We start from the raw sequence: 57,311 nt of genomic DNA on the forward strand, positions 1-57,311 counted from the left end.
CTAATGCAAGCAAATGAAGGGCGTTGCGTTCTGGGCCAGATAGCGCCCAGCCCGTTCGAGGTCACAAGCCAAGTCCCTGCGATAACTGAGGAGTTTAACATCAAAATTCGGCTTGTGTTTGTTGCCCAAGGCTATGCGTCTTTCGCTTTGCTTGCTATTCAGCATCATCTGTGAATCAGCTTGATATATTTACCTTGATGTATGGCAATCAGTCACTTATGTTTATGTTATTTTGATTATGAAAGGATTAATGGGCGATGTTTGAATGGTTATGAAGAGTTTGTTTGAAAAAACGCTTTAGAATGGGCTTTTTTCACACGGGTTTAAAAAAAGCCCGGCACCCCGAATATATAAAATTGACGGGGAGCAAGTGAAAGGCTAATCTTAAAGGCGTAGAAGTAATAGGGAGGTAACGGATTTGAGCAAAAAGAGTCTGGTTTTCCTGCTTATTCCGTTTCTTCTTTTTTCCGCTGCCTTTTCAGCAAGTGCCGACAAAAAAGAAGAACGATTGTGGGAAGATGAAATTGTGTATTCACTTATGGTAGACCGATTTTATAATGGTGACAATAGCAATGATGAAGGGGTCGACTTTTCCGATCCAGTCAATAAGTTCCAAGGCGGTGATTTCCAAGGGATCATTCAGAAGCTGGATTATTTGAAGGACCTAGGATTTACCACGATCATGCTATCACCTGTTTTTAAAAATGAGGAAAATGGATTTCATGGGGAATGGGTAAACGACTTCTATGAGACGGACCCTCATTTCGGAACAATTAATGAGCTAAAAGAGCTTGTTGATGAAGCTCACAAGAAAGATATGAAAGTTATGTTTGAATTTGTGACAACTCATGTGGGACAGGACCATCCGTGGACAAAAGATCCTGCAAAGAAGGACTGGTTCCAAACAGATGCGATGGTATCGGATAATAGCTGGCTGAATGGTTTGCCACAGCTTGATCTAAATTCCCAAGAAGTTCAAAACTACCTTATCGAAGCTGCCAAATGGTGGATTGAAGAAACGGATATTGACGGTTATAGTCTATCGGGAATTGACCAGGCGCCCATCGGATTTTGGGAAGATTTTTCCGCTGCTGTAAAAGAGCAAAACAATCGCTTTTATTTGGCGGGGAAAATTAGCGGAGAAGCGAATGAAGACCTGAAAAAATACCAGGAAGCCGGTATTGAGGGGGTCATTGATTCGGGCTTGAACAAACCTTTAAGAGATTCATATTCCACTATAGATACATCATCAAAATCATTGATGGACGTGTGGGAAAAGAACAATGAGGTTTATCCTGAACCTCGCTCTTTGGGAGCCTTTTTCGATGATCGAAGCTCGGCTAGGTTTACAAAAGATATGATTGAAAATAAACAATATCCCGGCGCCCGTTGGAAGCTTGCGCTTTTCTATCTATATACACAGCCGGAAGTGCCGATTGTGTTCTATGGCTCTGAAATTGCAGTTAATGGAGACGGCCCACCGGACAATGTTCCGTTGATGAACTTTCGGGCAGATGAAGAATTGATGGAGTTTGTAGGAAGAATCGGGACGATCAGACAAGAACATAAAGCACTTAGCCGCGGGAATATGGAGCTATTATATGAAAAAGACGGTATGATCGTTTTTAAAAGGGATTATGAGGATGAAACGATTGTAGCCGCGATTAATAATACGACAAAGGACCAGACCGCGTTAATCCCTGCTGAGAAAATTGGTAATAATAAAGAGCTGCGAGGATTATTTGCCTCTGATCTGGTAAAAAGTGAGAACGGCGAATATAGAATTGTTGTTGACAGGGAAATGATGGAGGTGTACAAGCTTGCTGATAAGGCAGGTTTCAACATTCCTTTCATCGTTTCGATTTTTTCCGTGTTTATCGTCTTCGGCCTTTTTATGTTTTTGGCATGGAAGAGAGGAAAAAAGCGAAATCCATATGAATAAGCTAGAAAAAGCTGCCAAACTTTTGGCAGCTTTTTTAGATTATGGGAACTAATTGGTACAATGTGCTCTAGCCAGTCTCACTGCCTGTTCTTACCCGTTCAGCACGTCACCGCCGTTTATATGGATCATTTGGCCTGAAACATAGCTGGAGTCATTTGAGGCAAGATAAACATAAGCAGGGGCTAGTTCAAAAGGTTGTCCGGGTCTTTTCATTGGTTGGGTCGAACCAAACGTACTGACATGCTCGGCTGAGAAAGTTGATGGAATCAGGGGTGTCCAAATCGGCCCTGGAGCTACTCCGTTTACGCGGATTCCTTTTGTCGCCAAAGATGCCGAAAGGGAGCGTGTGAATGACACAATGGCGCCTTTAGACGCCGAATAGTCGATCAACTCCGGACTGCCTTTATAGGCTGTAATTGAAGCAGTATTAATGATGCTACTTCCTTGTTTCAGATGGGGAAGGACGGCTTTTGTCAAATAGAACATCGAAAAAACATTCGTTCTAAAGGTTTTTTGCAATTGCTCATCTGTTATTTCGAGAAGGCTCTTTTTCGGATGTTGTTCGCCTGCGTTGTTAACAAGTACATCTATTTTTCCAAATTCGTCAATCACCTGTTTGACAATTTGGTGGCAATGCAGCTCGTCACCTACATCACCGCGAATGAGCCTGCATTTTCTTCCTTCATCCCGAATTTGTTCTTCTACTTTTTTAGCATCTTCCTCTTCTTCGAAATAGCAGATGACTACATCTGCACCTTCTTTAGCAAAATAGATGGCAACAGCTTTTCCTATCCCGCTATCACCCCCAGTAACAATCGCTGTTCTTCCTTCCAACTTTCTACTTCCTTTGTACCCCGGATCAACAGATTTTGGAACAGGATCCATTTCTGACTCTAAGCCCGGTTGATGATTCTGCACTTGCTTTGGCATTGTTTGCTTTTTATTTTCACCCATGTGCTGCCTCCTTCATCTATTACATAAAAAAGCGAATGGATACATGTATCATTTACCCATTCGCTCCTGAAATATTCACTTTGATTTATCTGTAGTTGATGAATTGTACATCAATAGGAAGATCTGCAGAACGGATCGCGCTGATAATTTGTTGCAGCTCGTCACGGTTCTTTCCAGTGACCCTAATTTGGTCATCCTGAATTTGGCTTTTTACTTTTAACCGACTATCTTTAATGATTGTATTAATCTTCTTAGCATTGTCCTTATCAATTCCTTGAACAAGCTTTCCACGTTGGCGGACCGTGCCCCCCAAGGCACTTTCGATTTTTCCATATTGGATATTCTTTACAGGGACTTCACGCTTAATCAATTTCCCAAACAAAACATCCTTTACCTGCGACAATTTAAATTCATCGTCTGAAATAAGAACAAGCTCATCATTTTCTAAAGTGATATCGCTTTTGCTCCCTTTAAAGTCAAAGCGGTTTTTGATTTCTTTCATAGCGATATTAATCGCGTTTGACACTTCGGAAAGGTCAACCTTGGATACGATGTCAAATGAATTTTCTTTTGCCATAATCTACCTCCGGACAGCTTTTCCTTCATTATAGGTGAAAGGGGAGGGAAGGACAATAAGAAAAGCGGAAGCGGCTGTTCATCGACGTACAGACTGGAGCGATTCTGACGAGATAAAGGAAACACGCGAAGTGCAGCGGAGCGATGTTGACTTATCGTAGGAAGAAGCGTGAAGTCTGCTAGGGCCTGTGTTTTTTAGACGTTCCCCCGGCCGCCTATCAAGTAGGGGAGAACACCACCTTTAGTATAGAACTAAAGAATTGAAGGGGCTATGCACTTTCGCGAAATTTTAATGGGGATTGCCTTATTCAAAAACGCAGCTTTATGCCAGTTTTTACAGGCAGTAAGCTGCGTGACTTCTTAAAGGTGATCTGTTTTTTTAGAGTGTTGATGTTTCCCAGCTTTGCGTTCTTCTTCGTGCCGAATGTTTTTGGCTTCCCTGCGGGCTTGATGATCTCGTGCTTTTTTGTCATTATCTGATGTATTGTATCGCATAAAGAGTCTCCCTTTCCTAGTTTGGGATTAGTATGTCCTGGCAGGAATTTAAGCATTCTTCTTGTTAAGAAAGAAGATCGCAAGTGTTCCAGGACCTGCATGTGACGCAACGATAGCACCGATAAGACGTATGTAAAAGTTTTTGGTACCGAAACGTTCTTCTATCATATTTTTCATTACCAAGGCTGTTTCTTCATCATCACCATGGCATATTCCAATCAGTTGGTTTTCAAGATCAATACCACGTTCTTCCATAAGGTCAAGTATTCTTTTTAATAGCTTCTTTTTCCCGCGGATTTTTTCAAGCGGTACTAATTTTCCTTCTTCAACATGCAGAAGAGGTTTAATGTTTAAAAGTCCCCCAAAAAATGCTGATGATCTGGATAAGCGCCCGCCAGCGGCGAGAAATTCTAAATCTCCGATTGTAAATAGATGCTCCATGCGGTCGCAATTTGATTGTGCAAATTTGATGATGTCCTCTTTTGGTTCGTTATTTTTGATTTTTTCTGCCACAGCCATTACAGTCATACCATAGCCCAAAGAAACGGCTTTTGAATCGATAATGGTCAAATCCAGATCAGGAAATTGTTCTTTTATCTGGTTTTTCACCATGACAGCTGTTTGATATGTACCGGAAAGACCCGATGACATGGCAATATATAATCCGGTTTCTCCGGATTTCCCCAGGTCTGTAAACAGCTCTTGAAGACGTTGAGGGGAGGCCTGAGATGTCTTGGGCATTTTACCGGCTCGGATTTCTTGATATACTTGTTCAGGCTGAATGCTGTATAAATCTTGATATTCTTGATCATCAATATGTACCTGAAGACTGATTAGCTCAACATTGTTTTCCTCATAGAAAGACAGTGGCAGGTCACTTGCACTGTCGGCAAAAAGTTTCAATGTCATAAAATTACACCTTCCGTGAAAAAATAATTTGACAGTTTTTTGTCCTTTTTATAAGTTTATCTACTTTCATTATAAACCTCAATGTTAAAAATGCTGAATAAGGGTGAAAAAATGAGACATCAATCAATATGGGAAGTTATAAAAAAACTGCTGGTCATCATAGTGGGGGCAATTCTAGTTGCCGTTGCAATGAATTATTTTCTCATTCCTGCCAATGTTTATGCAAGCGGATTTGCTGGTGCCTCGCAGCTTTTATCAAAAGTGATTAGCCAATTTACGCCTCTGAATGTATCAACTGGTTTTTTATTATTCCTCTTTAATATTCCTGTAGCTATACTTGGCTGGTTCAAAGTGGGAAAAACGTTTACGGTCTATAGTTTTATATCGGTTGCTGTTACTTCCTTATTTCTGGAAATCATTCCAGTCAAGGCCCAAACGGCAGATATCATGCTTTATGCGGTATTTGGAGGAGTGATCACGGCTATTGGAATCGGAATCACACTGAAAGTGGGGGCTTCAACGGGAGGGTTGGACATTATATCGATGATTCTGTCCAGAATGAGTGATAAATCGGTCGGGACGTATTTCTTTATTCTAAATGCCATTATCATTCTTACTGCGGGGGCCTTATATGGATGGGATAAAGCATTATATACATTGTTATCAGTATATGCCTCTACACGGGTGATTGATGCTATCCATACGCGACATCAGAAGCTGACAGTCATGATTGTCACGAAGAAAGCCCCAGAATTAAAAGAAGCGATTTATAAGAGACTGGTCAGGGGAATCACGATGCTCCCGGCAAAAGGAGCTTTTTCCAACCAGGAAAAAAATATGATGATGATCGTCATCACTCGGTATGAATTGTATGAACTTGAACATATCATCAAAGAGGTCGATCCAGAAGCATTTACAAACATCGTGGAAACGGCGGCAGTCTTCGGATTCTTCCGGAAAGATTAACACCTGGGGGTCTGACCCCCAGTGCGTTAAAGTGCTAAAGGGGTCTGACCCCTAAAAACCTCCGATTGATGATTCTTTCATAAAGTCGATTTTTTCCTTTTCCGCTTCGTCCAGCGTGGAACGATATGGAAAACGTTGCGCATGTTGTTCAACAGAGTTTTTTCCTTGATGCGTAAAGCGTCTGGATTTACTGTTTTTAGCCATGACACACACCGCCTTTTTTGAAAGGATAGGAAGGAACGCTTAGTGCGTTCAAATGTTATTGTGGCCATAGACCAGTCAAAAAACATCGGGGAATTAATGACATTCAATGCTCTTCTTTGGTAAGTAGAAAAAAGGAGTGTTAAAATATAACATTAATTGGCATTCCATTACATTTAGCCGAAGGAGAGAGTCGATTGATTGAAATCCATCATGAATCCATAAGGCATATACCGGTTTTACATGTTGTAAAAGAAGGGCAAAAACATGAAAAATTACCACTCGTTTTTTTTCTGCATGGCTTTACCTCAGCGAAGGAACATAACCTTCATTTCGGCTATTTACTTGCTGAAAAAGGTTTTAGGGTTATCCTTCCAGATGCAAATTTACATGGGGAAAGAAGTGACACCCAACATCCGGAAAAACTGGTTTTCGATTTTTGGAACATTGTTCTCCAATCGATCCGCGAGTTGAATGATATAAAAGAAGAATTGTCCCAAAAAGGGTTGATTAGCAGCCAAGTTGGAGTTGTGGGAACGTCCATGGGAGGTATCACAATGTTCGGCGCACTGACCCAATATGATTGGATCAAAGTGGGTGTTTCTTTGATGGGAAGCCCGTGTTACGAAAAATTCGCTCGTGATCAGATTGAGTCATTGGAAAAAGCTGAAATGACCATACCTTTTTCCGAGGATGAACTTGAAGACATATATACCGATCTGCGGAAGTATGACATGACTGTCCAGCCTGAAAAACTTGCGGGCAGACCCCTCCTTATTTGGCATGGTAAAAAGGATAAGGTGGTACCGTTCCAACAAACCTTCGACTTTTATGAAAAAATCCAAGCTGATTATATAAAAGCTCCAGAACGTCTACATTTTCTTGCAGAAGACAATGTAGAGCATAAGGTGACCCGGAAGGCTTTTTTAAAAACAGTAGACTGGTTCGGCGAATTTTTACAGTAAGAAAATCATTTCTGTTTGAATTTACAATGGATTTGGTATGATAAGAATAGAAAACAATTGAAAGGAGCGGGGAATATGGAAGAAGCACTGAAAGAGAATATATATGGTGCCTTGGAACAGGTGATTGACCCTGAGCTTGGCATCGATATTGTGAATCTTGGGCTCGTTTACGGCGTAGATCTGGATGAGAACGGAACAGCGAAAGTAACGATGACCCTTACTTCAATGGGGTGCCCGCTTGCGCCCGTCATTGTAGATCAGGTAACAGCGGCATTGGCTGATATCCCGGAGGTCAAACAAACAGAAGTGGATATTGTCTGGAGCCCTCCTTGGACAAAAGATAAAATGTCGCGCTATGCAAAAATTGCGCTCGGCATTACTTAATGTAGAAATAAGGGCGTAACGCTGGCAGCGTACGTACAGTGTCGAAGGCTGTTGCGCTCCATGTCAGGATAACAATAACTATCAGTTTTACGATTCTGCTGAAATGGAATTGTACAGGCGAAGCTCCTTTTGGCAGCTTCGCTTTTCATTATTAGGGAAGTGAAAATTTTTCTAATTTATGCCTAGCTTCGGGGAAGTCCGAGTGCAAAGGCGCAGAGTTTCCGGCCCTGCTGATATACAGGAAGCTCTTGATGGGAAACGGCAGATGTCTCGATCCGAGTTAATCGACTCCCGCTTAGGACTTTTAAGTCGTTCAAGTTGGATCAACTCACATGAATGTTTATCCTGCCCTGCTCTCGCTAAGGCTGCACGCCTTGCATCTGGATAATAGATGATCAATCCTTTAAAAAGGAGGAAGAATATGGATCTTAGCGGTATGACGATGACTGTACAGGAGGCTTTTGCAGAAGCACAGCAAATTGCCAAAAGACTGGAACATCCGGAGCTGGATATTCCACATCTTTGGAAGGCTCTTATAGACAGGAACGACAGTCTACTTTCGACAATTTATGAACGCCTCGGATTAATGAAAGGGCAAATACAGCTTGAACTCGATAAAATATTGGACCGGAAACCACAGGTGACAGGACAAGGGGTGCAGGGCGGACAATATTTGAGCAATCTTTTATCAACACTTATTAGCAAGGCTGAAGAAGAAATGAAGGGGTTTGAAGACCAATACTTATCTGTTGAGCATTTCGTCATTGCGTTGATGGATATGCCCCATAATGAAATTGTGCAGTTTCTTTCCCAGTTTGGCATCACGAAAGAGAATATTTTGGGAGAAGTAAAAGAAATCAGAGGGGGACAACGAGTGGAATCACAAAATCCAGAAGCAACATATGAAGTTTTAAAAAAATACGGCCGGGATCTAGTGGAGGAAGTGAAGTCCGGAAAACTTGATCCAGTCATCGGGCGAGATCAGGAAATAAGAAATGTCATTAGGATTCTGTCACGCAAAACTAAAAATAACCCCGTCCTGATCGGGGAGCCGGGCGTTGGGAAGACGGCCATTGTTGAGGGGCTTGCTCAACGAATCGTAAGAAAAGATGTCCCGGAGGGGCTGAGGGACAAAACAATATACGCACTGGATATGGGATCGCTAATCGCTGGAGCTAAATTCAGGGGGGAATTCGAAGAACGTCTGAAAGCAGTATTGCAGGAAGTAAAAAAGAGTGAAGGCAAGATTTTACTGTTTATTGATGAAATTCATACAATTGTAGGTGCTGGAAAAGCGGAAGGTTCGATGGATGCAGGAAATATGCTGAAGCCCATGCTTGCAAGAGGAGAGCTCCACTGCATTGGAGCGACAACTTTGGATGAATATCGATTGTATATAGAAAAAGATGCTGCATTAGAGAGACGTTTTCAAAAGGTGCTTGTTCCGGAACCCACCCTGGAAGATACGATCTCCATTTTACGTGGATTGAAGGAAAGATTTGAAATTCACCATGGGGTCAATATTCATGACAGAGCACTTGTAGCAGCAGCAACTTTATCGGACCGTTACATAACGGATCGTTTTTTACCGGATAAAGCGATTGATGTTATTGATGAAGCCTGCGCCAATATACGTGTGGAGATTGACTCCATGCCAAGTGATCTGGATGAAATTACAAGAAGGGTCATGCAGCTTGAAATCGAAGAGGCGGCCTTGAGGAAAGAGGAAGACGAAGCAAGCAAAGAACGGCTTGAACTGCTGCAAAAGGATCTCGCTGACCTAAAGGAAAAGGCAAATGAAATGAAAGCGAAATGGGAAAAAGAAAAAAGTGAAATTTCCAGCATTCAAGAAAAGCGGGAGCAGTTGGAGAAACTTCGCAGGGAACTGGAAAAAGCGGAGAACGAATATGATTTGAATCGTGCTGCCGAGCTTCGTCATGGGCGTATCCCGGCTTTAGAAAAAGAGCTGAAGCAAGTAGAAGGACAAGAGCGAAATGAGTCACGCCTTGTAAAAGAAGAAGTGACAGAAGATGAAGTAGCAGCTATTATTTCCAGATGGACAGGTATTCCCATTACAAAGCTTGTTGAAGGTGAGCGGGAAAAACTGCTCAGGCTTGAAAGTATATTGCATGAACGCGTTATAGGACAGGACGAGGCAGTGGAGCTTGTGAGTAATGCCGTGTTGCGGGCAAGGGCAGGAATCAAAGATCCAAACCGCCCAATTGGATCTTTCATATTTCTTGGCCCCACCGGTGTTGGAAAAACTGAATTGGCAAAAGCATTGGCGGAAACACTGTTTGATAGTGAAGAGCAGATGATTCGCATCGACATGTCCGAATATATGGAGAAACATGCAGTATCCCGCCTGATTGGAGCGCCGCCAGGCTATGTAGGGTATGAGGAAGGCGGACAACTGACAGAAGCTGTCAGAAGGAAGCCATATTCAGTTGTTCTGCTCGATGAAATTGAAAAAGCGCATCCGGAAGTGTTCAATATTTTACTGCAAGTGCTTGATGATGGCCGAATTACTGATTCTCAAGGGAGAAGGATTGACTTTAGAAATACGGTTATTATCATGACTTCCAATATTGGGTCGGCATTCCTGTTGGAACGGGAGCATAATGGAGACCAAATAGATGAGAAAACGAAGGATCTTGTTCTTGGACAGCTGAGGGCTTCTTTTCGTCCAGAATTCCTTAACCGAGTGGATGATATTATTTTGTTCAAACCACTAAGTATGGAGAACATCAAAGGAATTGTTACCAAGCTCGTGATAGAACTCCAGGAGCGATTGCGCGATCAGCATATCCAACTCGAGATGACGGAGGAGGCAAAAGCATTTATCGCTCGCGAAGCCTATGACCCGGTATACGGAGCCCGGCCTTTAAAACGGTATTTGCAAAGCAAAATTGAAACAGGCCTGGCTAAGGAGATTATTTCCGGCCAAGTCCATCCCTTCGACACGGTCATTGTCGATCTTCAGGGGGATGAACTGAAAATAAGCGTTGAAAAATAAAAATAACTCGCCGGCACGGCGAGTTATTTATTGTTCTTCTGTTGGTTGGGCAGGTATCAATGCAGAGATGATAAAAATCAAAATAACTGCGAAGACGCCCAAAGTTGTTGCAGTTCCAAAATCATAGCTTGATCCAATCATGGAGCCCGCGACATACATTAGCATGTTTACAAGTAGAAGTGTCCAGAAAATCATCATTATAAATCTCAACTATGTTCCCTCCATTCCAGAGCTTCTCTATGTATTTCACTTAATCAATATTATTTTCCACCACGTAAGTATATCATAAATGAGCCCGGCGTTACAATCATCCATAGTTAAATAAAGAGAAAAGAGGTCAGTCCCCTATAAATGTGCATACGATAATTTAAGAATGTGCAAAAAGGGGTTGCTGCAATGAAAACCGCTGTATTATTCGGAGCCCGCCAGTCCTTCGGTTTTGAATTATGTTCTGTGCTCCTTGAAAAAGGCTATGAAGTATTCGCAATTGACCACCAAGATTGGATAACGGATCAGCAGGAAGAAAACTGGCTGCTTATTGGAAGAAATGCAAATGTAAGATACAGGGAATTGAGCAATGAAAAGGAGTTCATACATCAAACTTTAATGGAAGAAGAATGCCTTTATATTATACCAACTATAGATTATTTCAACCGTTGCAACACAAATGTTAGAGAGCAGCTGCTTGCACAGTTGCAAGGGTTTTTAGAACATAAAAACATCAAAGAATGCCTGTTGCTGATTCATCCGCATGCTACTGAGAGGAAGCAATCTTCATTCGCTGGGAAGCTAGTTACGCTTATTGAATTATTAAAACAAATGCATCATGTCCAGGAGTTCTGTCTTTCCGATATTCTCTGTGAAGAAAAAACATCGGCACCGGAAAATGAAACATGGGACAACACAGGAGAAAACATGGTAGCTCTTGATAAGGGCTATATTTCCAACGCTACAAAGAAGGTACTTCGTTATATGGAACAGAAAAAATTGCTAGAGAACGACAGTTGAAATAGTGGTGACAGGTTTATGAACAAATGGTATAATTAGTACCAAGTCTTAATAGAAGATAATAAATTTGGGTTTTCATAAGGAACGGAAAGAAGGGACATTTTCTATGAATGCAGGAATAATTGGAGTCGGAAAGTACATACCCGAACGGGTGTTAACCAATCAAGAACTGGAAACAATGGTGGATACTTCCGATGAATGGATTAGGACACGAACCGGCATTGAAGAAAGAAGAATTGCATCGGATGATGTGAATACATCTGATATGGCTTATGAAGCTGCAAAAAAAGCCCTGAAAAATGCGGAAGTTGGTCCGGAAGATATCGATATGATCTTAGTTGCGACAGTAACACCTGACCATCCATTCCCTTCTGTTGCGTGTATGCTTCAGGCGAGACTTGGCTGTGTCAATGCTTCAGCAATGGATGTCAGTGCTGCGTGTGCTGGATTCATGTATGCGGTGGCGACAGCAAAACAATTCATTGAGGCTGGCTCAAGTAAAAATATTTTAGTTGTCGGCGTGGAGAAGCTTTCCAAAGTCACCGACTGGAATGATAGAAATACAGCTGTCCTTTTTGGTGACGGAGCGGGTGCGGTTGTCATGGGACCTGTTTCTGACGGACGCGGAGTCTTGGCGTTTGACCTCGGGGCTGATGGGACAGGCGGAAAGTATCTTTATCAGGAAAAATATATTATGATGAATGGTAGGGAAGTTTTCAAGTTTGCGGTAAGGCAAATGGGAGAGTCATCTGTTAAAGTATTGGAGAAAGCAGGTCTTACAAAAAATGATGTAGATCTGTTAATTCCCCATCAGGCAAATATCAGGATTATGGAAGCGGCTAGACAAAGACTGGAATTGCCAGAGGAGAAAATGTCCAAAAAAATTCATAAATATGGAAACACATCTTCCGCATCTATTCCAATGGTTATTGCCGACGAAGTGGAAGCTGGAAAAATAAAAGATGACGATTTAATCGTGCTGGTCGGATTTGGCGGTGGGCTCACATGGGGAGCTATTGCTATAAGATGGGGCCGTTAAGGAAAGCGGAAGAGTCCACGAGCGGTGCATAGACTGGAGTCCTTTATATTAAGGGAATAAGGTGGCAGCACCCACGAGGGTTCATGACCGATACTTGTCATTTAAAACTTGCAATTGTACTTCCTGTCCATCAAAATTGGACAAAATAAAAAAGCTTAACTTAATCTGAAAATGGATGCTTTACTTTTTTAAGCAAGTAATATCTTCTTAAGAGGGGCAGAAAAGGAGATGAACAAATTGAACAGAAGAGTTGTCGTTACAGGTTTGGGAACTGTCTCTCCTGTAGGAAACGATGTAGAAACTTCATGGAATAATATTTTGGCTGGAAAATCGGGAATTGGTCCTCTTACAAGGCTAAATCCTGAAAATTATTCAGCTAAAGTGGCAGCAGAAGTAAAGGATTTTGAAATTGAAAGCATTATTGAAAGAAAAGAAGCGCGTAAAATGGACCGCTTTACTCATTATGCACTTGCTTCTGCCTTGATGGCAGTAAAAGACGCGCAATTGGACATCAATGAGAGCAATGCAGATCGAATCGGTGTCTGGATTGGATCTGGGATTGGCGGGATGGAAACTCTCGAAAATCAGTTTGAGATTTTTCAAAAGAGAGGCTATCGTCGGGTCAGTCCATTCTTCGTTCCAATGATGATTCCTGACATGGCTACTGGGCAGGTCTCTATCTATCTTGGAGCCAAAGGAGTCAACTCTTGTACAGTAACAGCATGTGCTACAGGTACAAACTCCATTGGGGATGCTTTTAAAGTCATTCAACGCGGAGATGCGGATGCTATGATTGCTGGGGGAGCAGAAGCGCCTATAACACAAATGGCGGTTGCGGGTTTTTGCGCGAATACAGCTCTTTCCACAAATCCTGACCCTAGTACTGCAAGCAGGCCGTTTGATTTAAACAGGGACGGCTTTGTAATTGGAGAAGGTGCGGGAGTCCTCGTTCTTGAGGAGCTTGAACACGCATTGAACCGCGGGGCAAACATATATGCAGAGATTGTTGGATATGGTTCTACCGGCGATGCCTATCATATCACTGCTCCGGCTCCAGGCGGCGAAGGCGGTGTACGGGCTATGAAAATTGCGTTAAAAGATGCAGGACTCGCTCCTGAAGACATCGATTATATTAACGCTCATGGTACAAGCACACCATATAATGACAAATATGAAACTGCCGCTGTTAAAGAAGTATTCGGTGATTATGCAAAACAGGTTGCGATTAGTTCAACCAAGTCAATGACGGGCCATCTTCTTGGCGCCGCAGGAGGGGTTGAAGCAATTTTCTCTGCCCTTGCTATAAGAGACGGAATTCTTCCTCCTACAATCAATTATGAAACACCTGATCCTGATTGTGATCTTGATTATGTACCAAATGAAGCAAGGAAAAAAGAGATTAATGCAGTAATTAGCAACTCACTCGGATTTGGCGGACATAATGCCACTATTGCGTTAAAAAAATATAATGCGTAAAAAAAACAGCTCCTGCTTTGGAGCTGTTTTTTTACGCACTTTTTCTTGTTTCACCCGTAGGATATGAAGGGAGGGATGCAAAATGGGGATAATCCGGACTGACACTTGGTTAGAGGAACACTTCTCCAATCCGATGGAGCTATGTAAGCTGGCTTCACCGGATGTCGATAACCATGCCCAATATTATCAATATTTAAGACGATTCGGGATGTATCAGCCTTCAAGAACAACACATGATATGTTCAGCAAGCTCAAAGAATTGAAGGCATGGGAGCACATGAAGAAGTTCTATACAAAATATAAAAAAATCTGGAGGGCACCGGAAGTAGATGTTTATATTTTTCCGATTGAACCGACTCGGCAATTCATGCGGGACCTTAAAGGGCGATCAGGATTGACATTTCCACGGAAAATTTTCTTGTTCCTTTCACCTGTAGATGATGTGAAAATATGGGAATCATTGCTTGTACACGAATTTCATCATGCTGTGAGGATGAAGCGTTATAAAAAGGACCCGGAAGAATACACTTTGCTTGATTCACTCATGTTTGAAGGGCTTGCAGAACATGCCGTGCAAAAATATTGCGGAAAAGAATACACAGCTGAATGGCTAGGTTTTTATGAACAAGATCATCTCCAGCATTTCTGGAATAGAGTGTATAAGGATCATCTCCAGTTGAAAAAGAAACATCAGTTGCACGATGATCTTCTTTTTGGAAGAAGGGGCATTCCAAATATGATGGGATATGCTTTAGGAGGAGATATTGTAAAAGAATATGTTCGAAAACAGCCGTTGACTGTACAGGAATCGTTCAATATTTCATCAGACCGTATTCTAGAGAATAGTCATTATAATAGCGATATAGAGGAGGCTTCTGAATAAACGGAGGCCGCTTTCTTTTGCAATCCTCTCAAGACTTTAAAATATTTGATTCTGATACCTGAAACACGCACTTATAGACATGATTAGAGACCTTTTGAATATATATGGTGTAAGACAAGCTTTCGTTAATAAGTATGATTTTCCGGGGGACCGCCATGCTCTATAGAACAGCCGTTTATTTAATAGGATTTGGTCTATCCGTTGTCGGAGGAATCAATATTGTTGCCTACTTGAACCTCTTGTCGATGGGATACAGCTACTCATATTACTTTTTGTATATTGGCAGGCGTCCTGAGTGCTATTTAGCTATTGCCGGTCTTTTCTTGATCTGGCTTTCTGTATACGGGTTCAATCCCGAGGAATAACTGATTACCCGATGATGGATTCACAGGAATAAATTAACTGCAGCCTGCCCATACTGAAAAACAAATAGTTATGAAGTGAGGGGTTAAGGATGCTTTATCTTCATGATGTATGGGTCAATTGGTTTGAAGGGGAAGAAAATGGTTATAATGTTTGCCATTTTCATGAATGGAGAAGAGGGGAAGATGTCATAGAACTTCTCGATCAAGTTCCGTTATTGTACATTGAGCATCTCTTATTTGACATGATTGAAAACGATATGGCCGACATACCTCAAGAATTATTAAATGACATTTACCAAAAAGCTTATTTAAGAAAAAATCATGAGCGTATTGCGCTCGACTCATGCTTCGTTGTTACGGATGGACAAGGTATATTGGCGGTAGACACGATGGGATATTCGATTCCGCTCAGGAAAAGCAGGCTGATTCCCCGTCAGGAACAACTTGTATTTGAAATGATCGACGAGAACGAACCAACAAAATATAAGTTTAAAGAGGTAAGTAAAAAGAAGGAATATCATATTCTTTCACCTGATCCCATCCTGATGCGGGGGTTAACACGCAGGGAGCGCCATTTGAAACAGCTTCTGTTTATGGCTCTTGACCAGTTGTATAATTCTAAGAATACTGCGGAAGTCAGATACTGGTATACTGAATGGTGTCCACACCTTTATTCAGAGATTCAAACTATGGATTTTGAAATTGTGTGGAATAACCTCTACGAGGAGATGAAAGAAGGCTGGACGGAAAAACACCAATCGCTTTGTGAAAATATGGTGAAGGGGCAGCCTTTCTTTGAAAAGCTATGGGAAATGGAATATGATTCAAAGGTCAATTGATTGCATCTTTACAAAGGATCAGAGGAAGGAAATCAACGAGGTTTTCTTCATCTGGTCTTTTTGGATATAGGAAATATAAAATTCTATGCTTGTTATCAGATTATACTGTGCCAAGATCCTATTGACTAGCAGATCGCCTATCCTCCATCGGCTCCAAAGTCCAGAACGTACGGGTGCAGGAAGAGCGACAGAGCATCGCGTTTTTGCCTGTCGAAGTACACAGAAAGTCCTAGTGCTTGCGAAGCGACAGATGCCGACGAGTGCATTGGCTCGGGGGCATAAATCGAAACTACGCCTTTTTCACCGCACTCTCGTACTTCATGTTTCCTTTATCTTGTCGGAGTCACTATTGTCTAGTTACAGACAGAAGGAGATCGAGGTTGCTTCGGGCAATCTAATAAAGTCAACGAACGACTTCAATGGATTGCTCTCCGACGGGACAGGATCTCCTAGTGCCGCCAGCGGTCAAACGCCGTTTTCCACATTTTAGCTCAGTCTGTAAGTCAATGAACAGGCACTTGTGTTTTTGTTCCCATACTGAGAGCTGAAGCGAACTAAATTGTAGTCCGCAAAAATAGCTGTCATAGAAAAACTCTTCTCCATGACAGCTTTCTTCTGCTTATGGGTTATTTTTTACGGCCAAGCCCCATAGCATTTTCCATTTTTCTCACCATTTTACTTGCCTGCACATTTGCCTTTTCGGCACCTTCATCAAGGATATCATCGAGTTCCTTTGATTCAACCAGCTCGTAATACCTTTCCTGAATCGGAGATAAAGCATCGACCACAACCTTCGCCAAATCCCCTTTGAATTCTCCGTATCCTTTGCCTTCATATTGTGCTTCAAGCTCCTCAATCGTTTTCCCGCCCAAAATGGAATAAATGGAAAGAAGATTAGAAACTCCAGGTTTGTTCTCTATGTCAAATTTGATAATACCTTCAGAGTCTGTAACAGAGCTTTTTATTTTCTTCTCAATTTGTTTTGGCGTGTCAAGCAGCGTGATGAAAGCTTTCTGATTGGAGTCAGATTTGCTCATTTTCTTTGTCGGTTCCTGCAAGGACATGATTCTTGCTCCAACCTTAGGGATTCGTATATCCGGAATTGTAAAAATCTCTTTATATCTGCGGTTGAACCTTTCAGCTAGATCGCGTGTTAGCTCCAAATGCTGCTTTTGGTCCTCGCCAACGGGAACGAGATCAGCTTCATACAGCAGGATGTCGCCTGCCATCAAAGGCGGATAGGTTAACAATCCAGCTGAAACAGCTTCTTTCCCGATTGATTTGTCCTTGAACTGGGTCATTCTTTCCAGTTCACCAATATAAGAGATACATTGTAGCATCCAGCTTGCCTGTGCGTGAGCGGGTACTTCGGATTGAATAAATAAAGTAGCCTTCTGACGATCAAGCCCCGCCGCAACATAAAGGGCAGCCAAACCTCTAATGTTTTTTCTCAGTTGCGCAGGGTCCTGAGGGACTGTAATCGCATGCTGGTCTACTACGCAAAAATAGCATTCATAGTCATGCTGAAGTTCGATAAATTGTTTAATTGCTCCAACATAGTTGCCTAGTGTGATAACGCCGCTAGGCTGAATTCCAGAAAAAATCGTTTTCATATATAATCCTCCTCATCATACCAAAGCACAAACGCCCAATGATTATCCCGATTTTCAGGGAAACACTGAAGGGCGCAAAAGCGGTATACCTATAAATATGTATGTTTTTATTAAGAGCTCTCGTTTGGGGTATACGTGATAAAATCGTAGTACCCAGAGCTTTAAAAACAAAAAATAAATGTGTATGTACTTGCGAATATAAAAAATCCAGCCTGTTTTTCAAAAAGGAAAATGGTGATAGAGCAGTCAACTTAGTCTCTTTTTTGTTAACGTGATTCACGGAAAGCAGGCAAGCAAATCTCCGCAAACTCTAAACAGAATTTTAATCTATCTTAATAATTATAGCGGCTGGATACTTGACAATCAAGCCGGCGTGCTGTTTCATCTGACTTTAGAGCTAATCAAGCAGGAAAAAACAATCATTTCAATATCATGAAATTATTGCTAAAATAGTATTGTAATGAATGAATAATAGATTTGTGCTAGATAAAAGGAGCGTAGAATAACTTGAGATTTAGAAGGCTGATGGCCACAGCGGGAGTGGTCGGTGCGTTGGCGCTTACAGCTCACCCGGCAATGGCGCAGGGGGATAAGCAGATACACTCTAATTCGACAAGAACAAATGCAATCGCGATGAAAGCTCTTCCTCTTGATTCACCTCGTTTCGTGTACGATTCCGGTCTGACATTTGAATATCCGGATGCAGTCCGCGGGATTTACGTAACAGGAAATTCAGCAGGAGGGAACCGCTTTGATGAACTGTTGAAGTTAACGGAGTCAACGGACTTAAACGCAATGGTTATAGATATTAAAGATGACTGGGGCAATGTAACATTTGAAGGCGACAAAGATTCACCATACGCCAAGATTGGAAAGAGTTATATAAAGAACCCAAGAGCAATGCTTGAAAGAATGGAAGAGAAACAGGTTTATCCAATTGCGAGAATTGTTGTTTTTAAAGACTCCATTTTACCTAAGGAAAATCCAGAGCTTTCTTTCCAGGATGGAGGAAAAATATGGGTAAATGGACGGGGAGAAGCCTTTGTCAATCCATTTTTAAAAGAAGTGTGGGATTATAACATTGGAATTGCCATCGAGGCTGCAAAACTCGGATTTAAGGAAATCCAGTTTGACTATGTCAGATTCCCGGAAGGTTTTGAGAATCGGGATAGTCAGCTTAAATATGGAATGGGCGAGTATAAGGATATGAAAGAGGACAACGTGCAAAAACGTGTGCATGCTGTTACTGACTTTGTTACTTATGCGCGTGAAAAATTGAAGCCTTATGGCGTAAAGATTTCAGTGGATATATTCGGTTACACTGCTACTTTGCCGGAAGCTCCAGGAATTGGACAGAACTTCGGCAAAATTTCTGAGAATGTCGATGTGATTTCATCCATGATTTACCCAAGTCATTGGACATCCTATTTCGGTATAGACAAACCAGATTTGGAACCTTATAAACTTGTTCATGAATATGCAAAAGTGGAAAATGAAAAGCTATCAAAGTTGAAAAATCCACCGATTTCAAGGCCTTGGCTGCAAGACTTTACAGCTTCATATTTAGGAAGCGGAAATTATCGTGTATATGGCAAAACAGAAGTGGAGGAACAGATCAAAGCCCTTTACGATTCCGGAATTGAAGAATATTTGTTGTGGAATGCAGGCAACACCTATTCTCCTGGGGTGGACTATACTCCGGAAACCGAATAAAAGCAATGAAAGCATGAATGAAAAAATAATAACAGGTTATATTATATGAAGAAATCGTTCAAAAGAGGATGTTTCAAGTCGCCTTTTTAGGGGTAAAAATATGTTAAGGGTTAGTATAACAGAATGAAATCCATTAGGAATACAGTATATAAAAATTCCAAATAAGTCTATTCATTAAAGAGAAAATAGTGTATAATACATAGTATAAAGTGTTTCATAATACTAATTTTAATTTGGATGATTTTATTAAAACTGAGCAAAATCAACCCTTAATATATTTCAAAATAAAATGGGAGTGTGCTTAAAATATGGTCACATTATACACTTCACCGAGTTGTACTTCGTGTAGAAAAGCTAGAACGTGGTTAGAAGAGCAGAACATTCCATATACTGAACGCAATATCTTCTCTGAGCCATTGAGCCTTGAAGAAATCAAAGAGATATTACGGATGACTGAGGACGGTACAGATGAAATTATTTCAACACGTTCTAAAGTATTCCAAAAGCTCAATATCGATTTGGACTCTTTGCCGCTTCAACAATTGTTTGACATCATCCAAAAGAACCCAGGGTTGTTGCGCAGACCGATTATATTGGATGAAAAACGTCTTCAGGTTGGTTACAACGAAGATGAAATCAGACGTTTCTTACCGCGTAAAGTGAGAACTTATCAGCTGCGCGAAGCACAGAAAATGGTCAACTAAATGTAACGCATAATCATAACCTTCATGCTCTAATAAGCAGTGTGAAGGTTTTTTTTATAAGGATTGAATAAGTTTTCAAAAAAAGAGGTCGTTCTCTTTTTTGAAACGCTATTTCAGAATGGCAGTCGAATTTTCGGAAAAATCGCTTGATTTCTTATTGTTTATTGGTTAAGATAGGCGCAACATCGATTATTTCTATAGGCATTTGATGGTTTGTAAATTGGGAACAAAATTGTTTCCCTTTTATAACCGTTTATCATAAAATAAAGAGTACAAGGGGAAGACTAATTATTAATTTATTCCTTTGTCGGGATACATGTCCCTTCAACACCGCCACCCTACAAAAGAAGGGAGAGTAGTTTTATGGAGATTGAACGTATAAACGAAAATACAGTGAAATTTTACATTTCATATGTCGATATAGAAGAAAGAGGCTTTGATCGCGAGGAAATATGGTACAGCCGTGAAAAAAGCGAAGAGTTGTTCTGGGAAATGATGGATGAGATCCATCACGAAGAGGAATTTGTTCCTGAAGGACCATTATGGATCCAAGTCCAGGCATTGGACAAAGGGTTGGAAGTATTGGTTACAAAGGCACAATTGTCTAAAGATGGACAAAGGTTCGAACTGCCGATCCCAGATGAAAAATTGAAGGACTTGCCGATTGATGAAAGGATTGAAGAGTTTCTCGACCACCATCTGCAATTAAATCATTATGTGCGCTCTGATGATGATTTACTGGAATTCATCCTTATGTTTAATGACTTTGAAGATGTCTTGTCTCTCTCAAAGAGAGAGGGATTAGAAGAGGTCGAAACGAAACTGTTTGCGTATGAGAACAAATACTACTTATACGTAAAGTTTCATGATGAGGACTCTGATGAGGATCAAATTGAAGATGTTTTGAGCATCCTGCTTGAATATGGATATGAATCAGCATTCACCATTCATCGCCTTGAAGAATATGGCAAAAAAGTGATTGACGAGGATGTTTTCAATACATTAAATAAATATTTTGTTTAAAAAACCGATTCCGTGAAAATCGGTTTTTTATTTTGACTACTTTTAAAGGAGAAACAAACCATCCTGAAGAATACTTAATGAAGAAAGGAGTGCGTTATTTGTTAACTGCATTGACCAAGCAAGGAGAACTCTTCACTCTGTATGGTGAAACGAGGAAGGGAATTCTTCAACTGAGAAAGCAGCAATTCTATTGTCCGATCTGTACAGAACCCCTCATTTTAAAAGCCGGCCACGTACGAATCCCGCATTTTTCTCACCGTGATCATTCCGAATGCATCAACACAGCTTCAGAACCAGAAAGTCCGAGACATTTAAAGGGTAAACTGGATTTGTTCAAGTGGTGTAGATCCAATCAATTGTCCGCCCATCTCGAACGGTATCTCCCTGAAATTAGACAGCGTCCCGATTTGCTGATAGAAAAGTCCGGCAGACGTTTTGCTGTAGAATTTCAATGTACTCCAATTTCCGTTCAAAATGTTGAAAGAAGATCGCTTCAATACCTTTTATCAGACATCACCCCCATTTGGATTGTCGGTGGACAGCCCTTTCATAAAAGAAGAACAAGTGGGATGTTTGAACTGACTGAATATCTTTGGTCACTAACAAGGAGAAACAGCGGATATACCATACTTGTCGGTTATGAGCCGGAAACCGAGAAGGTATCTCTGCTGACGAATATTGTACCTTATACTTCTAGAAAAATTTCTGCTAAGCATTTTCAACAGCCAATTTCCGACGTGAAATGGCCCCTTCCTCTATCTGCAAAGCATCCCTATTTTCCATTTCAAAGCTGGTTAGGTGAAAAAAGGAATTGGATTCAACAAAAGGTTCGTTACGGGAACCTTGTGAAAGACCGCTTTTTAAGCGTGATTTATCAGGAGAAGTCTAATCCATTTGTACTGTCACCGCTTATCGGACTCCCTGTGAAGTACATGGAGAGCTTCGTTTCTCATCCGACCGAATGGCAGTTTTTTATTTGGGTGGACTGTTTAAAAAAATTAAGCCTTAATAAAAGAATCTCGCTTCACTATGTTTACTATAAGCTGCAAAAAAGAATATCCGAAGGTGACATTGTTTGCAGGGTGCTTCCGCTTCATGAGACCGCCTTGTGGGAGAAGGCTGTTCGAGATTATTTTCGAGTGCTTGAAGAACTGTTTTATTTTCAAAGGGCAGGGAAAGACTTATATAGAGTGATTCGGTCATTTCCTTGGCCATCGCATGTGGAGGAGGCGAAGAATGGAGAAAAGGCCGCATTAAAAGCCCTGATAAAAAATTATCGCTAAACAAAAGGTCTTTCCGTGTACTCGGCAGGACTTTTCCAATAAAATAGAGAATATGTTAATATGCAAAATTTGGAATAAGAAAGTGAACGGAGGATATGCTATGGCACAGGATACGAACGTAAAAACTCTTCCAAGCCGCTCAGAAGTAAAAGAAGAATTGACATGGCGTTTGGAGGATATTTTTCAAACAGATGAAGAATGGGAGAAAGAGTACTCCGCTATTCAGGAAGAGATTCCAGAAGGCGAACAATTTAAAGGGAAACTGGATGAAAGCGCAGAAACGCTTTACAGCGCATTGAAGTTTCAATCCAAACTGTCCCAGCGGATGGGAAAGCTGTATACATATGCACATATGCGTTATGACCAGGATACAGCCGATTCGCATTATCAAGCTTTTAATGCGCGGGCTGAATCACTCTATTCCAAACTTGCGAGTGTTTTTTCCTACATTGTTCCTGAAATATTGGCAATGGATGAGAACAGACTGAAACAGTTTTTAGAGGAGAATAAGGACCTGCAACTTTATCAAAAGGCCTTGGACGAGATCAATCTGAAGCGGGGACATGTATTGAGCTCTGAGCAGGAGGCGTTGCTTGCAGAAGCATCAGAGGTTTTGGGGGCATCGAGTACTACCTTTGGCATGCTGAACAACGCTGACCTTGTATTTCCAGTCATGAAGGATGAAGAAGGCAATGATGTCCAATTGTCACACGGAAACTATATTCAGTTTTTGGAAAGCCAGGACCGGGATGTTCGTGAACAAGCGTTTAAAAATGTCTATGACACGTATGGAAAATTCACCAATACTTTCGCCAGCACTTTAAGTGGCACAATTAAAAAGGATAATTTTTACGCGAAGGCTAGAAATTATGACTCTGCAAGGCAGGCTGCATTGTCGGCTAATAATATTCCTGAGAGCGTCTATGACAATCTCGTTTCCACGATTAATAAAAACCTGCACCTGCTTCACCGTTACATTGGTTTGAGAAAAAAGGTTATACAGGTTGATAAACTCCATATGTACGATCTTTATGTTCCGCTTGTAAAAGAGGTGGATATGAAGATTAAATATGAAGAAGCGAAAGATATTTTGCTGGAAGGGCTAAAGCCGTTAGGCGAAGATTATATCAATATTTTGAAAGAGGGATTTGAAAACCGTTGGGTGGATGTTGTAGAGAATAAAGGAAAAAGAAGCGGTGCTTATTCTTCCGGGACATACGGAACAAATCCATATATTTTAATGAATTGGCAGGATAATGTGAACAATTTATTCACCCTTGCCCATGAATTCGGTCATAGCGTTCATAGCTATTACACGCGAAAATCCCAACCGTATCCTTATGGAAACTATTCAATTTTTGTAGCGGAAGTGGCTTCAACCTGCAACGAAGCATTGCTGGGAGATTATTTGCAAAAAACAACCACTGATAAACAAAAACGCCTTTATTTAATCAATCATTATTTGGAAGGGTTCCGAGGTACGGTATTCCGTCAAACAATGTTTGCGGAATTTGAGCATTTGATCCACCAGAAAGCGCAAAATGGAGAAGCATTGACGTCAGATCTGCTGACAAATGAGTATTATGAATTGAATAAGAAGTATTTCGGTGAAGAAAATCTTCATATAGATAAAGAAATTGGCCTTGAATGGTCAAGGATTCCACATTTTTACTATAATTATTACGTTTACCAATATGCCACAGGCTTTAGTGCTGCAACTGCTCTAAGCCAACAAATCCTAGATGAAGGGGAAGAAGCAGTCAAACGTTACATTGGGTTCCTCCAAGCAGGAAGCTCTGACTATCCAATCGAGGTATTGAAAAAAGCTGGCGTTGACATGACTTCATCAGAACCAATTGAAGCAGCCTGCAAAGTCTTTGAAGAAAAGCTGAATGAAATGGAACAGCTGTTAAATGAATAATAAAAAGAGAGCCGGAAATCGTTTTCGGCTCTCTTTTACTGTAGAAAGAATGATTAATTTAATGAAAACCTTTAAATTTGTTCCAGCTGTTTACAAAGGAGAAAAAAATGAAAATGGAAAGAAAGAGCAGTGGAGCAGTAATATAAATGGGAATTAGCTGCATGAGACCCAGCATATTGAGATAAAAACTGATAATAAAAAACAGAACCATTAACCCGATCAGAGTTTTTCTCAATTTTGCAATCCCTCCATTTTGAATGCCTTGCTTCAATCTTTATGACAAAGAAAGGATAATATGAATCAGAAATGCGAAGGGGCCTTGTTTAGTGTAGAAAATTTTCGAGGGAGGCAGTATCCTAGCACCTCCAATTCAAAGGTCAACGCAGAAGGCTGACTCAGAACGTGACAAGCTGTCACTTCGTCTGCACTGGCAGACCCTATGTTTCGGCAGGCTCAATTCAGCGACGTCCTGCCGTAGCACATCCTGTGCGTCGCTCCATGAGATAATTAGTTTTGCTCACACAAAAAAAAGAAAGGCGTTTTTCGCCTTTCAACAGGACTGCAGACACTTCCAATAAGAGCCATATGCAGAATTGATTTTTTCAACTTTGCGTTGGAGCTGAAGCTTTTTCAACTTTCTTTCCATTTGCTGGTATGGTATATCATAGATGACTGAAAGATCGTGTGTTGAAATGATTGATTGCCCGGATAAATATTTTTCCAATGGTGGAATCTTTGTTGGATGGGCATATCCATCCATCATTTCTTTTAAAATTTGGACATAAATGGAATAAGAGTAACGTCCGGTAATTTTCAATCCTTCATCTTCTATATGTTCATTAAAAAACACCATTGCCGGCATCTCTGTTACATTCATTTCAGATGAAATCCTTATATCGCATTGAAATGCTCTTGCAGCGCTTGATGAATAGATGTCACGGATAAATTCCTTGCAATCCAAGCCAACACTTCTTGCACATTTTTCTAGTGTATTGATATCTGTAATATTGGCTTGTTCAGCAAAAAGCAATTCTTGTAGCCTTCTCAAAAAGCGGATGCCATTTCTTTTCCCCTGTAATTCTGCAGCTTTAATACTAATAGCTGCCAAATGTGGAACAACTGTGCCCTGCTCCATCATATTTGTTTTCTGCCTTCTGTTTCCGTTGTTCAGCACGGTCAAATCTCCACATAGCACATGTTTAAGTGTGAAATAATCACCATATTGAAGTTGCAGCTTTTTAATGATTGGATTCAGGAGCCAGCATTCTTCGCAAAAAGGATCTATAAATACATATATCTCGATTGGTTTATTTCGTATGTCTTTGAGCTTAAGAAAGCTTTGGGTTTTCCAATCCATCACGGCGCTTCACCCAGTGCTTCATCAGGTGTATTTACCATGTGATTGGCTGTAATGGCAAGTCTTGAATAAAAGAACTCCTGAAAAGAGGGTTCAAGCTCGACTTCATCCATTGCTTCACTCATGCACTTTAGCCATGCTTTCGCTCTGAGAGGAGTGATTTCATGGGGCAAGTGCCGTGCCCGCATCATGGGATGGCCATGCTCTTGTGTATACAGCGGCGGTCCCCCAAGAAATTGCGTCAAAAATTGTTTTTGTTTCCTTGCAACTTCTGTTAGATCTTCTGGGAATATGGGGATCAGGTCGGGATGTTTTCCTACCCTGCGATAAAAGGCATCTACAAGAGAGGAGAGCTTTTCTTCTCCAATTGCGTCATACGGCATCATACGCTTTTCAACCATATGAATCGCTCCTTTTTTAGAAAATAGTTAGAATACAAAAATATAAATGCAGGCAAAGTGAAATGAATTGCATCTGAGTCTGCCGATGCCCAAATGTGGCACTTATCTGGCCAGATACTTTGCGCTATTCTTAAATAGTATGTACATTGTATCAACGGCTTAAAAATAACACAAATAAATAGCATTTTGGGGGAAAAGAGGTATTGACACGTTGAAAAATCCCTGTTATACAAACAGGGATTCAAGAAAGATTGATATTCGTACATTTAGCTGAGATAAGTATCTGTTACTTTACGAACATAGTTTTGAGTTTCCTTGAATGGAGGGATGCCTCCGTATTTGTCTACATTACCGGGGCCTGCATTGTAAGCTGCAAGTGCTAGCTTTATGTTGCCTTGGTATTTATCTAACATACTCCGTAAATACTTTGTGCCAGCCATAACATTTTGCTCCGGATCCATAATATCGGTGACCCCGAGACCGCGAGCAGTAGCAGGCATCAACTGCATTAATCCGGAAGCCCCAGCTCCGCTTACGGCACGGCTATTAAAATTAGATTCATGTCGAATGATTGATTTGATTAATTTGGATGGCAGTTGATAGGTCTCAGCTGCCCGTTCTATAATTTTTTCAATCGAAGCTCCCGTTTTCATTACAGTCGGAGATGAAGTCTCTTGAATGTTAGGAGTACTTACTTTGTCTGTCAGATAGTGCTGTATGTAAGCTTGGTTGTTTTGAAAAACCTGTCCAAGGGCATTCAATGCGTTTTCGGTTTGTCCATTAAAAGAAATAGTGTTCTGTGATTGAACAAACTCCTGAAGAAGACTGGCAAATGATGAAGATGCAGGCGTACTTGAATTTGAAGGCTGCTCCGAGAAGTTTTGGAGCGAGTGCAATTCAAGCAATGCCTTGATTTGACCTAATGAATTCAATGATTCCCCTCCTTTTTTGCATGAAAAAATCTCTTGATTTTATTATCGGCATGAACCTTGGGAATGTTGAGTTCATTTAACAATTGAAGTAAATCATTTTCACCATCCGTTGACTGTTCATCCAACTCATATTCTATTTCAAAATCCTCTAAGCCAAAATAAATGCTGTGATCAAGCATCAACTGTCCCTTTTTAAAAGGAACCTGAGCCCGGCTAGTCTGAAGGACACCTTTGTATTCGAGAGATTCAGGATGGATATGTAAAAGCATGAGTTCATCCTTGACTTCACCAGCAGGGAACGCAGTTTCACTAATCAAGTCTTTTGCCTGTTCAGCGGAAATGGGTTGATTGATTTCAAGGACGCCAGCCTCTACTATTAATTTTAACGTTAGCTCAAATCGTCCGTTTTTCTCCCTGATTCTGAGGGCTGCTTTTTTTCTCCCGAGAGAGCCTTCTGATGTGTCAAAGTAATGGTTATCTTGTGTGAAAAAATCATGATCTTTAAGTTGGAAATGTTGATAAATTTTAATAAAGCTTTCTTTGTTTAGCATGTTTTTAAATTCAATTTCAATATTTCTGCCCAAAACTGTTCGTCCTTTCTGAAACGATATCTTCATTATCGCTTTTTTAAACAGATAGTTCAATGTATGAATGATCACTTTATGCTAAAATGAGGTCGTATATAAATTATGAAAAAAAGTATTGGTTAAACTTTGCGCCAGACGTCACAGGGGTGAGTAGTATCTTGAATCATTGGGATCAATTTTTAGCGCCATATAAGCAAGCAGTAGACGAATTGAAAGTAAAATTAAAAGGAATGAGGGGACAATTTGCAGAAGAACATGTCCACTCACCAATTGAATTTGTGACCGGACGGGTAAAACCGGTTGCAAGCATTTTGGTTAAAGCGAACCTAAAAAACATTCCACTGGATAAACTGGAGACTGAAATCCAGGATATTGCAGGGCTTAGAATGATGTGTCAGTTTGTCGACGATATCAAGACAGTCGTCGAGCTTCTTAGGAAAAGAAATGATTTTCGAATTGTTGAGGAGAGGAACTACATTTCTCATAAGAAGCCGAGCGGCTATCGTTCCTATCACGTGGTAATCGAGTATCCGGTTCAGACAATTCATGGGGAAAAGAAAATTCTTGTTGAGATCCAAATTCGGACACTAGCTATGAATTTCTGGGCTACAATCGAGCATTCACTCAACTATAAATATCAGGGGCAGATACCCGACGAAATTAAAGACAGGCTCCAAGCGGCTGCTGAAGCAGCTTTCAGGCTCGATGAGCAAATGTCACAAATCAAGGATGAAATACAAGAAGCACAGGTTTATTTTACAAAGAATAGGGAAGCGTATGAGCTTCCCGATGGGAATAATGACCGTTGAGGAGGAAGTGTGGACGTGATGAGGTTTTCGGTACTTTCAAAAGGCGATTCGACATCTAATTCGTTAATGCAAAGAATTATCACTTATTTACAGGATTTTGAACTAATTTATGACGAGGAAGAACCCGATATTGTGATCTCTGTAGGTGGAGATGGAACACTCCTCTATGCATTTCACCGCTACAGCTCGAGATTGGATAAAGTGGCTTTTGTCGGGGTTCACACCGGGCATCTAGGGTTTTATGCAGACTGGCTTCCAGATGAAATCGAAAAGCTTGTGATTGCCATTGCAAAAACACCTTATCAGGTCGTTGAGTACCCGCTTTTGGAAGTGATCATCCGTTACCGGCATGGTGGAAAAGAGACGAAATACCTTGGATTGAATGAATCGACTGTCAAAAGTACAGTCGGAACACTTGTCATGGATGTTGAAATCAGAGGGGAGCATTTTGAACGTTTTCGTGGAGACGGTCTTTGTGTATCTACTCCCTCGGGAAGTACAGCCTATAATAAAGCACTAGGCGGAGCTATTATCCATCCTGCAATTCATGCCATTCAATTAGCGGAAATGGCATCTATTAACAATCGGGTGTTTAGGACAGTCGGCTCACCGCTTATTTTGCCAGCACATCATACCTTGATGCTCAAACCTGTATACGTTCATGATTTCAATGTGACGATTGACCATCTTTCTGTAATGCACCGCGACGTAAAATCTATCCAATTTCGAGTTGCGGATGAAAAAGTACGATTCGCGCGCTTCAGGCCGTTTCCATTTTGGAAAAGGGTTCATGATTCGTTCATATCGGATGAAGGATAGGAAAATGTCTAATTATTTTATTGAGTGGGTCATATCAAAGGAAGATGCAGGAAAAGATATTAAGACTTTTCTATCAAAAGAGCATATTTCTAAGCGGGCTTTGACTGATATAAAATTTGCCGGTGGATATATAAGTGTCAATGGTAAAGAACAGAATGTGCGTTATTGTCTAAATGAAGGTGAAAAGCTGGAAATCGCGTTTCCTCCGGAGCCGGTCAATTCTCAACTTAAACAAGAACAGATTGAACTTGACATCCTTTATGAGGATCGGGATATTTTGGTCATCAATAAGCCGCCTTATATGAGCACCATCCCTTCGAGGGAACATCCCTCGGGAAGTGTGGCGAATGCTTTGGCCTATTATTATGAGCATCATGGAAGAATGAAATCTGCCGTTCATATAGCAACAAGACTTGATAGAAACACATCGGGGCTTTTGCTGGTGGCAAAACATCGACACGCTCATCATTTATTTGGTCTTCAGCAGGGGGAGTCGAACATTCATAGAGCCTATGAAGGGGTTGCGGCTGGAAGCTTTGAGAAACAAAATGCCGTCATCGACGCGCCTATCGGCAGGAAGCAGACAAGCATTATAGAAAGAGAAGTAAGGGCGGACGGGAAAAGAGCTGTAACGTTCTACGAAGTGAAGAAGCAATTAAAGGGGGCTGTTTATGTAAAACTTACATTGGAAACGGGCAGAACTCATCAAATTAGGGTTCATCTTTCTCATATAGGACATCCTCTCCTGGGGGATGAATTGTACGGCGGGCCGATGGAAAACATGAAAAGGCAAGCTTTGCATTGCAGTGAACTGGCCTTTTCGCATCCTTTGACAAAAAAAGAACTGATTTTTAACGCTCCTTTGCCGCAGGATATGCAATTGCTTATGGAGGAGCTTGACATTAAAAACATATAATTCTTTATGAAAATGAGCTTTGCGAATTTCAGGAAAAGAATAAGAGATACCCATGAAATGGATACTTATACGGATTAAAAAATGCAGTCTATGAAAACTGCGTAAATTTTTCCGGTATGTATGGCAAAGAGGAATGAACGGATACTGTTTTTTTCTCTGGATATCTGAATGCTGTCAGCTTTCCGCCAAATACGCAACCAGTGTCGATATTGATGGTCCTTCCAACAATGCGCGGTTCTGTTACTGGAGTGTGGCCATAAACGATATAAGGAGTGCCGTGATACTTCTTCGCCCAGTCCCGCCTTATGGGTCTTCCATCGGGGAGGCATTCTCCGGTAATGTCTCCGTAAAGCACGAAGGTCTTTACACTTTTGTTCATTTTGCCAATATAGTCTTCTCTTATGCCTGCGTGAGCAATGAGCAGTTTTCCCTCATCGAGCGTTTGGTAGAGTGGGGAACCCTCATATAATTCCATGAACATTCTTTTGTAATGGTTCTCTTCCTTAGATGTGAGGTTGTTTAACTCGGCAACCGTTGTTTCTAAACCATGAGTAATCTGAACATTTCTCCCGAGAAAATAACGATAAAGTTTATTGCAGTGATTTCCGGGAACATAGATAGCACCGTGATATTTCCAGAGCTTCCAGATGGTTTGAATCACGTTTAATGATTGGGGCCCTCTGTCCGTGAGGTCACCTACAAAACCCAGTACTCTGCCTTTTGGATGAATAGGAACTCCATTCTGCCATTTGTATCCGAGCTCGTGTGTCAGATTTGTCAGCTCCGTAAAGCAGCCATGAATATCACCAACTATATCAATTTTCAATACAATCACCTGTCTTTTTCCAATATCCTCATTTTCGTTGGTGGTCAACCTTTTCATATTATTGTATTAATGTGTTCCGTTTCATGCAAACTTTGACATAAAAGGGCGTATTCAAAAAGTTGCCAAAGGAGAGGTGATGGCAGGGAATGTCAGCTTGAGTAGCACTGAAACAGCTAATGAAGAGATTTACCGCTTATTATTTGGTGACTTTTTGAATATCCTCTAAAATATAACGACAAGCCCATAAAGATTTGTTAGGATAGGAAGGACAGGCGGAGAGGAGGCACAAAATGATGGCTGAAATGAATCAAGAAGAACAAGATCAATTGAACGAAGAATTGCTTCTTAAAGCCCTTCATGATGATAACATCATGGAATTTCGTGAAGAATTTTTACATTTACATCCATATGATCAAGCGAGATTTTATATAAAAATTGAGCCGGACGAAAGGCTGAAGATTTATCGATATTTATCACCTAAGGAAGTATCGGACTTTTTTGAGGTTTTAGATATTGAGGATAGTGAATACAAAGATATATTGGCGGAAATGGTACCACAATATGCTACAGATATGCTGTCGCATATGTATACGGATAATGCGGTTGACGTTTTAAATAAGCTGGATAAACTTCAGGCGGCAAGCTATTTGACTATCATGAATAAAGAAAGTGCTCAGGAGATCAAAGATCTCCTCCACTACGAAGAGTCGACTGCCGGAAGTATCATGACAACCGAATATATTGCCATTTCGGCCAATCAGACAGTCCGCTCCGCTATGCATATTTTGAAAAATGAAGCCCCGACTGCTGAGACGATTTACTATGTATTTGTCATCGATGATGATAGGCGTCTTGTTGGGGTTATATCACTTCGTGATCTAATTATCAGCAATGATGATACGATGATTTCTGAAATCATGTCTTCACGTGTAGTTTCGATTACAGTGGATGCAGACCAGGAAGAGGCTGCAAACCAGATGCGTGACTACGACTTGTTGGCACTTCCGGTCGTTGATTTTCAAAATCATTTATTGGGTATCATAACAGTTGATGATATTATTGATGTCATCGACGAAGAGGCATCCGATGATTATTCAAAGCTCGCGGCTGTAATGGACGTCGATACACCTGATAAAAACCCCTTTTCTGCAGCAAAAAAGCGTCTACCTTGGCTGATCATATTACTTTTTTTGGGAATGTTTACAGCCAGTTTGATTGGAAGGTTTGAAGACACCTTAAATCAGGTATCTATATTAGCAGTATTCATTCCTTTAATTGCTGGAATGGCTGGAAATACTGGTACACAGGCCCTTGCGGTGGCGGTAAGGGGGATTGCTACGGGTGAGTTGGAAGAAGAAAGCAGATGGAAATTGGTCCTCAGAGAAGGAGGAACCGGTCTAATCACCGGTTCAATCTGTGGGTTGCTTGTCGTCATTGTTGTTTATCTGTGGAAAGGTGAGTTGTTTCTTGGTTTCCTCGTTGGGATTTCTATCCTGGCGTCTTTATTTGTTGCCACTTTGGCGGGGACGCTTGTGCCCATTATCATGCATAAGCTGAAAATCGATCCGGCTGTAGCATCCGGTCCTTTTATAACAACAATGAACGATCTAACATCAATTTTGATCTATTTTGGACTTGCTACTTTATTCATGAGCTATCTTGTTCATTAACGCAAAAGTCCCCATTCTTATGTAAAGAAAATATACCATTTTTATCGTTTTCATTTCAAAACAGTGACGTACAGGACTACTAATGCAAGCGAAGCGACAGGACGTCGCGTTCTAAGCCTGCTGACGTATGGGACGTACTAATGCCGCGATTTGAGCTTCATTCTTCGCCGTGTTGTCTTGCTGTGAGTGCTATCGTCGACCAAGCAGGCGTTTTCCTTTATCTCAATTGAAGGATCGTCGACAAAGTTCGTCACTTCGGCAACGTAGACACACCAACATTATACGTCGCCAAATGGACGCATTGAACTTTTCTTATAATTCAGTCACAAAATGGAGGAAGAAGCGTATGGACTCTGAATCGTCATTATTATCATTAGTTATTGTATTGCTTGTTGCATTTTTCACACCGCTTCTTCTCCATCGTTTTCGGTTATTTTTCATTCCGGTCGTTGTCGCGGAAATTATCATGGGTCTAATTATCGGAAAAAGCGGATTCGATGTGATCCGGCACGATATGTGGCTTGATACGCTGTCAACGCTCGGATTTATTTTTTTAATGTTCCTAAGTGGTGTAGAAATCGATTTTTCGGCATTTAGCAGTAAACAAAAGAAAGCTGCGCTTTCAAATGGGAAACTGGAGCCTAACAGGCTTGCTGTGTCTACTTTTATTTTTGCAGGCATATTTGTTCTATCATTATTGCTCTCATACATTTTCGTTCTCGCAGGGTTTATCGAAAATATGATGCTGATGACCTTGATCATTTCGACGATTTCACTCGGAGTGGTGGTGCCAACCTTAAAAGAAGCAGGTATCATGAAAACGGGAATTGGCCAGATTATTTTGCTTGTCGCTGTTATTGCCGATCTTGTCACGATGATTCTGCTTTCTGTGTTTGTTTCTCTTTCAAGTGATGGCAGCGGGCATATGTGGCTGTTACTTGTGCTGTTTGCAACAGGAGTTATTTTTTACTTTATAGGTGTCCGCTTTAAGAGTAGGAATTTTGTAGCGAGCTTGTCAAAAGGGACGGTGCAGATCGGAACTCGTGCTATTTTTACGTTGATCATCGTACTGGTCGCTTTATCTGAATCAGTTGGAGCCGAGAACATATTAGGCGCATTTATCGCAGGAACGCTTGTTTCGCTTTTGAATCCTGACCAAAATATGATCCGTCAGCTTGATTCTTTCGGATATGGGTTTTTAATCCCCATATTTTTCGTCATGGTCGGAGTAGACCTTGATCTATGGTCGCTCTTAAGCAATAAAAACATGTTGCTGCTGATTCCGTTTTTGCTTGCGGCTTTGTTTATATCTAAGTTCTTTCCAGTGCTAATATTGAGGCGCTGGTATGATAAAAATACCGTACTCGCATCCGCATTTTTACTGACTTCCACTTTATCACTTGTCATAGCTGCAGCTAAAATTGCTGAGCGGATCAATGTAATTTCATCAGAGATGAGCGGTACGTTCATATTAGTGGCTGTCATTTCATGTATTTTAACTCCTATCCTGTTCAAAAAATGGTTCCCAAAAGAAAATGCCGCGAAGAGAAAAGTAAAAGTGGCATTCGTTGGAGCCAATCAAATGTCACTGGCTGTTTCAAAGGAATTGAGCCACAATCAATATGATACATCTGTTTTTCACAAGAAATTTGAAAAAGCGGATTCTCAGACTGCGGATTCTACATTTGACATCATAGAGGTCGCGGGATATGAGGAGGATGTGCTAGAAAAAGCGGGAGTATTTGATTCGGATATTCTTTTCATTGCAACAGGAGATGAAGAGCTCAATTCAACGCTGGCTGTCGCTGCCAAAGAGCGCGACATGGAAAGGGTTATTGCCCGTATTGAAAGCCCCGACCTTGCAAAGGCATTAACGGAGCAGGATATTGAGGGATTTTCAACATTACTTTCTACAACGGCATTGATGAAAGCTTTGATAGAGTCACCGAATATTGCACATATCATGACGAGTGAGGAAACAGCCTTGCACGAAATCCGAATGATGAATCCAGAATATGGACAGATGACTTTACGGGAATTTCCATTTACAGGGGATGTTATCATTGTAAGGATATTTAGGGGGAAGGATTCTATTGTCCCCCACGGAGATACAGAGCTCCAACTCAATGATCGTTTGATTGTAACTGGATCGGCTGAATATGTAGAGGAATTAACGAGGGAACTGCAATTTAAACAGTAATATTATCAAATGCGCCTTGGCGTATTTGCCCCCAGATTTTATCGAAGCTCAATAAATTTCTTCTGAAAATCTGTGGCATCCGCCGGGGGCTTTAACTTTATGCAGCTTGGGTTTGAACCCTCGCTGAATGGAATAACAATATGCATTCATTTCACCACTTACAGAAGTGGGAGAATTCTGCTGAATAAAGTTATAAGAATCCTGTTTACAAAACAAAAAGCAGTCGTGTATGATTAGTACTAGGTGCTAATAACATGTAATAAAAATAATGGGGAGGAATTCGCATGCTTTCTTTAACTGGTAAAACCTTTGTGGTTATGGGTGTTGCAAATAAACGGAGTATCGCATGGGGAATTGCAAGATCTTTACATAAAGCTGGTGCTAAACTGATTTTTACATATGCTGGGGAGCGTCTTGAGAAAAATGTTCGTGATTTGGCGGATACGTTGGAAGGAGAAAAATCCCTTGTCCTTCCTTGCGATGTTACAAAAGACGATGATGTTGAGGCATGCTTCAGTCAAATTAAGGAGCAGGCAGGCCCGATCCATGGGATTGCCCACTGTATCGCGTTCGCCAATAAAGAAGAGCTGGATGGGGACTATTTGAATGTTACAAGGGATGGTTTCCTCCTTGCTCATAACATCAGCGCTTATTCATTGACTGCTGTTGCCAAAGCGGTTCAAAAGCTAGATGTTATGCCTGAGGGCGGAAGCATTGTGACAATGACTTATCTTGGCGGAGAGCGAGTTGTAACAAACTATAACGTTATGGGAGTGGCTAAAGCTTCACTTGATGCGAGCGTTATGTATTTGGCAAGCGATCTTGGTAAACAAGGCATCCGAGTAAACTCAATTTCTGCTGGCCCAATCCGTACACTTTCTGCAAAAGGAATCAGCGATTTTAACAGTATTTTGAAAGAAATTGAAGAAAAAGCTCCTCTGCGTAGAACAACTACTCCGGAAGAAGTCGGCGATACTGCTGTATTCTTGTTCAGCGATCTTTCACGTGGTATTACAGGTGAAAACATCCATGTCGATTCTGGCTATCATATAATGGGCAATTAATAGGGGTTTTTATCATATAGGAGTTAAAACTGAAACAAGAATTAAACAATTGCCATAAAACTATTTGGATGAGTTTTTTATTAACAAACTGCCGTGAAGTGTACTCACGGTGGTTTTTTTATTTTTGTGATAAACGTCGGCTGGGGATATGCATACATTATTAAGAAAGTTTCAGTGATGGAGGTTTTTCCATATGACAAAAAAAGATAAGTCACTAAAGCCTATTTTATATATTGCGCAGCCTCATTTAAAAGAGCCGAATCGCCAGATGCAGAGTCAGTATACTTCAAATGCTGAGCAACGATTCAATTTGAATCCGAGTGCTACAGTCGTTGCTGGCAAGGCAAGAACAGTCAAAAGAAATATCAGTTATGTTGAGGAAGAAGACTTTATTTTTGAAGATAAGAACAATTCAATGGAAAAAAAAGCCGAAGAAAAGCAGCCTCAAAAACAAATTCCAGTTTCAGCCGCGGACTATTTCAGATCTCAAACTCAAAATAACAGTTCTGTAAAAGGCAGACTTAGCCCAATTAAGCCATTCATCACTATGTCGATTGATGAAAAGCTACAGCATTTATCATCGAAATCCCAATTTTATTCCTGTATCTTTTCAACATCAGATAAAAGGGTCACTGGTAAACTGCATACAGTCGATCAAAATCATATAGTCGTGAAGACAGGTTCTGGAGAGTTTGTCACGATTGGTAAAAAAGAGTTGATTGGAATCCGGATTAACGCTTAAGTGCCAAAAATGAAGAGTATCTCCAAAAAAAGTAAGTGCGTGTTCTTTGTTGATGTTATTAAAAACGTCACGATAAGCGGTGAAAGATGCCCATCATAAGGGGTGTACAATTGAAAAGGGTCATGAATTTAGCGAAGGTAGCTGCCCAAATGCAAAATCAGTCGAAGAAAAACGAAAAATCGTTTTCCTCGACTGATTCATTTTAGAGGGCTTTTTAAATAGCCCCCTTCAACATTAGTCACAAAGCTCTAAGTCAACATCTGCGATACATTGAACAGCACAGAAGCAGTGAAGGTCAACAGTAACACAGCTGTTGCTGCGTCCCCAATCTCTTACTTCGCAAAGCTCTGAGAAATTACATTTTCCGTGAGTTTCAAAAATATCAGCTACAGTCTTTCCATCCTTTTTCAATGGTACAAGGACCCTTAAAGTGGCGCAGCAATTATCAAAGATTTCTTCAACCCGGAAAAAGACAGACATGCATTTGCCATGATGTCCTCTGAACAAAGCTTTAAAAAGCTCACCGTTCTTATGAGTCAAAGTGAATACACGGGTATCCGCATGTCTTCGTCCCCGTACACCTAAATCACCAAGAGGCTCAACAAAGCAGTTTGATGTGCATGCTTCGCATTCTTCTTCTGCCTGTTCCTGAATATCTTTGATAGCTCTGACTACTTGACAAACACAATTTAATGCACAGCCACCATCGCCGCCACAGCCACCGCCACCGCTTTTCTCGTGATGGTGATGGGTTGTCGGCGCTACATGGCCGAAGGATGATTCCATATCTTCGAAGCTCATCTATATGTTCCTCCTTTTTATATAGTCATTAATGGTCATTTACATTAATAACATATTAATCCATAGGTAATTGAGTAACGGACAAACGCCTGTTTTACATAAAATAGGCAATCAAAGGGGGGGAATCAATGGATATTGCCTGGTTGGAATTTATTATATTCAGCATGGCGGTTTTTCGTCTCACTAGGCTGTTAGTCTATGATCAAATAACAGAATGGATAAGAAGTCCATTCATAGATGAGTATGAGGAAAAAAATAATGAGGGAGAGACGGAGGTTTATCTGCGTCCGAAAGAAGGAGGTGTCCGGGGCTGGTTTGGCAATCTGCTGAGCTGCTACTGGTGTACAGGGATATGGATGGCTATCGGATTATTCGTGATACGTTTTTATCTTCCTGTTGTTTATAAACCTGTTGTTATCGTATTGGCCGCGGCTGGCTTCGCAGCAATTGTTGAAACATGGATTCAGTCAAAAAACATCGGGTAATCTGGGGTTTTGGGAAAACGATAAGCGAAGGACGCTCATAAAATATACTAGGTGCATAGGTGCATCCAATATACATGTGGGAAGTGAGATCTTTGAAAAAAAATGGAGGGAAAAAAAGGTCGGTCGCTCCTGTTCATAAAAAAAGGAAAGGCTGCGGATGCGGAGGACCTATCAAGAAGCCAAGAGTGTTTTAGAAGTTTTTTTCGACTTTTTACCATGCATTCGTGTACAGAGAAACTTTTTGTATAAGTTTCTCTTTTTTTATTCTTCTTTTCAAAAAGAAAGTTGAAACATTTGCGTTCATAATTTACATGGATTGGTGAAAAATAAAGGTAGTTACGATTTTAAAAGCGGAGGTTCACATGAGTAAATCATTAAAGATTATTATTATGGCCGCCATTTTATTGATTCTTTCCGCCTGCTCCTATGATGATGGAAAAGAGCATAAAGAGAGCGATTCGGCCTTGTTGAAAACAACAAGCCCGCCGCCTATTGAGCTGAAGCAAAGGGATGAGGAGGATTCGGTTGCCTATCAGGTGAGAGAAGAAGTGTCGAAAATGAAGGAAATTTACGATGTTGCGGTGATTGAAGGAAAAAAGAAAATCATTGTGGCCTATAAAGTTAAGCATATGAAAAGGTTCAGAATGAAAAAAATTGAGAAGGATCTCACTAAAAGATTGGAGCGCGAATATCCCGACGAGAAATTTATTGTTTCCAGCGATTACAAAATTTTCCTAGAAGCAATAAGGCTAGAAGAAGATTTGGATGACGGCAATTTATCAGACGAAAAAGCTGAAAAACGCTTTAAAAAAATTATCCGATTAAAAGAAGAAATGACATAGGAGAGAAGCAGATGTCTAGTAAAAACAAATCAAAAACACCTGAACAGATTCAGTATGAACAGCTGCAAAAAAAACACGAAACCAAAAGGCCAATTTTAAAAAACTGCATCAGGGCTTTTTGGGTGGGCGGCACAATATGCCTAATCGGACAGGCTATTACTTATATTTATATTTACTTTTTCGATTTTACGGAGCAGACAGCGGGAAATCCGACTGTGGCTACAGTGGTGTTCTTCGCTATGATTTTAACGGGTTTTGGCATGTATGATCGTCTTGGCCAATATGCCGGCGCGGGAAGTGCCGTGCCCGTTACGGGTTTTGGAAATGCTGTTATCTCTTCAGCAATTGAACACAGAAGTGAGGGGTTTGTTACAGGGGTAGGAGGAAATATGTTTAAACTCGCGGGATCGGTCATTATGTTTGGAGTATTCTCCGCATTTGTTGTCGCTTTTATAAAGACTATATTGTTCAAGTGGGGAGGGCTATAATGCTTGTTGGGAATCAGACGTGGGTTTTTCATCAAAGGCCAGCCATTTTATCTACTGGAGTTGTTGGTGGACCATTTGAAAAAAAAGGACGTCTTACAAATGATTTTGATAAATTTCATGAGGATTTATGGATGGGAAAGGATTCATATGAAAAGGCGCAAACCGTCTTACTCGAGGATGCCGTTGACATTGCGCTAAGAAAAAAAGCGTTAAAAGGGGAAGATGTTCAATTTTTCTTGGCGGGTGATTTAATCAATCAAATAACGCCGACGAGTTTTGCTGCTAGAACGAATCAGGTACCGCATCTCGGATTATTCAGTGCGTGTGCCACTTCGACGGAGGGGCTGGCGCTGGCAGCTATGATTATTAATAACAGCGGAGCGGATTACATACTGGCAGGAGCGTCCAGTCATAATGCATCAGCTGAACGCCAATTTCGGTATCCTACAGAATATGGCGGCCAGAAGCCGCCAACTGCGCAATGGACTGTTACAGGAGCAGGAGTCGCTCTTGTTGGCTCTGGGAGATTAGTCAGTTCTCCCCATCCGAGAATTACTTCAGCCACCATCGGCAAAGTGATAGATATGGGATTGACGGACCCGTTTAATATGGGAGGCGCAATGGCGCCAGCCGCTGTTGACACGATTCAAAGGCATTGTTTTGATTTGAACATTGACCCTTCCCATTATGACCTGATTGTGACCGGAGACCTGGCTGAAATAGGCAGGCGAGCTGCAATGGATCTTTTTCAACAAAAGGGAGTATCAGTTAATGATGAGCAATTTAAGGATTGCGGCCTTCTCATTTATAAGAAAGAAGAACAGGAAGTGTTTTCCGGAGCAAGCGGACCGGCTTGTTCTGCAGTCGTCATGTATGGTCATTTACTCAATGAGATGAAAGCAGGAAAGTATAAGCGAATTTTATGTGTGGCTACAGGCTCTCTTTTATCACCGCTTTCTTTTCAACAGAAGGAGTCTATTCCCTGTATTGCTCATGCAGTTGCCATCGAATATGTTTAATAGGAGGGGTTTTCATGCTTGCTATGTTTTTTTGGGCGTTTGTCATCGGAGGAATTATATGTGTAATTGGTCAGCTTATGTTTGATGCTGCCAAACTAACGCCTGCCCATACATTAAGTGGAATGGTTGTTGTTGGTGCAATTTTGGCCGGGTTTGGGTTGTATGATCCCCTTATAGATTTTGCTGGGGCCGGAGCAACCATACCGATCACCAGCTTTGGGAATTCCCTTGTCCACGGGGCAATGATGGAATCTGATAAACATGGTCTTGTCGGGGTAATGACCGGAATGTTCGAAGTGACATCATCCGGTATATCGGCGGCCATCGTTTTCGGCTTCCTTGGCGCTTTACTATTTAAACCAAAAGGATAGGGATTTAACTCATTCCAGCATTTTAAGAATTCTATATCTCACCAAAAATAGCCTTCTTCATACTATATAAAAGATGAAAAGGAGGCTATTTTTAACTATGGATAATCAATTTTTCAAAAATATTGAAAGTAAGACCGGAGTCGATATGAATGAAGTACTCAAGCTTGCGAATTCCTTGCAGAGTGCAAACTTTAAAGATGAAAAAACAGTCCGTCGAGTAATTAGAGAAGTGGCTAGGATTGCAAACCGCCCCGTTTCAAGAGAATTGGAAGACAAAATGGTGCATACCATCACAAAAGATGGCAGCAAACTAGATATGGGAACTATTTCAAAAATGCTTAATAAAAAATAAACGAAGGGCTTGCATTATTTGCAAGTCCTCTTTTTTAAAAAAGAAAGGGTTTACAAAATGGGGATTTCGGGTAAACACTATGAAAAAGAAGGTGCTATGATATGGGATATATTGCGCCGGTCAGGATGCTTCAATATACGGAGTACCAAAAAAGAGATCAGGAAAAAACGAAAAATCGGGATCCTATGCCAATCCATTTTATGCCTGAAATTAGACTTCGAGCGAACTTTCAGTTTCGAGCTTCCGGAACGCAATTTCCGTTTAATGACAAGAAAATAAGGGGGATTGAATGGAAAGCCCCCAAAAAAGAAAATTTTCCTCATGAAACAGGAAAAGGCCTATTTTTTAACGAATATGTATAATAGCCTATTTGGAAGGAATGTTTTGAATTGGAATTGATAGGAATTTCGGATTGTTGTCATTACTTTAGCGGTGCAGTCAATATAGGATATGTAAACAAAGAAGGACAAGGGCTGCTCATTGATTCTGGTATTGACAAAGGCACCGCAAAAAAAGTATTAAAAATACTGAAAGAGCATCAGCTTCCCATTGATCATGTCATCCTTACTCATGCACATACCGATCATTATGGAGGAGCTTCCTATTTACAGAAAGAGCTCTCGGTAAAATTACATGCACCACAGCTGGAAGCAGCTATTATGGAACATCCTATTCTTGAGCCGATTTATTTGTGGAATGGGGCAGTACCGATTAAAAAGTTAAGAAACAAGTTTTTAGAGGGGGAACCAGTGATCATTGATGAGTTCCTCGTTGAAGGGCAACAGGAATTGGGATCATTCCATTTTGAGGCGGTTCATTTGCCGGGGCACAGCTATTCGCAGATGGGAATTATAATAGATGGAATCTTGTATGGAGCAGACAGTTATTTCGGTACTAAGGTTCTTGAGAAACACAAGGTTCCTTTTATCGTCGATGCTGGTGCGACAATCAGCTCGCTTGAAAAATTAAAAAGCTTAACCTTGCAGGGAGCACTTCCTGGGCATGGTGATTATGAAACTGCATTTGATGGGACGATTCAGGCCAACATTGATTGTCATAACAACATCAAGCTTTTTCTTTTAAATCATATTAAATCATCTACAGATGGCATATCAATGGAAGCTTTAATGAAAAGAATGTTTGATCACTTTGGATTAAAGGCACGCGAAATCGGCCAATGGCTGCTTTATAGAACTTCTTTTACTGCATACATATCTTCACTTATAGAAGACGGGACAGTGGCAATCTCGGTAAATGAATATACGCTATGGTTGAAAGGGGAACCGCTTTAAGATTTCATTCGAAACCTTAAAGGGATTTCTTTTCAGCTGTATTCATGACTGTTAAAAAGCAAATAGCGCCCTGTTGCAAGGTCACAAGCCGATTCCCTTTAATTTGAAGGCGAGCCTTCTGGGAATCGTCTTGTTCTTTCCTAGCTAAACAGAGCGTTTTGTCATTTCTTGTTCCAGTCTCTTTATCATTTTCCGGTGGGGGATACCAGCATCGAGAAATTCGTCCGATACGACGGCGTATCCAAGTTTCTCATAAAATGGTACAGCATAAGATTGAGCATTTAGAACAAGTTCCTCGACGGGAAGTTTCTTTGCATAATCCTCAATTTCCACCATTATTTGGATGCCTGCCCCTTTGCCTCGATAATCGGGGAGAATACAAACTCTTTCCACTTTTCCCTTGCCATCAAGTATCCGGAATCTGCCCGCGCCTGCTGGCTCTTCCCCATCGTAAAGCACGAAGTGGGCAGAGTTGTTTTCATGTTCGTCGATTTCGATTTCTACTGGAACTTTTTGTTCCTCGACAAACACTTTTTTTCGAATGCTGAATGCGTCTTGAATCTGATCGTCTGTTCCGGCATGAATGACTTTCATTTATTGGGGATCCTTTCCTAGGCGAAAAGTTTCATAAACAGTCCATGAACCATTTTCAAGCTGATATAAGAGATGGTATCGGTCAATCGTTTCCTCATGTTCAATCCCAAGCATCCTTAGTTGGCCATACACATCAGAATGCTCATCGTTTGATAGATTTTGAGCGATAGTAATATGAGGAACAAAAGGATGCTCCGGCTTGTCACCTGGCAAGGAAGCGTACAAATCTTCATAAAGCCCCTCTAATTGTGGCGTTTTTTCAGTCTTTAAATGAATAGTGTTGTTGATGGGCTGAAACGAACTCACTTTTCTGATATTTAGAACAAACGGTTCATATTTTTTTGCTATCGCTTCCAATTTTTCTGTAATGGAATGGGCATCTACTTCTGTTTCAAAAGCTGCCTTCAATGTCAGATGAGGAGGAATCAGCGCATAATGGGGGTCATACCTTTTCCGATAGGAATTTGCCAAGTCCTGCAACGTTTTAGAGGGGAATATAACAATCCCATATTTCATTTTTCTAACCTCCCTAATAAGAAATTAATTGAAAACTTCTATATCTTATTACTATAACATAACTTTGCCAGCTTTTCCTATAGGACATAGGAAGCTTAGCATTAAAAAGCGCCTGTGTATCAAGGAGTCGGGGCTTGATGTATATTTAACACCAATTTTATTCCAAGATGCATGATAAATCACTTAACAGCGCCTTTATGGAAAGACAAATATGTATGAACCAAATCAATAAAATTTTATGTGAAAAAGAGCTCAATAGCAATGACCTCCATTTTCAAGCTATTTCTCTTTCTTGGTATTATTAAAAACAACGATAATAGCAGTAGCCATAGCGACAAAAATAGCTATCCAAAGTGGGGTACTCATTCAATGACCTCCCAATATTGATTTACCAATTAATACGCTGCAACAGATAAAAAGTTTCATCGTAACGTTAAATTCTAGTAAAGAAAAGTTCACATTTTTCGAATCAACAGAAAGGTATGTTAATAAGCTTAGATCAGTATTGAATCTCATTCAATCAATCCAACGAAAGCAGTTAGCTTACAGAAGAAAAGAGATTTTTGGGAGAGTTATTTTTTATGGACAAATATTGAAGGAGAGGTTATTTTTGAACAATCACTTGAAATACCATAGGTAGAGAAATATGATTCCAATCATAATCCAAATAATCGCTCCCAGTTTATTCGAATGATTCTTTTTCACCTTATTTACAATAAAAGTTAGTAATGTACCAATGAATAAAAGTAAAACTAGAATTGTAAAATCATCCATGACCACCCACCGTTCTTTTTAATAATAAGCCTCGGTATTGTATAGAACATAAGTTAACCAGAGAATATTTAAAATAACTAAAAATTCTAATTTCAGGTAAGCGGCTGCATAGTAAAAAAGACTTTAAAATAAGGGCTTGAATAAGGATTTTAGCACCTATCTAATTGGATAGGTGCTTTATCGTATGGCTCTAATTGTTTTTAATTGTTAATATAATTTTATAAATGATTGAAGGTGGGGTCTATGTCTAGAGAAAAATTAAAAATGGTATCTTTCATTTGTCTTATACTGTGTATTGTAATTTGGATTCCAAATCTAGTTTTTCAAGTTGCGAGCCCATTGTGGATTTTGACATATCTTATAGCTGCTATTGGGATGGCTTTTGCAATTATTAGCAAGAGTTTCTGGCTGGCTTTTTTCAATTTACTCATGTGTTTTAGTTTCTTTATTTTGATGGCTCTTGGATATTATATAAGTTCAAGAGTTTGAAGGCTTTGGGAAATGGTCGCTCTATCACCGATTGTGGTCAATGGTTTTGTTTATATTCTGAGCAGGGCTTTCTTTTATTGTGCCCTAATGATATAATTAATTGAAATGCTTAACGAATGAACTTGAAATATCATAGATGAAATAAATTTTTGGCGTTCTTGATTATTTATAATGAAGAACTTAATCACACTGGATCGACTTCGGAGTCGTAAGGATGTATGAGAGGTAGGGCTTACGTCGTTTAGGTTTTAAAAAGAGGAATACTACCGCGGCAATTTGTCTTGAGATATACAGTAATAGCAAGTTTTTATATATTCGTAAGTATTAAAGTCATCATTGTATGATGGCTTTTTTTGCTAAAAAGAAACGAAGACATAGCATAAGATACATGTTGAAGCAGTGTTTAGTTGTAATGGAGTTAATCGTTATGACCTTCTAATTTTTTATTTAGTAGAAGTCTCCCACTTTAGTAAGTGGTGAATGTGTATTGGTATTCTATTTAGTAGGGGTTCAATCCCCGGCTGAATATAGTTAAATCCACCAAAGCGCATTTGATTTGTTGACAAACGCTTACTGCTTGCATATCAAATAGTGGCTTTCCTATAATATAGGTAACAAAGGAGTTGTGTTTTTATGAGACCAGGTATTGGTAGTATCATTATTATTGCTATTGCCGCTGTAATTATTTTTGGTCCTAACAAATTACCTGAACTAGGAAAAGCATTAGGAAGCAGTTTGAAAGAATTTAAAAAAGCTACCCAAGGTTTAGCAAATGAAGATGACACTGAAAAGAATGATCTCTCATAAAGCTAGGTGAAACATCTGTTAATCATGCTTTAGTCTTAAAGGAGGACAAAATAATGCGAAAAAAATTACGTGATTTATTGTTATTGATCCTCCTATCTATTTTGATTGTTGGCCAGTTTGAAACATCAACTTTTCATCATGAGGCTGACTTCAATGAAGTTACTATTTCCTCTATTAATCATATCCTTGATTTAGATGCCACTCATTTCACAACGCATTCACATCTGTCTATTAAAAATAAGAATAAGAACAAGAACCAAGGACTGGATAATTCATATCTTACTCCTCTCTTTATGCATGCTCCGATAATTCCCTATAATAAATACCAACCTAATGCGTTTTCTCATAAAACTAAAATGGCTGGTTTTTTCAGTGCGCGAAAGTACCAATCTAATTATCTCTCCTAATATCGTTATGATCCCATATGCAAACGACCATTCCTTTAATGATTGAAAAGTTAAGGGTGTTTTGTAATGGATTTTTTAATAGAAGGAAAAGGAGATTAATTAAATGAAAAAACCAGAGAAATCACATTGGAGACAATCACTTGAATGTTATTTCTTTATTTTGATTTTATTATTATTGTTTTTTAGCATAATGATTATTTGTGCAGAATTTATTGGAGGGGGACTAGATATCCTAAAATACTTCAAGATAACGCATGAATAAATTGACTTCGCGATGCTTATGTTCACTACTAAGTTGTTCATTCAATAATATGAAATCAGGGGTACATCTATGAAAATCATGATGTTTGTAGTTGATTTTATTATCAATATTGATAAGCACCTAATCGATATTATTCAGATATTTGATTTATGGTCTTATGCAATATTATTTCTAATTATATTTGTTGAGACAGGGATGGTTATTTTTCCATTCTTACCAGGCGATTCTTTACTTTTTGCCAGCGGTGCTTTTGCGGCCGCAGGCGCTTTTAATATAGTCCTTCTCATTTTTTTGTTTTTTACAGCGGCTGTTTTGGGAGATACTGTTAATTATCATATTGGTAAGATGTGTGGCAGGTCTATCTCTCCAGAAAGCTTGATAGGAAGGGTCATTAATCAAGATAAATTGGAAAAAGCAGAGCTGTTCTTTAATAAACATGGTGGAAAAACGATTGTGATTGCTCGCTTTATTCCGTTCATTCGGACTTTCGCACCATTTGTTGCAGGGGCAAGCCGTATGAATTACCGATATTTTATTGCTTATAATGTTGGGGGAGCAGCTATATGGGTGCTGGTGTGCACGATTACAGGCTATTTATTTGGTAACTTGCCAATAGTTCAGAAGAATTTTTCGGCCTTTCTTTTAGCGATTATTTTCGTGTCATTATTACCAGCATTAATTAGCTACTTAAAAAGTAAATTTAATCAATTGAAAAGTACTCACTGATGTTGTTGTGAAATCTGACCGCAGTTTAAAAAAGGCTTTTAATCGGTAACACTTAATTCTGAGAGGAAAAAAATGAAAAATAAAACAGTAAACTTCTTGAATTCGGCTATTCACTATTGCATCTTAGTGGAAAATTTAAACTCCAATCAGGAAACAGACAAATTAAAAAGTCTAGTTATTTCTCTAATGGACTTATATTCCAAAGCCCTGCTTCTTCCCGATGTTGAACCTGAAAATGCAGCTTTACATGAATTTAATATTTCACTTCCCCAAGTTAACTTCGAACAATACGAGTATTACTGGGAGGTCTTTAACCCATATAACTTTGAAGCGCCAGTGTGTAACAGCTTGTCGGATGATGTCTTAAATATTTACAAGGATGTTAAAGAAGGAATCCTATTGTTTGAACGAAAAAAGCAAAAAGAGGCGATCTGGCATTGGAAATTTCAATTCCAAACACACTGGGGCGGTCATGCTGTGGACGCCATAAGAGCGTTACATTCAGCCAATATAGCTGAATAATGACAAGGGGGAATAACCGAAACACGGATTATATCGATGATGTTAAAGCAGGTCAAAATGTTATAAGTGGGATGAAATTGTTCTATTTTTGAACGGGATAAAAGAGGAAATGTCTGATAGATTGAGTTTGAAACAATAGACGAAGAAAAATATGTAGATTAAAACAAGCCCGGTATTCTGCCGGGCTTTATTATTTATCTGCCGATAGTAATAACGATATATACTGAAATAAAATTCGAATAGCCTAGCGGGGGAACATCATTGATAATGCTCGTTTAACGTCCGGCTGCCAGGATTTCCAAGAGTGCCCACCATCAATTTCTTCATAAAAGGAATCAAATCCTTTTTCCTCAAACGCTTGGTGCAGCTCACGGTTTGGTGTTAAAAAGTCTTCCACACGTTCCGGTGAAAATTTGATTTCATTTTCTCTATTGCCGATTACATGATAAACGTCCAATAGATCAGGCGTTTTATGGGAGCGGACGGTGGCAAGCACTTCATCATTTACATAAGGAGAATGTAAAATTACTTTCCCGAAAGTATGCGGATATTCAATTGCTGTCATTAAGGAAACAGTCGCAGCAAGGCTGTCTCCCATAAGGGATCGGCATTTTCCAACACCACCGGTAGGATATTGCGTTTCCAGCCACGGAACAAGCTCATGTGCCAAAAACCTTATGTATGATTCATTCTGCTCGCCATCTGGATGATACTTATTCCGACGGTCTTTCACATTTTTATAAGGGATGCCGACGATAACCAGATTTTCAATTTTTTCCTCAGCGATAAGCTCATCAGCAAACCTTGCCAGCCTGCCCATCTGGAAATAATCTTTTCCGTCTTGAACAATCAACAGAGAGTATTTGTATAGTGGTGAATATCCAGCAGGCAGATAAATTAATAAGCTTATCATCTCATTCAGTTCTTGACTTGTAAATTCCATTTCTTTAATAGTTCCTTGGCGCATCCCAATGCCGTCCTCCTTTTGAATAGGTTGTCTGGTCTTATTGTATCATACGAACAATTCAGAGGTTAAAAACCAGGTTTGTATTCTTTTAATAGGGAAAGGATAGAAATAGTGATACGACAAGTGTTTAGAGCTTGTAAAAAAGGCTGTCTAACCTGGATTGCATCAAAAAGAAGGAGGATTTTAAATGACTAGAAAATTTCTAGCTGAAATCGCATTTATGTTCATGCTCTCATTAGTACTGGCAGCTTGCGGTGGAGGAAACGATAAAAGCAAGGACAAAGCGGGAGAAGGCGAAAAGGGGAAGGGATATGGTGTAAAAGATATTAAAATAGCTACTGGGGGGACAGGTGGTACCTATTATCCACTCGGAGGAGACCTTGCCAATTTCATTCAGAAGGCTACAGGGGTTGAGACGAATGCGGTCACTTCCGGCGCATCTACTGAAAATCTGGCAATGATCAAAAAGGGAGAAGCAGAAGTTGCCTTTACTCAGACGGACATCGCTACATATGCGGTTGAAGGAACTAACATGTTTAAAGAAAAAGTGGACAACATCAAAGGAATGGGAGGGCTGTATCCAGAAACAATCCAACTGGTCACAACAGAAAAATCTGGAATTCACTCAGTAGAGGATTTAAAGGGAAAGAAGGTTTCTGTTGGAGAATCTGAGTCGGGAACACTTGCCAATGCGGAACAAATTCTTGAAATGTATGGATTGTCTCTTGATGATGTAAAAGCCCATGACTTATCTTTTGATGATTCCATGGCTGGAATGCAGGACGGTACAATTGATGCTGCTTTTATAACTGCATCAACACCTACAGGTGCAGTGGAAGGTTTATCCGCAACTGAAAAAGTTGTCATTGTCCCAATTGATCAAGATAAGATCACTGCTTTGATTGAAAAATATCCTTATTATTCTAAGGAAACAATCAAAAAAGGAACATATGATGCAAAAAATGACATTCATACAGTAGCAGTCCAGGCCATGCTTGTTGTTAAGTCGGATTTATCAGATGATCTTGTCTATGAAATGACAAAAGCCATTTACGAGAATAGAGATAAAATCAGTCATGAAAAAGGGAAGCAAATCAATGTTGAACAAGCATTGAATGGAATGACCATCGACCTTCATCCAGGTGCAAAAAAATACTTTGATGAAAAAGGTATTACTACAGGGACTAAGTAGCGGAAATGAGTGCGGAGAATAAGGGGATGCCTCCTTCGAAGACGAAAAGGATAATAAAAACCATCTAATATCAACATTGCTTAAGAGATGCTGAGAAAGGAGTTTAAGAAGGCTAAGAATCTCGGTGGTGTGAAGGTTGCAGAAGATACTGGTGTCACTCGCTTCCGTTCCCTCTTAATCTATCGAGCAACTGTTGAAGAAGATCGGAAGAAGCTTTGGAATAACAAAGAAGCTTGGAGATCACTGAATGTGGTAAATGGACCTGATCTCATTGATAAAGTGTTAAAGGCAGGAGAGAAAAAGGCCATTATCGACAAAATCGATGAAATTAGTGGCTATAACGACGAAACGGATGAAATCATAAAAAACTCTTCGGTGCAGAAGGAAAGATAACCCTCCTGCATGAGATTTTTCAACGAACGGGTAAACTCCCCGACGAAATTATGAGCAAACCGGAGGGCATACAAAAGTTTGCTCTTTTATCGATGCAAGAGCAGTTAAAACGAGAACATGAAGAACGCCAAGCGATAAAATGACAATCGAAGGGAGGGAAGTAGGTGGCTAAAGAGATATATCGGATTGAGATTCCCATTGAGACGAAAGACAATTATAGCAAGGGGTTAGACAAGGCAAAGAGAGATGTTGAAAGCCTTGAGAAATCAGCAAAGCAGTCCGGAAAAGGGATGTCAGAACTGGGCAAGAGTGCTCAAAGTGCTGCAAAAGGCGTTGAAAAAATTGGCGGATCTGCAAGTAGGTCTGAGGGACAAGTGTCCAGATTTCAAAGTGTCGTGCAGCGGACCAGAGACAGACTGAGGGACTTGTCTGGCCGGAAATGGGAATTAACTTTGCGTGCAGTCTATAGAGCATCGCATGTCATCAGAAGTGCAAGCTCGATGGCCAGTAGTTTCGCTGGTAAAACGTACAGTATCACGTTACGAGCCGTTGATATGGTTACACGTCCTTTGCGAGGTATCATGAACGCCGCCACTTCCACTCTCGGAGTTGTGGGAGCAGCAGGAGGAATCGGTGCAGGTGTGGTACTTCCTCTTAAAATCAAGATGGATCGGCAGAGTGTCACAACCGCCTTTGAGGTATTGCTAGGAAGTAGGGGAAAAGCAGATCAGCGAATTACCGAACTGACTGAATTTGCCGGGACGACACCCTACACTCGCGACACGCTTTCCGCTATTGCTAAAAAATACAAAACGACTGTTAATGAGTTGGTCAAGCTCAATGGCATTAAAAATCCAAACCTCATCAAAGTCGGCCAAAAAATTAAACTGCCTGTAGCAACATCTCCCAAGCCAAAAGGTGATCAAAAGACAACATCAGTTGTCGATTATCTCAAATCAATTGGTGCTGATTCATCTCTTGCTAATCGGAAGAAGTTGGCGGCCAAATATGGTATTAAAAACTATACTGGTACAGCTACTCAAAATACGCAGCTACTTAAAAAGTTGCGAGGATAAATTATAAAAGGCCCGGCGTTGACCGGGCTTAGTTTTTTCACGGCATACACTTTAATTCTCCGGGTTTCTCCACAATGGCGCCCTTTTGCGGAATAGCCACCAATCCTTGTTTGTCATTCGTATGATGTATTGAGCTCTCGTTCTTCGTTAGCTTAACAAAGAGGCCTTGATTTTTCTTGTTTGAGATTATTATTTGCTTTTCATTTTTAGACAAAATCTAGTCTACAACCAATCGCTGCAACTTTTTTCAACCCGTCTTGTCCTCTCTTCATATCAGTCTATGAACGGGGCGGGAAGGCTGCCATAAAGAAAGAACGGAAGCCGCGTTTTCCGCGCAGCTTCCGTCCCGATCTTCCGGACAACTAACTCAAATACCGATTTCGGATGACCCCCATGTGATGAATCTCGTGTCCTGCAATGCCGTACGCGAGGGCACGCGCCGTAATGCTTGCGTTGTTGGCTGTGCCTTTGCAGGACCACGCCTTCGCCGGTAACCCGCGAAGCAGTGTGATCGTCGATTGCCGTACGGCCCGGTAGTCTTCGGCCAATTGCGCGGTTGTCCAGCTCCCGAAAGGAGGCATGAACAATTCCTGGTCGAAACCGGACAGAGGCGTCTGGTCCCCTCTTGCGATTCGGAGCAGGCGGTAGGTCATGACGCGTTCTCCGTCTGCGATGTGGCCCACGACTTCTTTCAGCGTCCATTTTCCTTCTGCATACCGATACGCACCATGGCTTTCGGTCAACGATGCCAGCAGCTCGGTCATTTGCTTTTCCTGGGCGAGTAGAATGTCGATGATGTTGCCATCCGGCACCAACCGGATATACTCTCCGAAGTCCCCGGCATATTCTTCTTCTGACGGTCTTTGATTCATGCGTAATCACCTCTCTATGGAGTTATAGAAAATTAAAATGCTCTTTCCAATGCTCTACCGCGATTTTTTTTTTGCGAATTTCGTAATTTCGGCATGTATAATGAATTCGCGAAAGGATAAAACTTTCCTTCCAATAATTGAGTGTAAGCAACCACTTAGTTGGTTGGTGGCCACGCTAAACTGCAATTCAATAATAATTATCTCAATTTTTCATAATTTCCGCAATAAATTATTCGATATAATGACCCTTTAATGGAATAACCATGATTTTAGTTTTTAAACAACTTTATCTCATTAACAAAAAAATCCCTTGGATTATGAAGTCGTGGAGGACCAAAATCAAGGGAAAAGTAAGATTTGAAAATTACATCTAGCATATCTAACTTTGGGATAAAAACAAGCCTCTTTCGTTCGACATTACTAGACAGTCCGGCGTTGACTGTGCTTTAATTTTTTCCAGATTGAAGATTATGCAGCCGACCAATTAGAAAAAAGAAGCTCTTATCGTACAAAATGAATATTAATTTTTGCAGAAGCCTTTTAAAAATAGTCAAAAATGAAAAAGTTAGGTAAAACTTCCTCGGAATTGGTTTAAGATCGTTAATAACATCAAAAAACAAGACCAAATATAGGGGACTGCATGGATTTTTTACCATGAGGACAGTATAAGAAATGTATTTGATAATGTTATATTGAGCCACTTTTAAGCGGTTCGATCACATAAAAAATGAGCCACTAGATTTCCAATTTTTATAACCTCTCTTATGATTGAAAGTGCCTAAACTTTTAATTTGTGAATATTTTTGTTCATAATAAAAATGAATAGTTACCTGTAACTTTGTCACATAAATATATTAAAAAGAAAATAGTTTAAAGGAGGGGGAGAGTTTATGAAAAAAATTGTAAAGAGCACAATAGCAATTATTATGATGTGTATTTTATCTGCGACAGTTTCTGCAGAAAAAAAGAATAATATCGATGAATTATTAGAGCCTTATCAGAAGGCTGTTGACAAAGTTAATGAGGATGGTTCTGACTTCTTTATTCCGGAAAATACAAAAGAGGAAGTTTACAACAATATTAAAGATATGACTCCAAAAGAAGTTGAGGAAATGCTTAAGTATGAATACAAGACATTTACATTAAATCCAACCTGCAGGAATTCATCCAACGCTGATAATAAAAAAGAGAGTGCTATAAATGGTTCTTTAGGGTCTCAAACAAAAGATGAAGACTATATTAAAGAAAGTGCTAAGGGTAAAAGGACTGAACCAGGTTATATACCTAACGCTAAAGGTGATATAAATTTATTACCACTTAAATAAAATGGCTTCGTTTCCTTCGTTCCAGGCATACCCCGAACCCTCACTGTAATAGGAAATGTTATGTGTGAACAGGCTAACTAAAGGCAGCAATGGGCAGAGTTTGGAATACGTTATGGTCCAGATGTCACCATTAATTTTAAAATGTATTAAAAAATATTGATGAGGTTGCAAATAAAATTGAAGTTTTTTTATTTACTAACACATAATAAAACACTTAAAAACATTACATTACAAGCGAATTGTCGGCAAGATGTCGGCGAAGCATTAAAAAAATAAAAAAGAGCGACTCCTTATTAATATAGGAATCGCTCCATTTCAACGTTTTGATTGATGATTCCGACTGGGTTCGAACCAGCGACCTCCACCCTGTCAAGGTGGCGCTCTCCCAGCTGAGCTACGGAATCAATATGTAATAATCAATTCGACAATTAATAATATATAATGTTTAGCTCTAAAAGTCAACTAGTATTCTTAAAAAAGTTTTTCACTGTTAGAAAGTCAGCCAGTTGATCAAGGAAGAGCCCTTTTTTAAGTTCATAATTTTGTTTTTTTAGTAGGATAATTCCGAATACTAATCCCTAAATAGTTATCACAACACCGACTATAAGGAAAGTTATGGATATATTCACCTATCGGTAAATAATACGTTATTGTGACTCTATCCCAATAAAAAATCATGAAATGAACTTTACCTACTCTTATAATTTAATTTTACAAATGATGATCAATTCTTCTTTATGGTAAATACTATCGTGAAGCGCAAAAAGCATGGGTGATTGGCTTTTACTGGAGGAGCGTTACTGCTTTAAATATGGTCCCAATCCCAAGTTTATCATTATAGTTTTGAAAATGTCCTTTAACGTTTGTCCATTAATCTTTGCTTTTTCTACGAATTCCTTAGGGTTTTCAATATAATGGTTCATTTGCATTAAGTAATATATTAATCTGTTATAATCCATTTTGTGTTCAGGTGAAGCATCATCAAGAATGTTCATTGTACTTCTGCTTCTTAATCCTTAGCATACAATTGTTGTTCTGTTTGATTTTGGATATTTATGTAAAATTTATGTAAAATAAAACAAAAGAAAAGGTTGCGATTATAGAAGTCTATATTTTCGGGAAAACTGTATAATTCATACTAATTAGAGGTGTATATGAATAACTTTATTAAGATATTGGCTACTGCTACTATAGCGATTTCTTTGCTGCTTTGGGTACCTAATATTATGTTTCAGGAAGCATCATCTTTATGGCTCTATACGTTTGTTGTTGCTGGACTGGGAATTATTTTGTCAATAATGATTAAATCAAAAATATTGCTTATAGGGAACGCCATAGCATTTTTAAGTTTTTTTCCTGTCATGTTTGTTGGTTATATTTTCGACTTTGTTACGCAACTATTGTAGTTTTTAGCTAATGTGTTACTACTGTCACAGCTAAGTAAACAGTCAATAACTTTCATAATTTATTTCCAGAGGGAGCATGGAAGATGAGTGTTGGTAAAGATAACGAAGCGTAATGCCATGAATAGGGGTTTTGTTTCTAGCTAAAGTATTTCTGTATATGATGAGATGAAAGCATATAGGGTTCAACCCCCGCTGGATTTCCAGAGGGAATTTATCGAGCAGAGCTCGAGAAAATCCTCCAAAATGTTTGATTTGTTTTCAGCTAGTGAAAGTTTTAGTGGGTTCTATTAGAAAAGGATTATTTTTGTTTTTTAAATATAAATGCTGTAAGAGGGATTGTATTCCTTTGTAAGTACAATGTAACTTAAAGTGAGGTGGAACCATGGGGGTGTGGTATTTATTAATTCTCCTTATTGGTATCGTTTTTTTAATAGCTGGAGCAACGAAAAAAGGGGTATCTCGTTCAGTTAAAATCGTTATATTACTATTTGTTTTTGGAATTCTATTCATTCTAGTTTCTCTCCTATTACTGCTGCCGGGAAGCTCTTATATTTTAGATGAACTATTAAGAATAAGATAAATGAAGAAACAGCTAAATTTTTTACAGATTTTGCAATTCTTAGCTGTATTGTTTGTTAGCGGTCAGGTGTTGTTAGCACATGACCGCTTCTTTATTATAAAAGGGCTAGGTATTCCACCCAACCTTTCCTTGATCACTCCCCCATAATAATCTGTTTTGGCATGTGGTTCTTGAGCCCACTTAACAACTGAGAAAACGTCCTTTATTTAGGAGAATAATAATCCTCAAAAGGAAAGATTATTTTCTTTCTGATAACGGATGTAGTGAAATACTTTGTCTATCTTTGGCAAGTGGCAATGAGTTTATGGTAATATATGTAAAATTAAATCTCAGCCATCTCGAAAGACAGAGCTAAACCAAGGAGGATGTATTTTTCGAGAAGCCTGTGAACAGGAGGATAAAGCGTGGAAGAAACCAAATTAACGATTACGACGATTTGTGGAAGTTTGCGTAAAGATTCATTCAATCGAAAGGTATTAAACGCTATTGAACGAATCGCACCCGAACATTGGGAGTTTTAGCACACCAATTTATCGGATATCCCTCTTTATAATGCGGATATCGAGAAAGAAAGGGACCCTCAATCGGTGGTTGAGTTTAAAGAAAGTATTCGAAAAGCGGATGGCGTTTTGATTGTTACCCCTGAGTATAATACGGGAATTCCTGGGGTACTAAAAAACGCTTTGGATTGGGCCTCGCGTCTACCAAAAGATTCCGTATTGATTCATAAACCTTTTGCGATTACAGGTGCAACACCGGGAAACGGAGGAACAGCGCAATCTCAAGCACAGGTAAGGCAAACTCTTTTGGCGATGGATGCTTATACCATGCCTGGCCCGAAAGTTCTCATTGGCAGGGTTCATGAAAAACTTAATGAGACGACTGGAGAGTTTGATGATGACCGCACGTTAATCTATCTTGACAGGTTTCTCGAAACCTTCGAAAGGTTGGATCCGGACCTTCGATAAGGGTGATTAATTTCATTCAGGATTATAGATAAACGGTTAGGGGAATGAAAGTAATAGAGCTATTTTGCTAAAAATTAAAGGCAGGAGGGGTTAAGGTTGGAAAATACTTATAAATTGTACAGCGGAGAAAATATTGATGTGAAGTTTCATGCTAAACGTTGCCTTCACGCGGCTCAATGTGTCAAAGGGCTTTCTGAAGTATTTGATGTGAAGAAGCGGCCATGGATCAGTCCTGATCAGGCACCAGCTGATGAAGTGGCCAAGGTAATTGAACGTTGTCCTAGTGGAGCTTTGGAATATGTGAGGAAAGACGGGGAAGATCAAGAACAACCGCAGACTGAAACGACCGTTGACTTGTTGCCTGGTCATTTAATGTATGTCAGGGGAGATTTAAAAATCAAGGGTGGGGATGAGACGATACAGCTTACTCGAGCAGCATTTTGTGGCTGTGGACATTCCGACAATAAGCCATTTTGTGATCATAGCTCCGAGTGTCGCCCATAAAAATCCGATAGGAGGCTGAAGAATGGTAGAAATTAAACAAGGGGAAAATAAATTTTATGTTGGGGACAACCAAGAAGATTCGCTGGCTGAAATTCATTTTGTTCCAACAGGCGCAACGAAATTGATTGTCGATCACACATATGTTTCTGACGAACTCCGCGGTCAAGGGGTCGGGGAAGCTTTAGTGAAACGGATTGTTACGTTTGCACGTGAAGAACGGAAACAAATTATCCCTCTTTGTCCGTTTGCTAAAAGTCAGATTGATCAGCATGAAGAATATCAAGATGTTCTTGAGGGGCGTTAAAACTGACTAAAATGGTTCAAACATTTTAGTAGTTAGAATCATGCAGAATCACAACTTGAACCAAATGTAAAGAAGTGTGGAGAACATCCCGTTCTTCGCACTTTTTATGTTCAAAATCCGGAAGATTCTCGAAAAAATTTGGAAATAGGGTGTATTTTATGAAATATGTGATTATCGGTGGCGATGCAGCGGGGATGAGCGCAGCCATGCAAATTGTAAAATATGAGAAGGATGCGAAAATTGTCACACTGGAAAGAGGCGCCATTTATTCTTATGGACAGTGCGGGCTCCCCTATACCATCAGCGGATTGGTTCCATCAACTGATGATCTTATTGCGAGAAGCGTTGAGACCTTCCGAAATAAATATGGTATCGATGC

63 protein-coding genes, 1 tRNA gene and 1 pseudogene (1 of these 65 cut by a window edge) are annotated in these 57,311 nt (G+C 40.1%); 46 read left to right on the forward strand and 19 right to left on the reverse strand.

Going from position 1 to position 57,311, the window contains the following annotated elements; genetic code table 11:
• Positions 1-418 precede the first annotated feature (418 nt).
• The gene (locus tag H9631_RS01935) at positions 419-1,942 is read left to right on the forward strand and encodes an alpha-amylase family glycosyl hydrolase (RefSeq protein WP_191809567.1); all 1,524 of its coding nucleotides are present in this window, start codon (positions 419-421) and stop codon (positions 1,940-1,942) included.
• A 90-nt stretch (positions 1,943-2,032) separates the two neighbouring features.
• Here H9631_RS01935 and H9631_RS01940 read toward each other — a convergent pair whose 3' ends face one another.
• The 4 genes from H9631_RS01940 to H9631_RS01955 form a co-directional block, all read right to left on the reverse strand.
• Positions 2,033-2,896 (reverse strand): SDR family oxidoreductase, encoded by an 864-nt coding sequence (locus tag H9631_RS01940; RefSeq protein WP_191809568.1) that lies wholly within the window; start codon positions 2,894-2,896, stop codon positions 2,033-2,035.
• 85 nt (positions 2,897-2,981) lie between these two features.
• Positions 2,982-3,473, reverse strand: coding sequence for a YajQ family cyclic di-GMP-binding protein (locus tag H9631_RS01945; RefSeq protein WP_191809569.1), 492 nt, complete (start codon positions 3,471-3,473; stop codon positions 2,982-2,984).
• A gap of 359 nt (positions 3,474-3,832) precedes the next feature.
• On the reverse strand, positions 3,833-3,967 hold the full coding sequence (locus H9631_RS01950) for a DUF3941 domain-containing protein (protein ID WP_191809570.1): 135 nt from the start codon (positions 3,965-3,967) through the stop codon (positions 3,833-3,835).
• Positions 3,968-4,015: 48 nt separating this feature from the next.
• A complete protein-coding gene (locus tag H9631_RS01955) occupies positions 4,016-4,876 on the reverse strand; it encodes a DegV family protein (protein ID WP_191809571.1) in 861 nt (286 codons plus the stop codon).
• Positions 4,877-4,987: 111 nt separating this feature from the next.
• Between H9631_RS01955 and H9631_RS01960 the strand changes: the two genes are divergently transcribed.
• Positions 4,988-5,842, forward strand: coding sequence for a YitT family protein (locus H9631_RS01960; protein ID WP_191809572.1), 855 nt, complete (start codon positions 4,988-4,990; stop codon positions 5,840-5,842).
• A gap of 51 nt (positions 5,843-5,893) precedes the next feature.
• Here the strand turns inward: H9631_RS01960 and H9631_RS01965 are convergent, their stop codons facing one another.
• A complete protein-coding gene (locus H9631_RS01965) occupies positions 5,894-6,046 on the reverse strand; it encodes a competence protein (RefSeq protein ID WP_160709180.1) in 153 nt (50 codons plus the stop codon).
• Positions 6,047-6,240: 194 nt separating this feature from the next.
• Here H9631_RS01965 and yjfP point away from each other — a divergent pair, with 194 nt between their 5' ends.
• The 3 genes from yjfP (at position 6,241) to clpB (ending at position 10,408) form a co-directional block, all read left to right on the forward strand.
• Positions 6,241-7,008 carry an esterase gene (yjfP, locus tag H9631_RS01970; protein ID WP_191809573.1) on the forward strand — a complete coding sequence of 256 codons (768 nt, stop codon included), beginning with the start codon at positions 6,241-6,243 and terminating at the stop codon, positions 7,006-7,008.
• 75 nt (positions 7,009-7,083) lie between these two features.
• Positions 7,084-7,392: a metal-sulfur cluster assembly factor gene (locus H9631_RS01975; protein WP_191809574.1), complete on the forward strand. Its 309-nt coding sequence runs from the start codon at positions 7,084-7,086 to the stop codon at positions 7,390-7,392.
• A gap of 421 nt (positions 7,393-7,813) precedes the next feature.
• Positions 7,814-10,408, forward strand: coding sequence for an ATP-dependent chaperone ClpB (gene clpB, locus H9631_RS01980; RefSeq protein ID WP_191809575.1), 2,595 nt, complete (start codon positions 7,814-7,816; stop codon positions 10,406-10,408).
• Positions 10,409-10,435: 27 nt separating this feature from the next.
• Here the strand turns inward: clpB and H9631_RS01985 are convergent, their stop codons facing one another.
• Entirely contained in the window at positions 10,436-10,618 is a 183-nt protein-coding gene (locus H9631_RS01985) for a YjzD family protein (RefSeq protein WP_318246758.1), read from the reverse strand.
• 186 nt (positions 10,619-10,804) lie between these two features.
• Between H9631_RS01985 and H9631_RS01990 the strand changes: the two genes are divergently transcribed.
• The 6 genes from H9631_RS01990 to H9631_RS02015 all read left to right on the forward strand — a co-directional run bounded on the left by H9631_RS01990 (position 10,805) and on the right by H9631_RS02015 (position 16,018).
• The gene (locus tag H9631_RS01990; protein WP_191809576.1) at positions 10,805-11,416 is read left to right on the forward strand and encodes a hypothetical protein; all 612 of its coding nucleotides are present in this window, start codon (positions 10,805-10,807) and stop codon (positions 11,414-11,416) included.
• A 106-nt stretch (positions 11,417-11,522) separates the two neighbouring features.
• Positions 11,523-12,455, forward strand: coding sequence for a beta-ketoacyl-ACP synthase III (locus H9631_RS01995; protein WP_191809577.1), 933 nt, complete (start codon positions 11,523-11,525; stop codon positions 12,453-12,455).
• A 228-nt stretch (positions 12,456-12,683) separates the two neighbouring features.
• Positions 12,684-13,931, forward strand: a complete 1,248-nt coding sequence (fabF, locus tag H9631_RS02000; RefSeq protein ID WP_191809578.1) for a beta-ketoacyl-ACP synthase II — start codon at positions 12,684-12,686, stop codon at positions 13,929-13,931.
• Between the two features lie 82 nt (positions 13,932-14,013).
• On the forward strand, positions 14,014-14,814 hold the full coding sequence (locus H9631_RS02005; protein ID WP_191809579.1) for a DUF2268 domain-containing protein: 801 nt from the start codon (positions 14,014-14,016) through the stop codon (positions 14,812-14,814).
• Between the two features lie 155 nt (positions 14,815-14,969).
• Positions 14,970-15,179 carry a hypothetical protein gene (locus H9631_RS02010; protein ID WP_191809580.1) on the forward strand — a complete coding sequence of 70 codons (210 nt, stop codon included), beginning with the start codon at positions 14,970-14,972 and terminating at the stop codon, positions 15,177-15,179.
• An 89-nt stretch (positions 15,180-15,268) separates the two neighbouring features.
• The gene (locus H9631_RS02015; RefSeq protein WP_191809581.1) at positions 15,269-16,018 is read left to right on the forward strand and encodes a YjbA family protein; all 750 of its coding nucleotides are present in this window, start codon (positions 15,269-15,271) and stop codon (positions 16,016-16,018) included.
• Positions 16,019-16,644: 626 nt separating this feature from the next.
• Here the strand turns inward: H9631_RS02015 and trpS are convergent.
• Entirely contained in the window at positions 16,645-17,631 is a 987-nt protein-coding gene (gene trpS, locus H9631_RS02020; protein WP_191809582.1) for a tryptophan--tRNA ligase, read from the reverse strand.
• A 507-nt stretch (positions 17,632-18,138) separates the two neighbouring features.
• Here trpS and H9631_RS02025 point away from each other — a divergent pair.
• The 6 genes from H9631_RS02025 (at position 18,139) to H9631_RS02050 (ending at position 24,432) form a co-directional block, all read left to right on the forward strand.
• The gene (locus tag H9631_RS02025) at positions 18,139-19,344 is read left to right on the forward strand and encodes a putative glycoside hydrolase (RefSeq protein ID WP_225220795.1); all 1,206 of its coding nucleotides are present in this window, start codon (positions 18,139-18,141) and stop codon (positions 19,342-19,344) included.
• 308 nt (positions 19,345-19,652) lie between these two features.
• On the forward strand, positions 19,653-20,048 hold the full coding sequence (gene spxA / locus H9631_RS02030; RefSeq protein ID WP_018705420.1) for a transcriptional regulator SpxA: 396 nt from the start codon (positions 19,653-19,655) through the stop codon (positions 20,046-20,048).
• A 363-nt stretch (positions 20,049-20,411) separates the two neighbouring features.
• On the forward strand, positions 20,412-21,071 hold the full coding sequence (gene mecA, locus H9631_RS02035; RefSeq protein WP_191809583.1) for an adaptor protein MecA: 660 nt from the start codon (positions 20,412-20,414) through the stop codon (positions 21,069-21,071).
• 77 nt (positions 21,072-21,148) lie between these two features.
• A complete protein-coding gene (locus H9631_RS02040; RefSeq protein ID WP_191809584.1) occupies positions 21,149-22,354 on the forward strand; it encodes a competence protein CoiA in 1,206 nt (401 codons plus the stop codon).
• Positions 22,355-22,454: 100 nt separating this feature from the next.
• Complete coding sequence (gene pepF / locus H9631_RS02045) at positions 22,455-24,275, forward strand: oligoendopeptidase F (RefSeq protein ID WP_191809585.1); 1,821 nt, start codon at positions 22,455-22,457, stop codon at positions 24,273-24,275.
• A complete protein-coding gene (locus tag H9631_RS02050; protein WP_191809586.1) occupies positions 24,268-24,432 on the forward strand; it encodes a hypothetical protein in 165 nt (54 codons plus the stop codon). The genes pepF and H9631_RS02050 overlap by 8 nt, the downstream gene beginning before the upstream one ends.
• 393 nt (positions 24,433-24,825) lie before the next feature.
• Here the strand turns inward: H9631_RS02050 and H9631_RS02055 are convergent, their stop codons facing one another.
• The 4 genes from H9631_RS02055 to H9631_RS02070 all read right to left on the reverse strand — a co-directional run bounded on the left by H9631_RS02055 (position 24,826) and on the right by H9631_RS02070 (position 27,549).
• A complete protein-coding gene (locus tag H9631_RS02055) occupies positions 24,826-25,632 on the reverse strand; it encodes a ClpXP adapter SpxH family protein (protein WP_191809587.1) in 807 nt (268 codons plus the stop codon).
• Positions 25,632-26,033 (reverse strand): globin domain-containing protein, encoded by a 402-nt coding sequence (locus tag H9631_RS02060; RefSeq protein WP_191809588.1) that lies wholly within the window; start codon positions 26,031-26,033, stop codon positions 25,632-25,634. Before H9631_RS02060 ends, H9631_RS02055 begins: the two co-directional genes overlap by 1 nt.
• A gap of 266 nt (positions 26,034-26,299) precedes the next feature.
• Entirely contained in the window at positions 26,300-26,965 is a 666-nt protein-coding gene (locus H9631_RS22250) for a lytic transglycosylase domain-containing protein (protein ID WP_225220796.1), read from the reverse strand.
• Entirely contained in the window at positions 26,962-27,549 is a 588-nt protein-coding gene (locus H9631_RS02070) for a CYTH domain-containing protein (RefSeq protein WP_191809589.1), read from the reverse strand. Before H9631_RS02070 ends, H9631_RS22250 begins: the two co-directional genes overlap by 4 nt.
• A 161-nt stretch (positions 27,550-27,710) precedes the next feature.
• Here H9631_RS02070 and H9631_RS02075 point away from each other — a divergent pair, with 161 nt between their 5' ends.
• From H9631_RS02075 to H9631_RS02085, 3 genes are read left to right on the forward strand one after another with little or no spacing between them, the layout of a single operon-like run.
• Positions 27,711-28,361 carry a GTP pyrophosphokinase gene (locus tag H9631_RS02075; RefSeq protein ID WP_120116458.1) on the forward strand — a complete coding sequence of 217 codons (651 nt, stop codon included), beginning with the start codon at positions 27,711-27,713 and terminating at the stop codon, positions 28,359-28,361.
• 18 nt (positions 28,362-28,379) lie between these two features.
• Positions 28,380-29,180 carry an NAD kinase gene (locus tag H9631_RS02080; protein WP_191809656.1) on the forward strand — a complete coding sequence of 267 codons (801 nt, stop codon included), beginning with the start codon at positions 28,380-28,382 and terminating at the stop codon, positions 29,178-29,180.
• Positions 29,181-29,184: 4 nt separating this feature from the next.
• The gene (locus H9631_RS02085) at positions 29,185-30,096 is read left to right on the forward strand and encodes an RluA family pseudouridine synthase (RefSeq protein ID WP_191809590.1); all 912 of its coding nucleotides are present in this window, start codon (positions 29,185-29,187) and stop codon (positions 30,094-30,096) included.
• Positions 30,097-30,184: 88 nt separating this feature from the next.
• Here H9631_RS02085 and prpE read toward each other — a convergent pair whose 3' ends face one another.
• Positions 30,185-30,922 carry a bis(5'-nucleosyl)-tetraphosphatase PrpE gene (gene prpE / locus H9631_RS02090; protein WP_191809591.1) on the reverse strand — a complete coding sequence of 246 codons (738 nt, stop codon included), beginning with the start codon at positions 30,920-30,922 and terminating at the stop codon, positions 30,185-30,187.
• A gap of 293 nt (positions 30,923-31,215) precedes the next feature.
• Here prpE and mgtE point away from each other — a divergent pair, with 293 nt between their 5' ends.
• The 4 genes from mgtE (at position 31,216) to H9631_RS02110 (ending at position 36,598) form a co-directional block, all read left to right on the forward strand.
• Positions 31,216-32,592: a magnesium transporter gene (mgtE, locus tag H9631_RS02095; RefSeq protein ID WP_404801704.1), complete on the forward strand. Its 1,377-nt coding sequence runs from the start codon at positions 31,216-31,218 to the stop codon at positions 32,590-32,592.
• Positions 32,593-32,938: 346 nt separating this feature from the next.
• Positions 32,939-34,792, forward strand: a complete 1,854-nt coding sequence (locus H9631_RS02100; RefSeq protein ID WP_191809593.1) for a monovalent cation:proton antiporter family protein — start codon at positions 32,939-32,941, stop codon at positions 34,790-34,792.
• Positions 34,793-35,076: 284 nt separating this feature from the next.
• On the forward strand, positions 35,077-35,856 hold the full coding sequence (gene fabI / locus H9631_RS02105) for an enoyl-ACP reductase FabI (RefSeq protein ID WP_160707111.1): 780 nt from the start codon (positions 35,077-35,079) through the stop codon (positions 35,854-35,856).
• 193 nt (positions 35,857-36,049) lie between these two features.
• Positions 36,050-36,598 carry a CotO family spore coat protein gene (locus H9631_RS02110; protein WP_191809594.1) on the forward strand — a complete coding sequence of 183 codons (549 nt, stop codon included), beginning with the start codon at positions 36,050-36,052 and terminating at the stop codon, positions 36,596-36,598.
• Between the two features lie 234 nt (positions 36,599-36,832).
• Here H9631_RS02110 and H9631_RS02115 read toward each other — a convergent pair whose 3' ends face one another.
• Positions 36,833-37,399 (reverse strand): CotY/CotZ family spore coat protein, encoded by a 567-nt coding sequence (locus tag H9631_RS02115; RefSeq protein ID WP_191809595.1) that lies wholly within the window; start codon positions 37,397-37,399, stop codon positions 36,833-36,835.
• Positions 37,400-37,527: 128 nt separating this feature from the next.
• On the opposite strand from H9631_RS02115, the gene H9631_RS02120 reads away from it, so the two are divergent.
• The 8 genes from H9631_RS02120 (at position 37,528) to H9631_RS02155 (ending at position 42,248) form a co-directional block, all read left to right on the forward strand.
• Positions 37,528-37,884, forward strand: a complete 357-nt coding sequence (locus H9631_RS02120) for a DUF1360 domain-containing protein (protein ID WP_191809596.1) — start codon at positions 37,528-37,530, stop codon at positions 37,882-37,884.
• A gap of 362 nt (positions 37,885-38,246) precedes the next feature.
• Entirely contained in the window at positions 38,247-38,726 is a 480-nt protein-coding gene (locus H9631_RS02125; RefSeq protein ID WP_191809597.1) for a YhcN/YlaJ family sporulation lipoprotein, read from the forward strand.
• An 11-nt stretch (positions 38,727-38,737) separates the two neighbouring features.
• Positions 38,738-39,214 carry a stage V sporulation protein AC gene (gene spoVAC, locus H9631_RS02130; RefSeq protein WP_191809598.1) on the forward strand — a complete coding sequence of 159 codons (477 nt, stop codon included), beginning with the start codon at positions 38,738-38,740 and terminating at the stop codon, positions 39,212-39,214.
• Positions 39,214-40,233, forward strand: a complete 1,020-nt coding sequence (spoVAD, locus tag H9631_RS02135) for a stage V sporulation protein AD (RefSeq protein WP_191809599.1) — start codon at positions 39,214-39,216, stop codon at positions 40,231-40,233. The genes spoVAC and spoVAD overlap by 1 nt, the downstream gene beginning before the upstream one ends.
• A gap of 14 nt (positions 40,234-40,247) precedes the next feature.
• Positions 40,248-40,604, forward strand: coding sequence for a stage V sporulation protein AE (spoVAE, locus tag H9631_RS02140; protein ID WP_191809600.1), 357 nt, complete (start codon positions 40,248-40,250; stop codon positions 40,602-40,604).
• Between the two features lie 97 nt (positions 40,605-40,701).
• The gene (locus H9631_RS02145) at positions 40,702-40,956 is read left to right on the forward strand and encodes a stage VI sporulation protein F (RefSeq protein ID WP_191809601.1); all 255 of its coding nucleotides are present in this window, start codon (positions 40,702-40,704) and stop codon (positions 40,954-40,956) included.
• A 101-nt stretch (positions 40,957-41,057) separates the two neighbouring features.
• On the forward strand, positions 41,058-41,318 hold the full coding sequence (locus H9631_RS02150) for a hypothetical protein (protein WP_191809602.1): 261 nt from the start codon (positions 41,058-41,060) through the stop codon (positions 41,316-41,318).
• A 27-nt stretch (positions 41,319-41,345) separates the two neighbouring features.
• Complete coding sequence (locus H9631_RS02155; RefSeq protein ID WP_191809603.1) at positions 41,346-42,248, forward strand: MBL fold metallo-hydrolase; 903 nt, start codon at positions 41,346-41,348, stop codon at positions 42,246-42,248.
• 144 nt (positions 42,249-42,392) lie between these two features.
• On the opposite strand, the gene H9631_RS02160 is transcribed toward H9631_RS02155, so the two are convergent.
• The 3 genes from H9631_RS02160 to H9631_RS02170 all read right to left on the reverse strand — a co-directional run bounded on the left by H9631_RS02160 (position 42,393) and on the right by H9631_RS02170 (position 44,132).
• Positions 42,393-42,842, reverse strand: a complete 450-nt coding sequence (locus H9631_RS02160; RefSeq protein ID WP_191809604.1) for a GNAT family N-acetyltransferase — start codon at positions 42,840-42,842, stop codon at positions 42,393-42,395.
• The gene (locus tag H9631_RS02165) at positions 42,843-43,358 is read right to left on the reverse strand and encodes a YjcG family protein (RefSeq protein ID WP_191809605.1); all 516 of its coding nucleotides are present in this window, start codon (positions 43,356-43,358) and stop codon (positions 42,843-42,845) included. It abuts the gene before it with no gap.
• A gap of 618 nt (positions 43,359-43,976) precedes the next feature.
• A complete protein-coding gene (locus H9631_RS02170; protein WP_191809606.1) occupies positions 43,977-44,132 on the reverse strand; it encodes a hypothetical protein in 156 nt (51 codons plus the stop codon).
• Positions 44,133-45,254: 1,122 nt separating this feature from the next.
• Here H9631_RS02170 and H9631_RS02175 point away from each other — a divergent pair.
• The 4 genes from H9631_RS02175 to H9631_RS02190 all read left to right on the forward strand — a co-directional run bounded on the left by H9631_RS02175 (position 45,255) and on the right by H9631_RS02190 (position 47,345).
• Positions 45,255-45,428: a twin-arginine translocase TatA/TatE family subunit gene (locus tag H9631_RS02175; protein ID WP_191809607.1), complete on the forward strand. Its 174-nt coding sequence runs from the start codon at positions 45,255-45,257 to the stop codon at positions 45,426-45,428.
• Between the two features lie 53 nt (positions 45,429-45,481).
• On the forward strand, positions 45,482-45,835 hold the full coding sequence (locus H9631_RS02180) for a hypothetical protein (RefSeq protein WP_191809608.1): 354 nt from the start codon (positions 45,482-45,484) through the stop codon (positions 45,833-45,835).
• Between the two features lie 331 nt (positions 45,836-46,166).
• On the forward strand, positions 46,167-46,823 hold the full coding sequence (locus tag H9631_RS02185; protein ID WP_191809609.1) for a DedA family protein: 657 nt from the start codon (positions 46,167-46,169) through the stop codon (positions 46,821-46,823).
• A 72-nt stretch (positions 46,824-46,895) separates the two neighbouring features.
• Complete coding sequence (locus H9631_RS02190; RefSeq protein ID WP_191809610.1) at positions 46,896-47,345, forward strand: DUF5063 domain-containing protein; 450 nt, start codon at positions 46,896-46,898, stop codon at positions 47,343-47,345.
• A 244-nt stretch (positions 47,346-47,589) separates the two neighbouring features.
• Here H9631_RS02190 and H9631_RS02195 read toward each other — a convergent pair whose 3' ends face one another.
• Positions 47,590-48,318, reverse strand: coding sequence for an alpha/beta hydrolase (locus H9631_RS02195; RefSeq protein WP_191809657.1), 729 nt, complete (start codon positions 48,316-48,318; stop codon positions 47,590-47,592).
• A 181-nt stretch (positions 48,319-48,499) separates the two neighbouring features.
• Between H9631_RS02195 and H9631_RS02200 the strand changes: the two genes are divergently transcribed.
• The 3 genes and pseudogenes from H9631_RS02200 to H9631_RS22770 form a co-directional block, all read left to right on the forward strand.
• The gene (locus tag H9631_RS02200) at positions 48,500-49,504 is read left to right on the forward strand and encodes a TAXI family TRAP transporter solute-binding subunit (protein ID WP_191809611.1); all 1,005 of its coding nucleotides are present in this window, start codon (positions 48,500-48,502) and stop codon (positions 49,502-49,504) included.
• An 87-nt stretch (positions 49,505-49,591) separates the two neighbouring features.
• A complete protein-coding gene (locus tag H9631_RS02205; protein ID WP_225220798.1) occupies positions 49,592-49,897 on the forward strand; it encodes a phage tail assembly chaperone in 306 nt (101 codons plus the stop codon).
• 911 nt (positions 49,898-50,808) lie between these two features.
• Positions 50,809-50,973: pseudogene (locus H9631_RS22770) on the forward strand (DUF3597 family protein); the annotation flags it as partial.
• 362 nt (positions 50,974-51,335) lie between these two features.
• Here H9631_RS22770 and H9631_RS02220 read toward each other — a convergent pair.
• The gene (locus tag H9631_RS02220; RefSeq protein ID WP_191809612.1) at positions 51,336-51,845 is read right to left on the reverse strand and encodes a DinB family protein; all 510 of its coding nucleotides are present in this window, start codon (positions 51,843-51,845) and stop codon (positions 51,336-51,338) included.
• Between the two features lie 890 nt (positions 51,846-52,735).
• On the opposite strand from H9631_RS02220, the gene H9631_RS02225 reads away from it, so the two are divergent.
• Complete coding sequence (locus H9631_RS02225; protein WP_191809613.1) at positions 52,736-53,170, forward strand: hypothetical protein; 435 nt, start codon at positions 52,736-52,738, stop codon at positions 53,168-53,170.
• Positions 53,171-53,501: 331 nt separating this feature from the next.
• Here the strand turns inward: H9631_RS02225 and H9631_RS02230 are convergent.
• Positions 53,502-53,574, reverse strand: a tRNA-Val gene (locus H9631_RS02230).
• A gap of 1,384 nt (positions 53,575-54,958) precedes the next feature.
• On the opposite strand from H9631_RS02230, the gene H9631_RS02235 reads away from it, so the two are divergent.
• From H9631_RS02235 to H9631_RS02255, 6 genes are all read left to right on the forward strand, one after another.
• Positions 54,959-55,156, forward strand: coding sequence for a hypothetical protein (locus H9631_RS02235; protein WP_191809614.1), 198 nt, complete (start codon positions 54,959-54,961; stop codon positions 55,154-55,156).
• 404 nt (positions 55,157-55,560) lie between these two features.
• Entirely contained in the window at positions 55,561-55,677 is a 117-nt protein-coding gene (locus tag H9631_RS22775) for an NADPH-dependent FMN reductase (protein ID WP_404801703.1), read from the forward strand.
• Between the two features lie 18 nt (positions 55,678-55,695).
• Positions 55,696-56,124, forward strand: a complete 429-nt coding sequence (locus tag H9631_RS02240; protein WP_318246761.1) for an NADPH-dependent FMN reductase — start codon at positions 55,696-55,698, stop codon at positions 56,122-56,124.
• Between the two features lie 96 nt (positions 56,125-56,220).
• Positions 56,221-56,628: a (4Fe-4S)-binding protein gene (locus H9631_RS02245; RefSeq protein WP_191809615.1), complete on the forward strand. Its 408-nt coding sequence runs from the start codon at positions 56,221-56,223 to the stop codon at positions 56,626-56,628.
• 22 nt (positions 56,629-56,650) lie between these two features.
• Positions 56,651-56,932, forward strand: a complete 282-nt coding sequence (locus H9631_RS02250) for a GNAT family N-acetyltransferase (RefSeq protein WP_191809616.1) — start codon at positions 56,651-56,653, stop codon at positions 56,930-56,932.
• A gap of 158 nt (positions 56,933-57,090) precedes the next feature.
• Positions 57,091-57,311: the beginning of a CoA-disulfide reductase gene (locus H9631_RS02255; protein ID WP_191809617.1), read on the forward strand. 1,117 nt of this gene lie beyond the right edge of the window; 221 of the gene's 1,338 nt are visible here — the first part of the coding sequence; the start codon lies at positions 57,091-57,093; the stop codon falls past the right edge of the window.

It is taken from the genome of Bacillus norwichensis (assembly GCF_014836955.1).
Lineage (GTDB): Bacteria > Bacillota > Bacilli > Bacillales > Bacillaceae_C > Siminovitchia > Siminovitchia norwichensis.

Coding starts and splice junctions, on each gene's coding strand:
- H9631_RS01940 (WP_191809568.1), bottom strand. CDS start 2,896: ATGGGTGAAAATAAAAAGCAAACAATGCCAAAGCAAGTGCAGAATCAT.
- H9631_RS02080 (WP_191809656.1), top strand. CDS start 28,380: ATGAGGTTTTCGGTACTTTCAAAAGGCGATTCGACATCTAATTCGTTA.
- H9631_RS02110 (WP_191809594.1), top strand. CDS start 36,050: ATGACAAAAAAAGATAAGTCACTAAAGCCTATTTTATATATTGCGCAG.
- mgtE (WP_404801704.1), top strand. CDS start 31,216: ATGGCTGAAATGAATCAAGAAGAACAAGATCAATTGAACGAAGAATTG.
- H9631_RS02085 (WP_191809590.1), top strand. CDS start 29,185: ATGTCTAATTATTTTATTGAGTGGGTCATATCAAAGGAAGATGCAGGA.
- H9631_RS02220 (WP_191809612.1), bottom strand. CDS start 51,845: ATGAATCAAAGACCGTCAGAAGAAGAATATGCCGGGGACTTCGGAGAG.
- H9631_RS02235 (WP_191809614.1), top strand. CDS start 54,959: ATGGGGGTGTGGTATTTATTAATTCTCCTTATTGGTATCGTTTTTTTA.
- H9631_RS01995 (WP_191809577.1), top strand. CDS start 11,523: ATGAATGCAGGAATAATTGGAGTCGGAAAGTACATACCCGAACGGGTG.
- clpB (WP_191809575.1), top strand. CDS start 7,814: ATGGATCTTAGCGGTATGACGATGACTGTACAGGAGGCTTTTGCAGAA.
- H9631_RS02165 (WP_191809605.1), bottom strand. CDS start 43,358: ATGAAATATGGGATTGTTATATTCCCCTCTAAAACGTTGCAGGACTTG.
- H9631_RS02205 (WP_225220798.1), top strand. CDS start 49,592: ATGCTGAGAAAGGAGTTTAAGAAGGCTAAGAATCTCGGTGGTGTGAAG.
- H9631_RS02115 (WP_191809595.1), bottom strand. CDS start 37,399: ATGAGCTTCGAAGATATGGAATCATCCTTCGGCCATGTAGCGCCGACA.
- H9631_RS02100 (WP_191809593.1), top strand. CDS start 32,939: ATGGACTCTGAATCGTCATTATTATCATTAGTTATTGTATTGCTTGTT.
- H9631_RS01960 (WP_191809572.1), top strand. CDS start 4,988: ATGAGACATCAATCAATATGGGAAGTTATAAAAAAACTGCTGGTCATC.
- H9631_RS02050 (WP_191809586.1), top strand. CDS start 24,268: ATGAATAATAAAAAGAGAGCCGGAAATCGTTTTCGGCTCTCTTTTACT.
- H9631_RS01965 (WP_160709180.1), bottom strand. CDS start 6,046: ATGGCTAAAAACAGTAAATCCAGACGCTTTACGCATCAAGGAAAAAAC.
- mecA (WP_191809583.1), top strand. CDS start 20,412: ATGGAGATTGAACGTATAAACGAAAATACAGTGAAATTTTACATTTCA.
- H9631_RS02040 (WP_191809584.1), top strand. CDS start 21,149: ATGAAGAAAGGAGTGCGTTATTTGTTAACTGCATTGACCAAGCAAGGA.
- H9631_RS02010 (WP_191809580.1), top strand. CDS start 14,970: ATGCTCTATAGAACAGCCGTTTATTTAATAGGATTTGGTCTATCCGTT.
- fabI (WP_160707111.1), top strand. CDS start 35,077: ATGCTTTCTTTAACTGGTAAAACCTTTGTGGTTATGGGTGTTGCAAAT.
- H9631_RS01955 (WP_191809571.1), bottom strand. CDS start 4,876: ATGACATTGAAACTTTTTGCCGACAGTGCAAGTGACCTGCCACTGTCT.
- H9631_RS02170 (WP_191809606.1), bottom strand. CDS start 44,132: ATGGATGATTTTACAATTCTAGTTTTACTTTTATTCATTGGTACATTA.
- H9631_RS02150 (WP_191809602.1), top strand. CDS start 41,058: ATGGGATATATTGCGCCGGTCAGGATGCTTCAATATACGGAGTACCAA.
- H9631_RS02120 (WP_191809596.1), top strand. CDS start 37,528: ATGGATATTGCCTGGTTGGAATTTATTATATTCAGCATGGCGGTTTTT.
- H9631_RS02060 (WP_191809588.1), bottom strand. CDS start 26,033: ATGGTTGAAAAGCGTATGATGCCGTATGACGCAATTGGAGAAGAAAAG.
- H9631_RS02185 (WP_191809609.1), top strand. CDS start 46,167: ATGAAAATCATGATGTTTGTAGTTGATTTTATTATCAATATTGATAAG.
- H9631_RS02005 (WP_191809579.1), top strand. CDS start 14,014: ATGGGGATAATCCGGACTGACACTTGGTTAGAGGAACACTTCTCCAAT.
- H9631_RS02145 (WP_191809601.1), top strand. CDS start 40,702: ATGGATAATCAATTTTTCAAAAATATTGAAAGTAAGACCGGAGTCGAT.
- H9631_RS02180 (WP_191809608.1), top strand. CDS start 45,482: ATGCGAAAAAAATTACGTGATTTATTGTTATTGATCCTCCTATCTATT.
- fabF (WP_191809578.1), top strand. CDS start 12,684: ATGAACAAATTGAACAGAAGAGTTGTCGTTACAGGTTTGGGAACTGTC.
- H9631_RS02225 (WP_191809613.1), top strand. CDS start 52,736: ATGAAAAAAATTGTAAAGAGCACAATAGCAATTATTATGATGTGTATT.
- H9631_RS02015 (WP_191809581.1), top strand. CDS start 15,269: ATGCTTTATCTTCATGATGTATGGGTCAATTGGTTTGAAGGGGAAGAA.
- trpS (WP_191809582.1), bottom strand. CDS start 17,631: ATGAAAACGATTTTTTCTGGAATTCAGCCTAGCGGCGTTATCACACTA.
- pepF (WP_191809585.1), top strand. CDS start 22,455: ATGGCACAGGATACGAACGTAAAAACTCTTCCAAGCCGCTCAGAAGTA.
- spoVAD (WP_191809599.1), top strand. CDS start 39,214: ATGCTTGTTGGGAATCAGACGTGGGTTTTTCATCAAAGGCCAGCCATT.
- H9631_RS01975 (WP_191809574.1), top strand. CDS start 7,084: ATGGAAGAAGCACTGAAAGAGAATATATATGGTGCCTTGGAACAGGTG.
- H9631_RS01945 (WP_191809569.1), bottom strand. CDS start 3,473: ATGGCAAAAGAAAATTCATTTGACATCGTATCCAAGGTTGACCTTTCC.
- H9631_RS02125 (WP_191809597.1), top strand. CDS start 38,247: ATGAGTAAATCATTAAAGATTATTATTATGGCCGCCATTTTATTGATT.
- spoVAC (WP_191809598.1), top strand. CDS start 38,738: ATGTCTAGTAAAAACAAATCAAAAACACCTGAACAGATTCAGTATGAA.
- H9631_RS02190 (WP_191809610.1), top strand. CDS start 46,896: ATGAAAAATAAAACAGTAAACTTCTTGAATTCGGCTATTCACTATTGC.
- spoVAE (WP_191809600.1), top strand. CDS start 40,248: ATGCTTGCTATGTTTTTTTGGGCGTTTGTCATCGGAGGAATTATATGT.
- H9631_RS01990 (WP_191809576.1), top strand. CDS start 10,805: ATGAAAACCGCTGTATTATTCGGAGCCCGCCAGTCCTTCGGTTTTGAA.
- H9631_RS02200 (WP_191809611.1), top strand. CDS start 48,500: ATGACTAGAAAATTTCTAGCTGAAATCGCATTTATGTTCATGCTCTCA.
- H9631_RS02175 (WP_191809607.1), top strand. CDS start 45,255: ATGAGACCAGGTATTGGTAGTATCATTATTATTGCTATTGCCGCTGTA.
- spxA (WP_018705420.1), top strand. CDS start 19,653: ATGGTCACATTATACACTTCACCGAGTTGTACTTCGTGTAGAAAAGCT.
- H9631_RS02250 (WP_191809616.1), top strand. CDS start 56,651: ATGGTAGAAATTAAACAAGGGGAAAATAAATTTTATGTTGGGGACAAC.
- H9631_RS02055 (WP_191809587.1), bottom strand. CDS start 25,632: ATGGATTGGAAAACCCAAAGCTTTCTTAAGCTCAAAGACATACGAAAT.
- H9631_RS01950 (WP_191809570.1), bottom strand. CDS start 3,967: ATGCGATACAATACATCAGATAATGACAAAAAAGCACGAGATCATCAA.
- H9631_RS02160 (WP_191809604.1), bottom strand. CDS start 42,842: ATGAAAGTCATTCATGCCGGAACAGACGATCAGATTCAAGACGCATTC.